The sequence below is a fragment of the Amycolatopsis sp. NPDC114504 genome, from assembly GCF_055633595.1.
This window is the reverse complement of record NZ_JBVKDU010000004.1, coordinates 1,198,145-1,253,363: the sequence shown is the minus strand read 5'-3', so window position 1 is coordinate 1,253,363 and position 55,219 is coordinate 1,198,145. Positions and strand designations below refer to the sequence as shown.

Sequence of the window (55,219 nt, the reverse complement as noted above, 5' to 3'; positions counted from 1 at the left end):
CCGGGGTTCGAGCCGGGCCGGATCAAGGGGACGAGAGGTGGTGCTGTGGAACGGAAATCAGAATCCGGTGCCGGAGCCTCGTGAACAAGCGACTAACGTACGGTCTTATCTACCGGACGCAATAACTCCCAAAAAGGACATTTCCCACTATTGGGATTCGATCGGGTGACCGTCCACTCAGGACGGGAAGCGGATCACCGCCGTTCGGGTGATCTTTCCCGCGTCCGAAACGACGAAGGCCCCTTCGCCGTGAATCGGCGAAGGGGCCTTAAGTGATACGAGTGTGTCAGGCGGTCTTCTCGCGCTTCGGGAGCTTCCAGTCCGGGCGCACGAAGTGGCACGTGTACCCGTTCGGAATGCGCTGCAGGTAGTCCTGGTGCTCCGGCTCGGCTTCCCAGAAGTCGCCCACCGGGCTGACTTCGGTGACGACCTTGCCCGGCCACAGCCCGGACGCCTCGACGTCGGCGATCGTGTCTTCGGCGACGCGCTTCTGCTCGTCGTTTTCGAAGTAGATCCCCGAGCGGTAGCTCAGGCCGATGTCGTTGCCCTGACGGTTCTTCGTCGTCGGGTCGTGCACCTGGAAGAAGAACTCGAGCAGGTCGCGGAACGTCGTCCGCGCGGGGTCGTAGACGACCTCGATCGCCTCGGCGTGCGTGCCGTGGTTGCGGTAGGTGGCGTTCGGGACGTCGCCGCCGCTGTAACCGACCCGGGTCGAGATCACCCCGGGCTGGCGGCGGAACAGCTCCTGCATGCCCCAGAAGCAGCCGCCGGCCAGGACGGCCCTTTCGGTTGACGTGCTCACGGCGTCACTCCTTCTCCTCGTCTGGTGCTGCCACCTGTACAACTTCGGCGGCACACCGATGATTCCACGAGAGGATTACGGAAGCCTGACGTCACCCGGCCTGCAGCTTCGCGAGGGTGAGCACGTCGCCGCCGATGCCCCAGCCGCCGTCGGCGACCTCCTCGACCAGCACCATCGTGGTCGCGCGGGCGCGGTCGCCGTAGATCTCGGCGTACAGGTCGGTGGTGCGGGTGACGAGCTGCTCCTTCTGCTCCGGGGTGAGGGTGCCGGCGGGGACCTTGAAGTTGGCGAACGGCATGGCGAGCATCCTTTGTTATCGTCGTTGTCCTGCGTGTGTAATCGACGCTAACACAGTGGTCGGACCGACGCTACCTTCTGCTTGATATCGATGATATCCGCTGGTAGCGTCGCTGTCGTGGACGTGAGAACGCGGATTCTGGAGGCGGCGGCCGGCCTGCTGGCGCACGCGGGCGAGTTCTCCACGCGGGCGGTCTGCGAGGCCGCCGGCGTGGGCGCGCCGGCGCTGTACCGGCAGTTCGGCGACAAGGACGGCCTGCTCGCCGCCGTCGTCGACAGCGGGTTCGAGAAGTACCTCGCCGGCAAGCGGGCCGCGAAGCCGTCCGGCGACCCGGTGCGCGACCTGCGCGACGGCTGGGACAACCACGTCGCGTTCGCGCTCGCCAACCCTCACCACTACCGCCTGATGTACTCGGGCCTGTCGACGCCGCCGGGAGCGGCCGCCGAGGCGCACGGCCTGCTGCTCGAGGTGCTGGAACGCTGCGCCGCCGCCGGCCGGCTGAAGGTGCCGCCGTCGCTCGCCGCGCAGATGGTCATGGCGGCCAACGCCGGCGTCGCGCTGTCGATGATCACCCGGCCGGAGCTCTACCCGGACCCCGGGTTTGCCGTCCGGGTGCGGGAAAGCGTGCTGGCCGGCGTCCTCGCGCAGGCGCCGCCGGCGTCCGACGACGTCGCCGTGACGGCGACCACCCTCGCCGCCCGGCTGCCGGCGGCGTCGGCGGGGTCGGTGGGAGACCTGACGGCGGCCGAGGTGACGTTGTTGCGGGAGTGGCTGGTGCGGTTGAGTGTCCACAGTGGACACTGAGCCGGACGGCCGCGCCGGTTGGGCCGTCTGCTCGGACCCGCGCTTTCGGTGCGGCCGCGGCCGGTCCGGAGTGGGACGATGGGCCAGGGTCGGCCCCGATCCGGCCCCGGGGAGGCGCGCGATGCGCGATCAGGAAACGGCGATCTCGGAGCGGACCAGCGGTGTGCTGGTCGTCGAGGCCCGCGGCGAGGTGGACATCGACACCGTGCTGCGGTGGACGACGCTGATCGAAGCGGCCATCTGCGCACTGCCGGAGCCGCACCTGCTGGTGCTCGACCTGACGGCGCTGGAGTTCCTGTCGGCGCACGGGACCCACGGGCTGCTCGAGGCGGTGCGGAGCTGCCGGGACCGCGGGATCGCGGGCTGCCTGATCGTCAAGCCGGGGAGCGTGGCCGACCGGATGGTGCGGCTGACGGGCCTCGCGGGCCAGGTCCGGGTGTTCCCGAACCGGCTGACGGCGATCGCCGCCAGCCAGCCGGTGGAGATGCGCTGGCTACGAGGCTGAAGGGCCTGCCCCCACCGGCCAACACGCGTCCCCAGAAGGCCGACTCGCGTACCCCACTGGACGACACGCGGACCCAGACGGCCAACACGCGTACCCCGCCGGCCGACACGCGTACGCAGGCGGCCGACACCCGTGCCCAGCCGGACGACACGGCCCGGCGCGAGGGCTCCGCCGTCTCGTCCGGCCAAGCACGCGTGTCGTCCGGCTAGGTACGTGTGTCGTCCAGTCGGGTACGTGTGTCGTCCGGTCAGGTACGCGTGTCGGCCGGCTGGGTGCGTGAGTTGGCCGGGCGGGTGCTGGCCGCGGGGCGGGTCAGGCTGGTTCGCGGACCAGGTCGACCGCGGCTTCGGCGAACGCGCGGACGCGGGCCGTCGCGGAGCCGTCGCGCCAGACGAGGCCCCACTCGAGCCGGGGTGCGCCGTCGAGGGGGACGTACGCGAGGTCCGGCCGCGGGTAGTAGCGCCGGATGTGGGCGCCGACCGGCAGCACGCCCTCGCCGGCGCCGGCCAGCGTGAGCAGCTCCTGCAGCCCGGCGCGCGGCCACGTCACCGCGCCGGGCACCTCCCCGTCCAGCCACGGGTCCGGCAGCGCGCAGCGCAGCACCGTGACCCGCGCCAGGTCCGCGACCCCCACGGCGTCCCGCCGCGCGAACGGGTGGCCCGCCGCCACGGCGAGGAACCGCGCCTCCCGCACCAGCACCGGGCCGGTCACCAGGCCGGGGCTGCCGAGCGGGAGCCCGGCGAGCACGACGTCCACCTCGCCCTCGCGCAGCCACGGCAGGATCTCGGCCGGCCGCACCTCACGGAACTCGACCTCGCAGCCCGGCGCCCGCCGCCGGAACAGCTCGGCCACCCCGGCCAGCAGCTGCCCGCCCGCGGCGTCGCCGAACGCGACGCGCAGCGTGCCGGTGACCCCGCGTCCGGCCTCGACCGCCCGGTCCAGGGCCGCGCCGACCGCCGACCACGCCGGCCCGAGCTCGGCGAGGAGCTGCCGCCCGACCGGCGTCAGCTCGACGCGGCGGCTGGTCCGGGTGAACAGGGGCGCGCCGATCCGCCGTTCCAGCTTCCGGATCGTCTGGCTGACCTGGGCCGTCGACACGCGCAGCCGCTCCGCGGTGCGGCCGAAGTGCAGCTCCTCGGCCAGCGTCAGGAACGACTCGATCTCGCGCGTCTCCGCCATCCCGCCCTCCATCGTTCACTCCTGCTTCACGATCGTGGCACAGAAGCGCGTTGATCGGCTTCGCGGGCGTGGCGAGGCTGGGGGTATGAACCACCACGACCACCTCGAGATCGTCGACGCGCTGTACCGCTTCGGCCTCGGCCAGGACCTCAAGGACCGGGCGCTGTTCGCGTCGGCGTTCGCCGCCGACGCGGAGCTGGACTTCCGGCCGGCGGCCGCGCGCTGGGGCGCCGAGCCGCCGCTGATGACGGGCCGGGACGCGATCGTCGACACGATCCTCGCGCTGTTCGAGGGCCGCGTCGACACGACGCACCAGGTGACCAACCCGCGCGTCACGGTCGACGGCGACACCGCGCGGCTCACGGCCCTGGTCGAGGCCCAGCACCTGCTGAGCGACGACCACGGCAAGCACGCGCTGCTGAAGAACCGCTACGACGTCACGCTCGTCCGCGACGGCGACCGCTGGGTCATGCGCCGGGTGCGGATCGAAAACGCTTGGTACACCGGCGATCCCGGCGCGATCTTCGGCTGAGGCGCTACTCGCCGCGCATCGACCGGCGGATCTCGGCGAGCCGGTCCTTGGCGGCCTGGTCGCGGTCGGCGATCTTCTTGTCGAGGGTCTCCGTCGTGTTCTCCGTGCCCAGCCCCGCCACGTCCTGGGCGCCCAGCGACGTCGTGTAGCGGTTCTCGATCTTGTCCCGGACGAAGTCGAAGCTGGGCACGCCGCCCTCGCTGTAGTCCGGGTCCGGCAGCGGCGGCGAGGGGATCGCGAGCGCGGCGGTCGGCGTGTCGTCGACGATCTCGCCGTCCACGACGTTCGGGTCCTCGGGTTTGTCCATGCCCCGACTTTAGCCTCGGAGTGGGCACTCCCACCGGTACCCCAGTGGGTAATTCGGCCGTGTGCCGGGATCGTCCGGTGCGGAATTCTCGACGCGCAGAGCCGGAATCCGGAGGGAGCAGACCATGAGTGCCGGGGCCTACCGCGCCGAAACCACCGAAATGGGGACGGTCGCCAAGGCGGTCGAGGAAGTCGGGTCGTCCTTCCTGTCGACCACTCGCGACCTGGAAGGCCTGGTGCTGGACGAGATGTCGTTCGCCGGCATCGGCAGCGGGGTCGCCGCCGCGAACTCGGCGTTGCACTCTTCGCTGGGCAGCGCGCTGCAGAAGTTCCTGAGCCTGATCACGAACGTCAACCAGAACGTCCAGACGGCCGCGAACGGGTACAACGCGGCCGACTCCGACGTCGCGCAGGCCTACGGCGGTGGCCAGAACGCCGCGCAGGGCGGCGGGGGAGCGGCGGCCGCGGCGGCACCGCCGCAGCTCGACGCGCGGGTCGTCGACTCGATCATGCGCTCCGAAGGCGCGACGGGCGAGCAGGGCGGCGTGCCGGAGGCGTACGGCTTCCGGCAGAACATGCACAACGGCTACGACCGGATCATCGCCGCGCGCGAGCAGTACGGCATCGGCAGCGCGGAGGAACGCGCCGTCGTCTCGGACCTGATGACGGCGAACGCGCGCTCCGCGGGCGCGCTCAACTTCACCGACGCCGGCGCCCAGGCCGCGGTCATGTCCGGCGCGCACATGCGCGGCGCCGGCGGCGTGCGCGCGATCATCAACCACATGGCGGGCGACGACATCGTCCGCAGCTCGGGCACGATCAGCGACGCGGCTGTCCAGCACGCCCAGGGCCTCACGCCCGAGCAGTTCCAGCAGGAGTTCCACGACGCGCGCATCGAGTACGACCGCCAGATCTACGGGGACACGACCACCCGCCAGGGCGGCCACACGGCGAACTGGTGGGACCGCTACGGCAACGGCCTGACCCAGCGCTACGACCGTGAGCAGAACGAGTTCCTCCGGCTGTCGCAGCCGAGGGAGTGATCTTCGGTTCGAAGATCGCAAAACTGGGCATGCTACCTCCTGTAGCCGAACGACAACGGGAGGCGCGTCATGAACCGGAGGATGATCGCACTACTGGGCGGGGTCGCCGCGATGGCGGGGACCGTGGTGTTCGCGGGAACGGCGGAAGCGGCGTCGTCGACGCCGTGCAGCGCCGCCGCGAAGGCCTGCGTCCAGCGCAGTTCGAACACCGCGTGGCTGACCGACGGCGCCGGGCACGTCACCTACGGGGGCGTCCCGATCACCGTCGGGCTCGCGAAGTACCCGACGCCCGTCGGGACGTTCCACGTGCAGTACAAGGACATCGACCACTACAGCAGGCAGTTCAACGGGCCGATGCCGTACTCGGTGTTCTTCACGAACACCGGCGTGGCGTTCCACCAGGGCAGCCTGAAGGTGAAGTCGCACGGGTGCGTGCACCTTTCGCACGCGGCAGCGGTGACGTTCTACAACTCGCTGCACCCCGGTGACGTCGTCCAGGTCGTGCGCTGACCCGTCCCTTGTGGACGGTCGAGGAGCGCGCCGGTGACGGCGCCGAAGACCAGGTGGTCCAGGACCTGCGGGGCGCGGGGAAGCGCCCGCACGGCCGGGTAGGCCCGGCCGGCTACGCCCAGGTCCAGCGCCGCGATCGCGAGTCCGGCCGCCGCGCCCCGGAGCAGTCCGAGGCGCCGGTGGCGGGCGGTCGCGGCGAGGACCCCGGTCCAGGCGGCCGAGACGACGACGTGCGCGATCAGCCCGGCGGCGACGCCGGGCCGGTCGCGCCGGCCGGGCAGCAGCGTGCCGGCGGCGTGGGTCGCGGCGAGCGGGTCACGGCCGGTGAGCAGGGCGTGGGCGGTCGACGGGATCCCGCTCACGACGGCGGCGACGACCCCGGCGCGGACGGCCCGCCGGCACGGGTCGCTCATGTCATCCGGCGGCCAGGTACGCGGCGACGCGGATGCGCAGGCCGCGGACCAGCGGCAGCGCGATCGTGAAGCTGCGCGCCGGCCGGTAGCCGGGCCACGGATCGCCGTGGGTGCACGGCCCGGCGAAGTACACGAAACCGTCTTCGTCGTCGTAACGGCCGGGTGACCAGCGTTTCGCGTCGCCCGCCCGGCGGTCCGGGCAGTCGGCGCGCGCCAGCCAGTACGCCTCGTGCTTCATCACGCGCTTGAGCTGCGCGGCGAAGGCCGGCAGCTGATCTTCGGGCAGGCCGAGCCCGCGGCTGCCCCACACCCGCGGTGCGCGTTCGTACGTGCGCCCGGGGCAGCCGAACGTGACCTCGCCACCGGCGTAGCGGCGGGTCCATTGGCCGGTTTCCCTTGTCAGGGCGGAAAAAGAGGATCCGCCGGTGATCTCCAGCGTCATGGGGGAACGATAGTCGATCACGCGCCTACGGGTACCGCCGCGCGGGTGTCGATCAGTGATCCCATGGTGTATACAGTATGCAGTAGGCTAGCGTGGGCAGAGGAGACCGCCATGTATTCCGTCACCAACCCCGCCACCGGTGAGCTCGTGGAGGAGATCCCGAACGCGACCGACGAGGAGGTCCGCGCCGCGATCGACCGCGTGCACGGCGGATTCGCGGCCTGGCGTGCCAGGCCGGTCGCCGAGCGGGCCGCGATCGTGCTGCGCGCGGCGGAGCTGTTCGCCGAACGCGCCGACGAGCTGGCCGCAATCATGACCCTCGAGATGGGCAAGCGGATCAACGAGGGCCGCGGCGAGGTCGGCGTCGTCGTCGACATCTTCCGGTACTACGGCGACCGCGGCCCGGACCTGCTCGCCGACGAGCCGGTCCCGATCCGCGGCGGCGAGGCCGTGCTGACGAAGGAGCCGATCGGGGCGCTGCTCGGCGTCATGCCGTGGAACTTCCCGGCCTACCAGGTCGCCCGGTTCGTCGCGCCGAACCTGGTGCTGGGCAACACGATCCTGCTCAAGCACGCGTCGATCTGCCCGCGCTCGGCGGCGGCCATCGAGAGCGTGCTGCGCGACGCCGGCGTGCCCGACGACGCGTACGTGAACGTGTTCGCGTCGAGCCGCCAGGTCCCGTGGATGCTCGCCGACCCGCGCCTGGTCGGCGTCTCGCTGACCGGCAGCGAGCAGGCCGGCATCTCGGTCGCGGCCGAAGCCGGGCGGAACCTCAAGAAGTGCGTCCTGGAGCTGGGCGGGTCCGACCCGCTGATCGTGCTGGACACCGACGACCTGGACGAAACGGTCAAGGTCACCGCGACCGCCCGGATGCGCAACTGCGGCCAGTCGTGCAACGCGCCCAAGCGGATGATCGTGCTGGGCGAGCTGTACGACGAGTTCGTGGACCGCCTGGCCAAGCGCGTCGCGGAGTACTACGTACCGGGCGACCCGGCCGACCCGGCGACGACGCTGCCACCCCTGGCCTCGAAGGCGGCGGCGGACGAGGTGGCAGCCCAGGTCGAGACGGCGATCCGCGAGGGAGCGACCCTGCGCGCGGGCGGCCGCCGGGTACCGGGCCCGGGCGCGTACCTGGAGGCGACGGTGCTCACGGACGTGACCCCGGAGATGGCGGCGTACCACGAGGAGATCTTCGGCCCGGTGGTGCTGGTGTTCCGCGCGGAGACGGAGGACGAGGCGGTGGCCCTGGCCAACGACACCCCGTTCGGCCTGGGCGCGAGCGTGTTCGGCACGGACCGCGAACGAGCGGTCCGGGTGGCCCGGCGTATTGAGGCGGGGATGGTGTATTTGAACAAGTCCGGTGGTTCGGAGGCGGACCTGCCGTTCGGCGGCATCAAGCGGTCGGGCATCGGGCGGGAGCTGGGTCCGTTGGGGATCGAGGAGTTTATGAACAAGAAACCTATTCGGCTTTGAACTGCTGTTTGTTGCGTTTGGCCCCGCCAGGCTGTCTCGGAATCCTGGGTCGTCTGCCGCGGTCGGCGGGGCTTGAACACCTGGTTGGTAGCTGCTTGGTTGAACACGTGCCGATCGACTGCCCCGCTCGTGCATTCGGTCGCCCGGCTTGTCCTACGAGGAACGGGCAGGCCTGGTCTTGAGGCGGCTACTCGCGGACCGCCCGATCCTCGCGGACGGTGACCTAGAATTCTCCGAGTTCTCGCCATGAAAGCATGGTGCTGAATGCCGCATTGGTGGAGTTCAAGCCGTTCCTCAAAGGTCTGAGAGCCTTGCGTAAGGGGACATTGAGGACTTCGACTGCGGTGGAGGCTTCGAGTGCCTCCCTGGCTTGCGCGCCCGCTTGTTCGATTATTTTCATGGTTTCGATTGTGCTGTTGATGTCGGCGGTGAATGCGGCCTTCATTTGCTCGTTGCCGTATCTGGCAAGGATGGCATGAACTTCGCGTAGGCTTTGGTCTGCCTGCATTGCCTTCTGCTCCAGCTCATTCCCAAGGGATTCAGCTTCAAGTGCGCGAGGTCCGAATTCATTGGCAAATTTCAAGAGAATCTTAGGGGCATTTTCGGCTCCCGCTTTCGGTATGTCTTGCTGGAGGTCATCTGTCCTCGACTTGAATTCGTCCAGGACTTCGGTAAGTGATGTCAGGAGCGGTCCGACCTTGGTGATATTGTCGATGGCTATTTCGTAGATCTCGTTGATTCCGGGCGCGTCGTCCGGCCTTCCTTCGATGGGCCCCGATGGCTCAGATTCAGATGCTGTGGTCGTCAATTCCGCTGCTTTCTTGACGAGGCTCTCCTCTGCGCGCTCGATCCCTTCGATCAATCGTGCGGCGATTCCGACCATGGCCTTCCTCCACGTCGAAGAGGTGGTCCCGTCTAAAACTGCCTCTTTCATGTCAATGTATTGGCGAGTCGCGATTTGTCGCGTAGCGAGATTGTCGCTATCTTCGGTTATGTGGCGATGTCCAAGTACTATAATGGGAAGAAATAGCTCTGTTACGCCGAAGTTTTGCGCCGACTCCACGAATAGCTGCATTTCCTCGCGGCACATGGGCTGCTCTAGGTACTTCATTGTAACAAGAGGAACAAAAGCCGATGCCCCTTTAACGCTTTCGTAAAGCTTTGCCCGCCACTCTTCTCCCCAGATTATCGACTGACTGTCGAGGAATACTTGAATATTCCTGCCATGGTCTGAGAATGCGTAATATTGCAAGTTCTTGGCGAATGTTTCGACAAAGTTGAGGACGGATTCGTCGTCGTGAGCGTAGCTGATGAAAACCTGGGTTCTAACTTGATCGTCTTTTTTGTTGGACACGGAGTCTACTCCTGGGTTGCCGGTTTGGTACAGCCTGGCCTTCGGTGACAGAATCTCGGCTATCCAAGATCAAGACGTCGCCTGCCGCGGAGCGCACGTCGTCGGACCGCTCGCGTACGCGCGCTCGTGAAGTCGTTGGTTCTGAGCCACATACGCCCAGAGACGCCAATGGGCAGATCGGTGTTACGTCGAAAGGAGCCACGTTCGGGTGAATCGCTCCCTCGTCAGCGATCTTTTATACCGGTCGATCGCCGTCAAGACCGGTTTCGGTGTCATCGCGCGATGGACAAGCGCCGGCCGCGACCGAACCCAGAAGACGCGAAAGAGCAGGTCAACATGAACAAGAAAACCGATCCGCCTCTGACCTGCTGTTTGTTGCGATTTGCCCCGTCAGGCCGTCTCGGAATCCTGGGCCGTCTGCGGTGGTCGGCGGGGCTTGAACACTCGGTTGGTCGCTGCCCGAGCCCGCTTGTGGCTCGACGGGACAAGGTGGGTGTAGATCCGGAGCGCGTAGCCGGGGTCGTGGTGGCCGAGGTACTCGGCGACCTCCTTGATCGATACGCCGTTGGCGAGCACGGGGGTGGGCTGTCACCGGGCCAGATGAGGCACAGGGTAGCGCGGAGTCAGGCCGTCAGAAGTCCAGACAGGCTCGGACGGGCCCGGACGCGACCGGACCCAACAGACACAAAAGAGCAGGTCAGAGGCGGTGCGCCCAAGAACGCCCCCAGGCCCACAGACCACCTGGATAGTTTATGAACAAGAAACCGATCCGCCTCTGAAAGCCGCGTTCGGCGAGCCGGTCACGGGATGATTCCCCGGGAGTTCAACGCGTCCGTCAGGCGTTCGCGCAACTCCTGGGCCGTTGCCTGGACGTCGATCTCCGCCGGTGGGGAGAGTACCTTCGAGATCACCGTCGACAGGTTCTGGTACGCCGGGGTCAGCGGGCGGACCGCCGCGTCCGTCAGGGCCGCCTGGATGTCACCCTTCATCGGGTACTGGTCGGCCATCGTCGGGTTTTCCTTCGGGTCCGCGGGTTTCGATGCGTCCAGGGGCGCGTTGTCGCGGTAGATCGATGCGATGCTCGGGGGGATGCCGTCCACCAATGCCTGGTACTTCTGGGAAGTCGCGTTCCGCAGGCACAGCGCCGCTTCGAACGCCTCCGGCTTGTGCTGCGAATACGTCGAGACCGCCAGGTTGAACCCGCCGATCGTCACGCGGCTCGACTGCCCGGCGACCACCGACGGGTACCGCGTCCACTTGAAGTGCGCCAGGTCCTGCGGCTTTTCCTTGGCGTAGGAGGCATACACGAACGGCCAGTTCAGCTCGGTCGCCGCCTGGCCGCGCTGGAACGCCTGGCGGATGTCGTCCTCCTTCTGGTTCGTCAGCGACGGGTCCGTGATCCCCGCCGTGGTGAGCGTCTTCAACAGCGAAAGCGCCTTCACCGCGCCGTCGTCCATCACCACGGACTTGCCGTCGTCGGACAGGATGTGCCCGCCCGCCGAGGCGACCAGCGTGTTGTAGAAGACGACCAGACCTTCGTACTGGGCGCCGGTGAACACGACCTGGTACGGCTTCCCGGCGGCCTTCAGCTGCTGCGCCTGCGTCATGAGCTCGTCGAACGTCTTCGGCGGCGACGGCGTGATCCGGTCGTCGTACCAGAGCAGCTGGACGTTCGTGTTCTTCGTTGCCCCGTACAGCTTCCCGTTCCACTTGGCGGTGGCCAGCGGCCCGGGCAGCACGTCCTGGGTGGCCGCCGCCGCGTTCGCGCCCGTCCACTCCTCGGCCCAGCCCGCTTCGGCGAACTCCGGCACCCAGGTGACGTCGAGGCCGAGCACGTCCAGCGAGGTGTCGCCCGCGGCGAGCCGGCGGACCATCTGCTCGCGCTGGCCGTCCGCGCCGCGCGGCAGCTTGTTGTAGACGATCTTGTACCGGCCCGCGGCCTCCTGCGTGCACCGGTCGACCACCGTCTGGAGGTGGTCTTCGGGCGAGATGTACAGGTTGATCGTCAGGCCGGCGGCCGACGAGCACGCGGTGAGCGCACTGGCGGCCAGCAGGACCGCGCCGGTGACGGGGAGGAGCTGGCGCATGTCGGCCTCCTTGCCGGGCGGGCGACGCCATTGCAAGCGCTTGCATCGATGATTAGCCTTGATCAAGGCCACTGTCAATGGCTCGGACTCGGATGGTTGCAAGCGCTTGCAACGAATGGGGCAGGGGATGCCGGAGAAGCTCGACGACGTGGCGCGGCTCGCCGGAGTCTCGGCGGCCACCGTGTCGCGAGCGCTGCGCGGGGTGCCCGGCGTCGCCGAACGCACGCGGACGCGGGTGGTCGCGGCCGCCGCGGAGCTCGGGTACGCCATCTCGCCCGCCGCGTCGAGCCTGGCCACTGGCCGGACCGGGACCGTCGGCGTGATCGTGCCCTACGTCGACCGCTGGTACTTCGCGCGTCTCATCTCCGGCGTCGAGCGGGTGCTGCGCGACGCCGGGATCAGCCTGCTGCTCTACAACCTCGGCGACGCCCCGGGCCGCGCGCGGTTCTTCGCCGGCCTCCCGCTGCGCCGCCGGGTCGACGCGGTGCTCGTACTTTCCCTGCCCCTGACGGAGACCGAACGCGAGCTGCTGCTGGGGCTCGGCGTCCCGTTCGTCACGATCGGCACCGAGGAACCCGGCGGGGACTCCGTCGGGATCGACGACCACGGCGCCGCGGTGACCGCGATGCGCCACCTCGTCCAGCTGGGTCACCGCGAGATCGCGTTCATCGGCGAGAGTGCCCCGATCCCGCTCGGGTTCACGACGCCGGTGCGCCGGCTGGCCGCCTACCGCGAGGTCTACCACGCGGTCTGCCGCGAGGACGGCCGCGAACCGGAAGCCGCGTTCGAAACCGGGGGCGGCTTCACGGTCGCGGGCGGGGAACGGGCGATGGGTGCCCTCCTCGGCCTGCCTCGCCGCCCCACCGCGGTGTTCGCCGCGTCGGACGAGATGGCGTTCGGGGCGCTGCGGGCGTTGCGCCGGGCCGGGCTGCGGGTGCCGGACGACGTCTCGGTGCTCGGGTTCGACAATCACGATCTCGCCGACCTGCTCGAGCTGAGCACCGTCGCCCAGCCCGTGGCCGAGCTGGGGGAGCGGGCCGGCCGGCTGCTCCTGGCGAGATTGTCCGGCGGAAAAATCGCGACATCGCCGTCGATTCTCGGGACACAACTAGTCCTTCGGGGCAGTACTGCCCCGACAGTGCGGCGCTGACCTGCTGTTCTTCCGGCGTTGCTCTGTTCGGTCGATTGCGGCCTACTCGATCATTAGGTGAAATAATCGCCGACAAGGATTAATCGCCGTGAGGAGCTGGCTGTGCACTGGGGGTCCGTGCTCGAAGAAGGCGGGGCGGGGATGGTCCGCCCGTACTTCCGCACTCATGGCCGAACGCGCCCGACCCGCGATCTCCCGATCGAGACGCTGGTGTCGATCACCCAGCGGGGGCGGGCGGTCGTGCGGGGGAGCACGACGGAGGAGACCGAGATCTGCGCGCTGCTGCGAACCTCCCAGTCGGTCGCCGAGGTCGCGGCGCGGCGGCGGATCCCGCTCGGGGTGGCGCGGGTCCTGCTGTCCGACCTGGCGGACCGGGGGATCGTCGCCGTGCACACGGCTCGCAAGGGGTCGGGCAACCGGCCGAGCCTCGAGCTGATGGAACGCATCCTCCACGGCCTCAGCCGGCTGTGAACTCTCCGACCAGCCGGGCGAACTCCGCCGGCTGGTCCAGCGGGATCAGCGTGTAGCTGTCGGCCACCTCGACCAGCTTTCCCTTGGGTAGCAAAGCCGCCAGCCGCTCACCGTGCTCCGGCGGCATCACGCGGTCTTCGCGGGCCCACACGACCAGCACCGGCCGGTCGAACGACGGCAGCCGTCCGGCGACGTCCACCAGGATCCCCGGCGACGCGGCCGCCGCGCGCAGGACGCGAACGGTGTCGCGCCGGACACCCGCCTGACTCAGCAACGGCCGGATCCACTTGGCGGACACCGCGTCGCCGCGTTTGGTCAGCCACCCGAACGCGATCGGCAGCCGGCGCACCGCGCGCAGCCGCATCTGCTGCATGAACAGCCCGAACAGGCCCGGCGACAGCTTCCCGGTCAGGAACAGCGTCTTGCCGGTGAGCCCGGGTGGGAAGTTGTCGAACGCGTCGCACGAGGCCAGCACCACACGGCTGACCCGCGGGGCGCCGTCCGCCATGAGCAGCTGGACCAGCGCGCCACCGGTGTCGACGCCGACGAGCGTGACGTCCCGCAGGTCGAGGCGCTCGAGGAACTCCGCCAGCAGGGCGGCGATGCCGGGCATCGACAGGTCCGCGCCATCCCGCATCGGGTGCCGGTGGGCGCCCAACGGCAACGTCGGGACGACGCGGCGGTGACCGCCGAGCGAGGCGACCGGGCCGTCCCACAGTGAGCCGTCCATCAGCAGCCCGTGGACGAAGACGAGGACCGGACCCGGCCCACCCGTGTCGGAGTACTCGACCGTTCCCGCGGACAGCTCGATCTGCATGCCCGAAGTGAACCACGTGGTTCGCAAACTGTCGAGAACCTCAGGGAGCGGCTTCCTCCCGCTCGACCGCGCGCAGCAGCGCCTCGAACCCGGCGGCCGCGCCGTCGCCGTCCGGGCTGGTCAGCAGGTCGACGAGGAAGCCGCGCAGGGTCGCGAGGATCATCGAGGCGACTTCGACCTTCCGCTGCTCCGGCCACCGCGCCGGGCAGAACGAGAGCAACGTCGGCAGGTACTGCTGGGACGCGCCGCGGCCGAGCGCGGCGTACCGGCCCGGGTCGTACATCGCCAGGCCCATCGCCTGGTCGAGCACGCGCCGCAGCTCCGACTCCTCGTCGCGGAGGCTCTCCCAGGCGGCCCGGACGCGGTCGGTCAGCGTCGACGAGCCCGCGGCGACCGCCGTCAGCGCGTTGCCGATCCGCCGTTCCCGCAACGCGAAAACCACCTGCCGGAGCAGGTCTTCCGCGCCTTCGAAGTGGTAGAGCAGCACCTTGTGCGTCGTCCCGGCCGACCGGGCCGCCCGCCGCAGCGAGAAGTCGACGAGACCGTTCTCCGCGACGTCGTCGGTGATCTTCGCCAGCAGCTCCCGGCGCCGGGCTTCGCCGCGGGCCGAGCCGGCCGACCGCCGGTAGCCGGTAGCGTTCTCCATGCGGGACAGCTTGACACGGGGAGGGGACGTCCATGCGGGTGCTGGTGACCGGCGGCAACGCCGGGATCGGCTATTTCACGGCCGAGCAGCTGGCTTCGGCGGGCGCGGAGGTGGTGATCGGCAGCCGCGACCCGGCGAAGGCCGAGACGGCGGCCGCCGCGATCCGCTCGCAGGTCGCCGGGGCGAAGGTCGAGTACGTCCGGCTCGACCTCGCCGACCTGGCCTCGATCGGGGCGGTCGACCCCGGCGAGCTCGACGCCGTCGTCTGCAACGCCGGGGTGATGCTCGACCACCCGCCGCGCCGGGAGACCCCCGCCGGGCACGAGCTGATGTTCGGTACCAACCACCTCGGGCACTTCGCGCTGGTCGCCCGGCTGATGCCGCTGCTGGCGCCGGACGCGCGCATCGTCACCACCGGCAGCTTCGCGGCGAAGTCGTCGAGCCTCGACTTCGCCGACCTCCAGAGCGAGCGCGACTACCAGCCGAAGCGCGCCTACGAACGGTCGAAGCTGGCTCAGATGCTCTTCGCCGTCGAACTCGACCGGCGGCTGCGCGAGGCCGGTTCGAAGCGGCTCAGCGTGGCGGCCCACCCGGGCGGCGCGCTCGACTCGCTGACGCCGTCACGCCCGCCGGTGCACGTCCGCACGGCCGGCCAGTGGCTGCGCGGCCTGCCCGCCCGCGCGCTGCTGCAGGGCAAGGACGCCGGCGCGCGGCCCGCCGTCCGCGCGGTGCTCGGCCCGGACGTCACCGGCGGGCAGCTGTGGGGCCCGCGCGTGTTCGGACTGCGTGGCCGCCCTCGTCTCGAAGAGCGCTGGAAGAACCTGACCGACGCCGCCGCCGGGCGGCTGTGGGCGGAAAGCGTCACGCTGACCGGAGTGGACCCGATGGGCTGAATGCACAGCGTCGACGGTGGGACTGTGCACATCGCACGGTGACGCCGCCGGGACCGCTGCTTACGGTGCGGGGAACCCATCCCCCGTCCCGGATTAGGAGGTCGGCGTGGCCTCAACAGTCGGTGTCGATGACTATGCCCTCACCAGAGTGCCGGACCACGCCCGGTACTCGTGGTGGTCGGTCGCCGTCCAGCGGTTCGGCCAGGTGTCCGCTCTGTCCCAGTTCCTGCTCGGAGCCACCGTCGGCTTCGGGATGAGCTTCTGGAACGCGGTCCTGGCCTTCACGCTCGGCTCGGTCATCCTGGAGCTCATCACGATCCTCGTCGGCGTCATCGGCGTCCGCGAAGGTCTGTCCACGTCCATGATCGCCCGCTGGACCGGCTTCGGCCGCGGCGGCTCGGCGCTCATCGGGCTCGCCATCGGGATCAGCCTCATCGGCTGGTTCGGTATCCAGTCCGCGGTCTCCGCCCAAGGTCTCGTCGCGCTCATCGGCGGCCTGCCGGAGTGGGGCTGGGCGCTGCTGTTCGGCCTGCTCGTCACCGCGATCGTCGTGCGCGGCTTCCACTCCATGGCCTGGACGGCGTACCTGACCGTCCCGGCGTTCCTCGTCCTCGTCGGCTGGTCGGTCATCTCCGAGCTGACCCGCCACGACCTCGGCACGCTCGTCTCCTCGGCCCCGCCCGGGCCGGCGCTGAGCCTGCTGCAGGGCACCACGCTGGTCGCCGGCGGCTTCATCGTCGGCGCCGTCATCACCCCGGACATGACCCGCTTCAACCGCACCACCGCCGACGTCGTCAAGCAGACGCTCGTCGGGATCACCCTCGGCGAGTACGTCATCGGCCTGTCCGGTGTCCTGCTCGCGCACGCCGTCGGCAGCGCCGGGATCACGACCATCGTGACGTCGTCGGTCGGGTGGATCGGGCTGCTGATCGTCATCGCCGGCACGATGAAGATCAACGACTGGAACCTGTACTCGTCCGGTCTGGGCGTCGTGAACTTCATCGGCACGGTCTCCGGGCGCAAGGCCCACCGCGGCCTGGTCACCGCCGTGCTCGGCGTCGCGGGCAGCCTGCTCGCCGCGGCCGGGATCCTGGCGAAGTTCACCGACTTCCTCACCGTGCTGGGCGTCGCTTTCCCGCCGATCGCCGGGATCATGGTCGCCGAGTACTTCGTCGTGAAGAAGTGGCGCGGTGACCTGGAAGCCGCCCGGGCGCGGGGAACCGTGCCCGACGACGCTCCGCTGTGGGTGCCCGCCACCATCGTCGTCTGGATCGCCGCGGCGCTCTTCGGCGAGTTCGTCGAATGGGGCCTGCCGAGCATCAACTCGCTCGTCGTGGCCTTCGTCCTGTACGTCGTCGCCGGGAAGCTCGGCCTGGTACGGGGGTTCGGCAGCAGCCGGACCGCCGAGACCGCTCCCGCCGTCCAGTCTGCTTAAGGAGAATCTTCGTGCGCATCGGCATCGACGTCGGCGGCACCAACACCGACGCTGTCCTGCTCGACGGCCGTCAGGTGCTCGCCTCGGTCAAGACCAGCACGACCGCGGACGTCACCTCGGGCATCGTCGCCGCGATCGACGGCCTGCAGCGGCAACGCGCGTTCGACCCGGCGGCGGTGCGGGCGGTGATGATCGGCACCACGCACTTCATCAACGCGCTCGTCGAGGCCCACCGGCTCGCGCCGACCGCGGCCGTGCGGCTGAGCCTGCCGGCCGGGGCGTCGCTGCCGCCGATGGTCGACTGGCCGCAGCGGCTCGTCGACGCGGTGTCGGGGCGCAGCTACCTGGTCCACGGTGGACACGAGTTCGACGGCCGGCACATCGCGGAGCTCGACGAGAGCGAGCTGCGCAAGGCCGCCGACGACATGGGGGCGGCCGGGGTGCGCAGCGTCGCGATCACCTCGGTCTTCTCCCCGGTCAACGCCGAGTTCGAGGCCCGCGCGGCCGAGATCATCGGCGCGCAGCTCCCGGACGTCGCGATCTCGCTGTCCCACGAGATCGGCCGGATCGGCCTGCTGGAAAGGGAAAACGCGACGGTGATCAACGCGGCGCTGCGCGAGCTGGCCGCGCACATCGTCGACGGGCTGTCCGCGTCGGTCACCGGCGCGGGCATCACCGCGCCGCTGTACCTGAGCCAGAACGACGGCACGCTGATGGACGTCGACTTCGCCCGCCGCTACCCGGTGGCGACGTTCGCTTCGGGGCCGACGAACTCGATGCGCGGCGCGGCCGTGCTGTCCGGTTTGGACACCTGCGCGGTGGTCGACGTCGGCGGCACGACGTCGGACGTCGGCGTGCTGCGGCAGGGGTTCCCGCGTGAGGCGACCACCGACGTCAGCGTCGCCGGCATCCGGACGAACTTCCGGATGCCGGACGTCCTGTCGATCGGCATCGGCGGCGGCAGCCGGGTGCGCGGGAACGTCACCGTGGGCCCGGACTCGGTCGGCTACGAACTGACGTCGAAGGCGCTCGTCTTCGGCGGCGACACGCTCACCGCGACCGACATCGCGGTGGCGGCGGGCCGGGCCGACATCGGGGACGCGTCGCTGGTGTCGCATTTGGACAAGGGCCTGGTCCGGGCCGCCCTGGACAAGATCGCCGCCGATGTGTCCGATGTGGTCGAACGGATGCGGACGTCGGCCGAGCCGTTGCCGGTGGTGGCGGTCGGCGGTGGTTCCGTGCTGCTGCCGGACGAGCTCGCCGGCTGCGGCGAGGTGCACCGGCCGGAGAACTACGCCGTGGCCAACGCCATCGGTGCGGCCATCGCGCAGATCGGCGGCGAGGTCGACCGCGTCTACGTGATCGAGCCCGGTCGTCGCGAAGCCGTCGTCGAGGAGGCGAAGCAGGAGGCGATCGACCGCGCGGTCGCCGCCGGTGCGTCGCCGGCGTCGGTCGGCATCGTCGACTTCGACGAGGTACCCATCCCGTACCTGCCCGGCAACGCCACGCGCATCCGCGCCAAGGCCGTCGGCGACCTGCAGCTGGGGGCGTGATGCGCGAAATCACTTCGGACGACCTCGGCGACATCGCCCGCGGCGCCGCGATCCTCGGCACCGGCGGCGGGGGAGACCCGTACATCGGCCGGCTGCTCGCGCTGTCCGCGGTCCGCTCGCACGGCTCGGTGCCGCTGGTTCCCCTGACGGAGGTGCCGGACGACGCCGTCGTGCTGCCCGTGGCGATGATGGGCGCGCCGACGGTGATGGTGGAGAAGCTGCCCTCGGCCGAGCAGGTCGGGCTCGCGGCCCGCACGCTCGCCGGGTACCTCGGCAAGGAGCTGACGCACATCGCGTGCGCCGAGGCCGGCGGGGTCAACTCGCTCATCCCGGTCGTCGCGGCCGCCCAGCTGGGACTCCCGCTGGTGGACGCCGACGGCATGGGCCGGGCGTTCCCCGAGCTGCAAATGGTTTTGCCGACTTTGTACGGCATCCGCGCGACCCCGATGTCCATTGCGGACGAAAAAGGCAACCGCGGAGTACTGGACACAGTGGACAACCGGTGGGCCGAGCGGCTGGCCCGCTCGGCGACCATCGACATGGGCTGCTCGGCGATGATCAGCAACTACGCGATGTCCGGGGCCCAGGCCCGGGAGTCGCTGGTGCCCGGCACGCTCAGCCTGTGCGCCGAGCTGGGGGCGCTGGTCCGGGAGGCTCGTGCTTCGCTGGAGGACCCGGTCGGGCGCGTCGTCGCCCGGTTGAAGGGACGACGGTTGTTCAGCGGCAAGGTCGTCGACGTCGCCCGCCGGACGGTCACCGGCTTCGCCCGCGGCGAGGCCCGGCTGTCCGGGATGGACGGTGACGAAGGAGCCGAGCTGGTGCTGCGGTTCCAGAACGAGCACCTGGTGGCCGAGCGCGACGGCGTCGTCGAGGCGTCGGTGCCGGATCTGATCTGCACGCTGGAACGCGAAACGGGGGAAGCCGTGACGACCGAGGGCCTGCGGTTCGGCCAGCGCGTCACGGTCATCGCCGCACCCGCCGACCCGCGCTGGCACACGCCGGAGGGGATCGCGCTCGCCGGACCGCGGTACTTCGGTTACGACATCGATCCGATCGGAGTCGCCGGGTGAGCTGGACCCTGACCGAGGACGACCTGCCCGACCTCGCCTGCGGCGCCGCGGTGCTCGGCACGGGCGGCGGCGGTGACCCGTACGTCGGCCGGCTGCTCGTGCGCGAAGCCATCCGGGAGCACGGGCCGATCACGATCCTCGATCCGTCCGAAGTGGACGACGACGCCCTGGTGATCCCGACGGCGCAGATGGGCGCGCCGACCGTGGTGCACGAGAAGCTGCCCAACGGCGCCGAGCCCGTGCTGGCCCTGCGGACGCTGGAGAAGCACCTCGGGAAGCGCGCCGACGCGACCATGCCGATCGAGTGCGGGGGCATCAACTCGATGATCCCGCTGATCGTCGGCGCCCGGCTCGGGCTGCCGGTGGTCGACGCCGACGGCATGGGCCGGGCGTTCCCGGAGCTGCAGATGGAGACGTTCGGCGTCTACGGCGTCCACGGCTCGCCGATGGCGATCGGCGGCGAGCGCGGCGAGACCACCGTGATCGACACCGGCTCGGACAACCGGCGGATGGAGTGGCTGGCCCGCGGCGTCACCATCCGGCTCGGCGGCGTCGCGCACATCGCCGAGTACGCGATGAGCGGCGCCGACGTCAAGCGGACCGCCGTGCCGCAAACGCTTTCGCTGGCGCTGACCGTGGGCCGGACGATCCGGTTGGCTCGCGAACGCAACGAAGATCCGGTCGCGCGGCTGGCCTCGGCGTTGCGCTCGACGCCGTACCAGCACCTGCGGGTGCTGTTCCGCGGCAAGGTGTCCGATGTGGAACGCCGGACCGAGGAGGGCTTCGCGCGCGGACGCGCCGCGGCGGTGTCGTTCGACGGCTCGAGCAAGCTGGAGATCCTGTTCCAGAACGAGAACCTGCTGGCCACTGTGGACGGCTCCGTGCGGTGCGTGGTGCCCGACCTGATCTGCGTGCTCGAGTCCGCGACGGCCGAGCCGATCACCACCGAGACGCTGCGCTACGGCCAGCGCGTCACCGTCGTCGGCATCTCGACCCCGCCGCTGATGCGGACGCCGGAGGCACTGGACACCTTCGGCCCGGGCGCGTTCGGGCTGCCCCACCCCTTCGTCCCCGTCGAGGAGATCGCGTGAGCTTGGCCGGGAAGCACGTCGTGGTCATCGGTGGCGGGTCGGGCATCGGGCTGGAAGTGGTCCGGCGTGCCGCCGCTTCGGGTGCGTCGGTCCACCTCGGCGGGCGGACGCCGGAGAAGCTGGCGGCGGCGGCCGAGCCGCTCGGGGCGACGTGGCAGGTCGTCGACAGCACCGACCAGGACTCCCTGGCCGCGTTCTTCGGTGCGCTCGACCGCGTCGACCACCTGTTCACGCCCGGCGCGTCCTACACGGTCGGGCCGCTGCGGGAGCTGAGCGACGAGGACGCGGCCAGCCCGTTCGTGACGAAGTTCTGGGGCCAGTACCACGCCGTCAAGCACGCGGTGCCGAAGCTGGCGCCGGACGCGTCGATCGTGCTGATGTCCGGCGCGGCGAGCGTCCGGCCGCCGGGTGCGGCACCCGCGTACGTGGCTTGCAACGCCGCGGTCGAAGGCCTCGGCCGCGGGCTCGCGGTCGAGCTGGCGCCGGTCCGGGTGAACGTCGTCGCGCCGGGCACGATCGACGGCAACCTGTGGGCGGGGCGGCCGGCCGACGTGCGGGAGGCGAGCTTCGGCCAGTACTCGCGGGACACGCTGCTGCACCGCGTCGGGAAGGAGTCCGAAGTGGCCGATGCCGTGCTGTACCTGTTCGGCAGCACCTACACGACCGGGTCGACGCTCTACCCCGACGGTGGCTACGCCCTGCGGTGAGCTCGTCTACTGTGGTCAGTCATGCGCATCACCGCTGGTGACGTGGCCGCCCTGGAGCGCGGGGTGGCCCTGCTCGGGTCCGGCGGCGGCGGGGACACCGTGACCGCCGCCGTGCTGCTGCGCCGGTTGCTCGCCGACGGCGGCGCGCTCTTCGTGCGTCCCGCCGGCCGGCTGCCACCGGACGCGCGGGTGGTCCCGATCGGCGTCGTCGGGGCGACGGCGGCGTTCACCGAGAAGCTGCCCGGCGGCGGGGAGTTCGCGGCCGCGGTGGCCGCCGTCGAACGCTGGACCGGTGAACGCGCGGACGCGCTGATGTCCATCGAAATCGGCGGTCTCAACGGGCTGCTGCCGCTGGTCGTGGCCGAGCAGCTCGGGCTGGGGTACGTCGACGCCGACCTTTCCGGCCGCGGACTGCCCCGGCTCGACCAGTTTTCGGTCGCCGCGACCGGCCGCGGGGTCGCACCGGCGGCGCTGGCGGAGCCCGGCGGCCAGGTCGTGGTGCTGGCGGCCGGCTCCGACGAGGTGATCGAGCGCGGCACCCGGGCGTTCCTGGCCGCCGCCGGCGGGTGGGCGGCGTTCGCGCTGGCCCCGATCCCGGCGGGCGAGCTGGCCGCGTGTTCGGTGGACGGGACGACGAGCGGCGCACTGGAGCTGGGCCGCCGGGTGCTGGCGGTGGGGGAGAGCCCGCCGCGAGAGGCGCTCGAAGCGGCGTTGGCGGGCTCGGTGCTGGCGCGCGGGAGGGTCCTGGAGGTGGCGCGGCACCTGGGTCCGGGGCAGCACGGCAGCCCGGGGTTCGGCCGAGGCAGCGTCACCCTGGCCGACCACCGCGACGGCGGGCTGCTGAGACTGGAGATGGAGAACGAGTACCTGCTGGCGTTGCGCGACGGGGAACCGGTGGCGTCGACCCCGGACGTGCTGTCGGTACTGGACCACCGGACGGGAGTGCCGGTGTCGTGCGACGCGATCCGCGCGGGGGTGGAGGTGGACGTGGTGCGCCTGGCGGCGGCCCCGTTCTGGACCGACCCCCGGTGGCTGCCGGTGGTCCGGCCGCGCGCGTACGGCATCGACTGCGACCCGGTGGGGATCGGATGAGCCCGCGGCGCTCGGGGAGGCGGCCAGGGCCGCTCCGGGGGCCGACGGTTGCTGTGGGGCGTGCCCGCGAGGTTGCCGTGAGCCGGCGGCGGGCGCCGGTGTGGTCGCGGCGGGCGCGGCGAAGGGTGGGGTTGCGGTGAGCGGCGGCGGGTGCCGGTGTGGGCGAGGCGGCGTGGGGCGGGGTTGTGGGCCGGTGGTGGCGGGTCATTGGGGTCTCCGGTGAGCGGCGGCGGGTGCTGGCGAGGCTTCGCCCGGCGTGCGGCGGGTTGTTGTGAGCCTGCGGCGGGTGTGGGCGAGGCGGCGTGGGGCGGGGTTGTGGGCCGGCGGCGGGTCGTTGGGGGGCTCTGGTGAGCGGCGGCGGGTGCCGGTGTGGGCGAGGTGGCGTGGGGCGGGGGGTGGGGTTGTGGGCCGGCGGCTCCGGGTCGATGGGGGCTTCGGTGAGCGGCGCCGGATGCCGGCGTCGGCGAGGCTTCGTGCGGCGTGCGGCGGGGCTGTGGTGAGCCGGCCGCCGGTGGATCCGGGGAGCCTCCCGTGAGCCTGCGGCGGGTGCTCGCCCTTCCCGGCTGGGCGGAGCACGTCCGGGTGCTCGCCGGCGAAGCCGGGCTCGATCGTCCACTCGCGACGGTTCAGGCCACTTTGGACGCTTCGCACCTCCCCGCTCCCGGGGAACTGACCGTCGTCGCGCGGGCGGTCGCCGGGAGCGACTGGCAGATCGATGCCCTGCTGCGGCGCTGTGCCGATGCCGGGGCCACCGGGGTGCTCCTGCCCGGGACCGACCCCATCACCGCGTCGCGCCTGCTCGCCGATCGGCTGGCCGTTCCGCTGCTGACCACCGGGGCGGGGCCGCTGGACCTGCTCGTCGAGGCCCGGCTGCTGCTCGCCGCGCCCGAGCTCGACCGGGCGGACCTGCTGCTCGCCACCCACCGTGCCCTCGGTGACCGGCTGCGGCCGCCCGAAGAGGTCGTCGCCGTGCTGCGGCGGCTGCTGCGGTCGCCCGTCGCGGTCCTCGACGACCGCGGTGCGCCGCTGGCCGGCGAAGTGACCGGGCACGTCCGGCTGGACGAGGCCGTGCCGCAGCGGACCGACGCCGACGGCAGCGTCTTCCTGGCCCATCCCGTGCTGCTGCAGCGTCCGGCCATGTGGCTGGCGGCCGAGCTGCGCGGGACGGAGGCCGCGCGGGCCGACGTCGTCCCGCCCGCGCTGGCCGTCGCCGCCGGGGCGCTGCAGCGGTGGCTGCTCGCCAACCGGCTGGAGCTCGAACGGGACGCGCGCTCGCGCACGGCGTTGCTCGGTGACCTGCTGCGCCTCGACACCGAACCGGGCGCCGACCTGCGCCGGCGCGTCGCCGACGCGGGCTGGCGGCTCGGGGGCTGGCACGTCGGGCTGCACATCGGCGTCCCGGCGGCGGTCGACACGGTCGCGCGCACGCAGGAGGTCATCCGGGCGCTGGACGTCGAGGCGGTCGTCGTCGAGCACGGCGACGGCTGGACCGGCTGGGTCACCTTCGACCACGAACCCACGGCGGAACGCGTGCGCTCTCTCGCGACCCGGCTCCAGACGGCGCACCGCGCGCTGCGCCTGGGCGCGCACATGGGGGTGGGGCGGCCGCACCCGCGTCCGGAAGGGCTCGCGGCGACCGTCGCGGAGGCCCTCGACGCGGCCCGGCTCGCCGCGACCCGCCCCGAGACGGGTCATTTCCTGCACGTCGACCAGCTCGGCATGGCCCAGCTGCTGCTGGAGTGGACGCGCACGGACACGTTCGAACCGGCGGCGCGGGCGCTGGTCGCGCCGTTGCGCCCGGTGCCGGGCGACCTGGTCCGGACCCTCGCGGCCTACCTGGACGCGGAGTCGTCGATCGCCGAGACCGCCACGGTGCTGGGCGTGCACCGCAACACCGTGGCGGCCCGGATCGCGCGGATCGAGCAGCTGCTCGGAGTGGACCTGTCCCGCCCGGACGAGAGACTGGCGCTGCACCTCGCGTCCCGGGCGGTCATCCTTTCCGACGAGTGACTAGTCGTCGTCCCCGCCGCCGGTGACGTTGCCGATGCTGGCGGGAACGCCCTTGATCATGTCGATGACGGTCTTGCCGGCCAGGCCCGACTTCCCGAACCACGGGTCGGTCATGATCTTGATGGCCGACTCGAACTTCTCGGCGCCTTCCTTGCCGAAGACCTTGCCGAGCTGCTCGACCGAGAAGTTGTTGATCTTGTCGAACTTCGCCATGATCTCGGGCGTGACACCGTCCACTTTGGACAGCTTGTCCTTGATGACCGCGGTCATCTGGTCGGTGAACGGCTTGTGCGGCTTGGGATCCGGAGTGGCCGACGTCGGCGTGGAGTCCGGCTTGGGCTCCGGCGTGGAGTCCGGCTTGGGCTCCGGGGTCGTCGAGGATGACGACGGCGCGGGCTCCGGCTTCGGCTCGGGCGTCGCCGAGGACGGCTTCGGCTCGGGCGTGGCGTCGGGCTTGGGCTCGGGCTTGGGCTCCGGGGTGGCCGAAGACGACGACGGCGCCGGTTCGGGCTTCGGCTCCGGTTTCGGGTCCGGCTTGGGCTCGGGCTTCGGTTCCGGCGTGGCCGAAGACGACGACGGCGCGGGTTCCGGCTTGGGCTCGGGCGTCGTGTCGGGCTTGGGCTCCGGTGTGGTGTCGGGCTTGGGCTCCGGCTTGGGTTCCGGGGTGGCCGACGACGGTGTGGTGTCGGGCTTCGGCTCCGGCGTGGTGTCCGGCTTGGGCTCGGGCTTCGGTTCCGGCGTCGCCGAGGAGGACGACGGCGCGGGTTCCGGCTTCGGCTCGGGCTTGGGGTCCGGCTTCGGTTCCGGCTTGGGCTCGGGCTTCGGCTCCGGCGTCGCCGAGGAGGGCTTCGGCTCGGGCGTCGCGTCCGGCTTCGGCAGGGGCGTCGCGTCCGGCTTGGGGGTCGGGGTCGGGGTCAGGCTGCTCGTCGGGGGCTTCGCCGCCGCCAGGTCGTCGCCCGCCTTGCCCATCTTCGCCAGCGCCTGGACCAGGTCGCCCAGCTTGCGGCCCAGCTGGACCAGCTTCGCGCCGATCTTGCCCAGCGCCGTGGCCACCGTGCCGATCGTCGTGCCGATGAAGATCGCGATCGACGCGCCGAACGTCACCGGGGCCAGCGCCGCCGCGATCAGGGCGCCCTTGATGATCGTCGCCAGCAGCATCGCGATCAGGTCGCGGAAGATGCCGCGGAACGCGCCGACGATGCCGCCGGCGATCTTCATGTTCTTGCCGGCCTGGTCGAGGTACCCGCCGAGCGAGTTCAGCTGCTCGGTGACCGCGTCCATGTCCTTCTTGAACTGGTCCGCGGCGTTGCCGGACCAGTCCTTCATGAGCGTTTCGATCGCCGTCTGGTGGTCCGTCGACCACTGTTCCAGCTTCTTCTTCTCGGCCGAGAGCGCCTCGGCGGCCGCGTTGATGCCGATGGGGTCGCCCATCAGGATGTCCAGCGGCCACCGCAGGATCGTGATGTGCTCGATGAGCCAGCCGATCCCGGCGGTCAGCAGGCTGCCGATGGGGTCCAGCACGAGACCGATGGTCTCCAGCGCCATGCCCGCCGAGCCGATGCCGATCGCGACCTTGTCGTTCTCCTTGCGGGCCTTGTCCAGGCCGACCGCGGCCTCGAAGAACCCGGCGCCGGCGGAGGCGTTGTCGCTGTTGAAGAGTTCGGAGCCGTGGAGGCTGACGTCCTTGCTCTTGTAGTCGTCGGCCACTATTCGAACCTCACGATCGAGTCGACGGCGTTCTCTTCGCCCGACCGGTACCGCTTCGCGGCCTCGGCGACCTTGTCGGAGAACTCGCCGATGGTCTTGGCGTAGTCGCCGAACTGGTGGTGCGCCTTGTCGGTCCACGTGCTCGCGCCCGCCGCCATCAGCTGGCACGCCGGGTTGATGCCGAACATGCCGGGGTCGCAGGTCATGCCGCCGACGAGGTCGGCCGTGCCCTGCAGGTTGCTCTGGAGCTCGTCGAGGTGCTTGCCGAAGTTGGCCAGGGGCTCCGAATCGACCCTGAAGCCGCCGCCGCTCACCAGGGGTTCGATTCGTCGTCGGAGTGGTCGTCGGCCGGGGGACGGCGCCGCGCCGCGGGCGGGGCGGACGGCGGGGCCGACGGTCGGCCCGGCGGAGCGGCCGGCGGCGGGGTCCGCTCGGGCTCGGCGGCCTCCGGCGCCGCGAAGTCGCCCGCGGGCGGCGGGTCCGGCGGCAGGAACGAGCGGACCATGTCGGTCGACTCGCTGTCGCCGTTGATCGTGGCGAACGAGTCCGCGACGGTGCGGGCGGTCTGGCGCTGGGCTTCGCGCACTGTGCCCATGATCGCCGCGGTCAGCCGCGCCGGGCCCAGGTCGCACGCCCGGAGCCCGAGCTCGAGGTTCGTGAGCGCGCCGTTCGGGGCGAGCGTGACGGTGACCGCCCCGTCGCGGGAGCGGACGGTGGCGCCGGCGGCGGAAAGCGCTTCACTCAGCGCCGCCGCCTTCGACTGCATGTCCCGCACCTGCCGTTCGAGCAGGAGCTCGAAGTCTTCACCTTGCCCCAGGTTCGGTTGCACGAATTCGACTCCTCGCCACGCCGGGGTACGGGGCTCCACTCCGGGCCCCACGATCGGGCCAGGCTAGCGCACCCCCGGAGTTCATTTCGGGCTAACCGGAAGGATGGTTCGTTTTCTCCCCGATGTTGCCCCGGAATGCCCTCGATCGGGTTTGACCCGGACCGCGCTCCGGGTTGCACGATCGGGGCATGACACGACTGGACGACTACCGGCCGCTGGGCCGCTCCGGGCTCCGGGTCTCGCCGCTGGCGCTGGGCGCGATGACCTTCGGCACCGGCTCCTTCTGCGCCGACGACGACACCTCGCGCAAGATCTTCCGCGCCTACGTCGAGGCCGGCGGCAACTTCGTCGACACCGCGGACAACTACAGCTCCGGCCGCAGCGAGGAGCTGGTGGGCGAGTTCCTGCGCGACGTCGCCCGCGACGACGTCGTCCTCGCCACCAAGTACTCCGGCCCGGACTTCGCCGGCGGCGAACCGCGGTCGGACCCCCGCCGGCGCAGCAACGGCCGCAAGAACATGATCGCCTCGCTGGAGGCGTCGCTGCGGCGGCTGGGCGTGGACCACGTCGACCTGTACTGGCTGCACATCTGGGACGGCTTCACCCCGGCCGAGGAGGTCGTGGCGGCGTTCGGCGACCTGGTGCGCGCGGGGAAGATCCGCGCGGTGGGGCTCAGCGACGTCCCGGCCTGGTACGCGACGAAGGCGGCGATGCTCGCCGGCCCGCCGGTGGCGGCGCTGCAGCTGGAGTATTCCCTGGTTGAGCGGGCGATCGAGGCCGAGTACGTACCGCTGGCGCGGGAGTTCGGCATCGCGGTCCAGCCGTGGGGAGCGATCGGCGGCGGGTTCCTGTCCGGCAAGTACACCCGCGACGGCTCCGGGGAAGGACGGCTCGCCGGCGGCGCGCCCTACCGGTCCCTGCCGGAGAGCCGCTGGGCGGTGCTGGACGCCGTCCGCGAGGTGGCGGCCGAGGTGGGCGCGACCCCGGCCCAGGTGGCGCTGCACTGGGTGACCCGCCGGCCGTCGATGCCGGCGCCGTTGGTCGGAGCCCGGTCACCGGAGCAGCTCGCCGAGACCCTGGGGGCGCTGGAGCTCGATTTGACGGACGCCCAGCTCGACCGGCTGACGGCTGTTAGTGCACCGGAGCTGCCGTTCCCGCACAGCATCCTGGGGCGGCTCAATGCGGGCTTGCCGAGCTAGCTGCGGTGGCGCCGCCCGGCCGGTTGCCTGGGTGGGGTGGCGCGGACAGGCCGGCTCGCGCGTGAGTTCCGGCGCGGCCGGTTGCCTGGGGCGGCCGCAGTGGCGCCGGCCGGCTGCCGGGGCGGCCGGTTGCCTGAGTGGCGTGGTCGCCGTGGCCGGGGTGGCGCGGACAGGCAGGCTCGCGCGTGAGTTCCGGCGCGGCCGGCCGCCTGGGGCGGCCGTGGTGGCGCCGGCGGGTTGGCTCGCGCTTCAGCCGCGGCGGTGGTGACGCCGGCCGGCTCGCGCGCTTCAGCCGCGGCTGGATACCTGGGGCGGGGTGCGTGCCGCGGGCGGGCGGCCGCGGCCGTGGTGGCGCGGGCGGGTGGCTCGCGCAATTCGGCCGCGTGCGGCGCTTCGGTGCGGCCGGATGCCTGGGTGGCCGGAGAGGGAGTGGCTCGCGCGGGGTTCCGGTGCGGTCGCCCGGGGGCGGCGAGCTACCCGCGGCCCCGGTGGCCGCCGCTGTCGTCGGCTGCCGTCTCCGCCTGGGGCTCACCATTGCGGCACGTCACCGTCGTCACGTTCTCGGTCCCGTCGTTCTTGAACTTCACCGACACCGTCGCCGCCGGGCCGCGGGAGACATCGTCACTGCGGTAGCCCGGCGCCGGGCTCCAGGACATCAGCTCCACCTGGTCACCCGTGCACTTCGCGACGAGGCTGCCGCCGGGCACGGTCAACCCGCGCGGTGCCGGGGCGCTCGGCGAGGCCGGAACCACCGGAGCCGTGCTCGGCGGCACCGTCTCCAGTGCGCGAGCCACGTCGTCCTGGGACAGTGGCTGGTTCTGGGGGCCGAGGATGCCCGCGCCGACGACGTCGAGGGCCACCGTCCCGGCGCCCGCTGTGGCCGCCGCGGCCAGCAGCCAACCCGCCGCCATCAGCAGTCCTCGCCTTCTCACCCGTCCACTGTCCCATCCGGGATGGTTAAAGCGCGGCTAAGCCGTCCTTAGCGTTCGCCACGCGCCCGGCGAAGCTGCTTCGCGTGTGTAGCCTCCCGAGAATGGCGACCGTGCTGCTCGTCGAGGACGACCCGACCATCCGCACGGCCGTGCTGCGCGCGCTGGGCGAGCGTGGGCACACCGTGACGTCCGCGCCGACCGCCATGGCCGGGCTGCAGGCCGCCGTCACCGAGCGGCCCGACGTCGTCCTGCTCGACCTGGGCCTGCCCGACCTCGACGGCCGCGAGGTGCTGCGGATGGTGCGGGCGGTCAGCGCGGTGCCGATCATCGTGGTCACCGCCCGGAGCGCGGAAGAAGAGATCGTCCGGCTGCTCGACGCCGGTGCCGACGACTACGTGGTCAAGCCCTTCGGCGGTGCCCAGCTCGACGCGCGGATCCGCGCCGTGCTGCGGCGGGCCGAACCCGAGGAGACGACCGCGCCCGTGGTCGTCGGCGGCCTGTCGGTCGACGCGCGGACGCGCCAGGCGTCCCTCGACGGCGCACCGCTCGACCTCACCCCGCGCGAGTTCGACCTCCTGCACTACCTCGCGAGCCGCGCCGGGACCGTGGTGAGCAAGCGCGAACTGCTCGCCGACGTCTGGAAGCTGCCCTACGCCGGCGCGGACAAGACCGTCGACGTCCACCTGTCGTGGCTGCGGCGCAAGCTCGGCGAGACCGCGCAGGAACCGCGGTACCTGCACACCGTGCGGCGCGTCGGCGTCCGGCTGGCCGAGCCGGGGGCCGGGACGTGAGGAAGCGGCTCGCGGTGCTGGTCACGGCCGCGATGAGCCTGGTGCTCGTCGCCTTCCTGGTGCCGCTCGGGATCCTGCTGCGGTCGGTCACCGCGGACCGCGCGGTCACCGCCGCGACGGCCAAGGCGCAGTCGCTGACGTCCCTGGTGGCGACGTCCGACGCGGCGGCGCTGCGGCCGGCCGTCGACCAGCTCAGCACCACCGCGGGCCACCCGGTGACGGTGTTCCTGCCGGACGGCACCGTGCTCGGCGCGCCCACCCCGCGCACCCCGGGGGTCACGCTGGCCGCGGCGCAGGGCAGCAGCCTGACCGTCGAGGACGCCGGCGGCCGCGAAATCCTCGTCGCGGTCCAGGGCCTGCCCCGGGGGACCGCCGTGGTGCGGGCGTTCGTCGACCGCGCCGAGCTGACCCGGGGGCTGGGCCCGGCCTGGCTGGTGCTGGCCGGGCTCGGCGTGGTGCTGCTGGCGCTCGGGGTGTTCGTCGCCGACCGGCTGGCCCGGTCGATCGTGCGGCCGGTCCACGAGCTCGCCGCGGTCTCGCGCCGGCTCGCCGAGGGGGACCTCGACGCCCGGGCGGTCCCGGGCGGGCCGGGGGAGGTGCGGTCGGTCGCCGCCGCGCTCAACCTCCTGGCCGCGCGGATCCGGGACCTGGTGCGGCAGGAACGCGAGGCGGTGGCCGACATCTCGCACCGCCTGCGGACGCCGTTGACCGTGCTGCGGCTGGACGCCGAGTCCTTGCGGGACCCGGCCGAGGCCGAGCGGATCATCGGCCACGCCGAGAGCCTGGAGCGGCAGGTCACCGCGTTGATCGACCAGGCGCGGGCACGGGACTCGGCGCCCGGCTCGTGCGACGCCGCGTCCGTCGTCCGGGAGCGGGCGGAGTTCTGGTCGGTGCTCGCGCAGGACCAGGACCGCGCGGCGACGGTCTCGCTCGACGACGGTCCGCTGCCCGTCGCGGTCGGCGAGCCGGAGCTGGCCGCCTGCCTGGACGCGTTGCTGGGCAACGTCTTCGCGCACACCCCGGAGGGGACGGGGTACGCGATCCGTCTCACGGCCACGCCGGACGGCGCCCGGCTGGAGGTCGCCGACGAGGGACCGGGCTTCGACGAGGCCGGGCGCGGCGCGAGCGGCGCCGGGTCGACCGGCCTCGGGCTGGACATCGCCCGCCAGACGGCCCGCGCGTCCGGCGGGACGTTCACCGTGACGCGGGGGCCGGGGGCGCGGATCGTGCTGGAGCTCGGAAAGGCTTTAGGGATGCCTTAATCGTCGCGCAGCGCGCCGCTATCGCCGGACGCGTGATGCTTCTTTCGTTGGCGGAGAACGAGAAGGAGCAGACATGCGCAAGATTCTGGTGATCGCGGCGGCCGGCGCGGCGCTCGCGGTGGGCGGGACGACGGCGGCCCTCGCACAGTCCGGATCCGACGACGGTACGCAGGCGCCGACGACCACGACGAGCACCACCGAAACCGCGCCCAGCAGCGAAACCACGGTGTCGCCGAGCGCGAGCTACCCGGCGCCGAGCACGTACCCGAGCCGAACCCACGACCTCGGCGACGACCACGGCGGCCACGGGAACGAGCTGGGCGACGACCACGGCCACCACGGCGGCGAGCCAGGCGACGACCACGGCGGCCGTCGCTGACCGGTCCACAGTGGACGACACGCGTGCCTGGATGGACGACACGCGTGCTTGGATGGACGACACGCGTGCCTGGACGGACGACACGCGTGTCTGGATGGACGACACGGCGGATGTCGGCGTGTCGACCGGCCGCGGGATCTACGGCTGGGCCGGGCCCGCGGTCACGGCGCTGACGGTCAGCCCGTGTGCCTCGGCCGACGCGTCGAGCGGACCCTGGTTCCACGGCAGCGTGATCGCCGGGTCGCTGACGTCGCCGCGCGGGGTGGTCGTCTGCGGTGCGGTCACCGTGACGCTCGCCGGCCGGACCTGGTTCTCCGGAGCCTCGATGCCGGTCCAGTGCAGCAGCATCGACGCGGGCGCGCCGTCGGCGACCGTGACCGACGGCGCGTCGGCGGCGGCCGGGTCCGGCGTCACCGTCACGCCGTCGGCGCCGGTCAGCGTCACCGGCAACGCTCCCTGCAGCGTGCACGTCTCGCCCGGCTTCGCGGTGAACTGCACGTAGGCGTACCGCTGGCCCGCGCCGGGCGAACCGGCGACCAGCGTCGTGTCGACCTGCGAGGCGGTGCACCGGAAGTCGGTCGGCATGGCGGACGCGGTCCCGGCCGTGGCGACGACGGCGGCCCCGGTCACGACGAGGGCGGTCATGGTGCGGCGGACGCTCGGACGAGTGGTCATGAGCGAGAACCCCTTCCGGTGTCGGTGACTTCGCGTACACAAGAAGAGATGTTCATGATCCGATCCGGTTAGCTCCGAAGTGCGATTGCCCGCACAAAAGCAACCTCGGGTGATCTTGAACGTCATCCCCAACGAGCGGCCGCCCGCTCGATCTCCGCGTGCCTGGCCGCCCAGAACTCCGCGTCCCTCGCCGGGGCGCTGGTCGACCCGTCGAGCTGTTCGCGCAGGATGTCGGCGTGCCCGGCGTGCCGGTTGGTCTCGGTCAGCACGTGCACCATGACGTTGAAGAGCAGGACATCCGGCCGCGGCCACCACGGCACGTGCCCGGGCGCGTCGACGGCGAGAGCGTCGATCGTCGCGTCGGAGTGCTTCGCGGCGCGGCGGTAGCGGTCCACGATCTCCGTGCGGCTCTCTTCCGGGGTCGCCCAGAAGTCCCGGCCGCGCGCCTCGAGGTCGTCCCAGCGGGGCAGCGGCTCGGGGAACGGCCGGCCGAACACCTCGCCCAGGTACCGGGTTTCCCCCAGCGCCAGGTGCTTCACCAGGCCGAGCAGGTTGGTGCCGGTCGGGGTCAACGGGCGCCGCACGGAGTATTCGTCCAGTCCGTCGAGCTTCGCGAGCACCGCCTCGCGGGCCTCGCGCAGATCGTCGTGCAGGTACCGTTTGGCGAAGTCGTCGATCACGCTGCCCAGCGTGCCAGAGTCAGCCCACCGGCACGCCGCGCACCGCGACCGGCCCCCGCGTCGGGTCCAGCTCGACCGCCTGGTCCACACCGGACGGCGTCAGCACATCCAGGGCCTTCGGGGCCGTCGCCGGGTCCGCCGCGCAGATCGGCGCCGTGCCGCCCGCCGCGCACAGGCCGAACGTGTACTGCCCCGCCGTCGGCGTGAACGGCCGCGCCTGGTCGGGGGAGTTGCCGTCCTGACCGGTCAGCACCACCGCGAACGTCCACCCGGCGCCCGGAGTCCCGAACGCCGACTTCGCCACGCTGACCGTGATGTACCGCGTCGCCTGCGAAGCCTGGACAGACGGCGTCGCCAGCGAAGCGCCCGAAGCGTCGACGAGCGCCGGGTCGGCGAAGCCCTGGACCTCGAGACGCCGGCTCCAGGCATCCTGCGCCGCGATCGAGTACGCCCGGCTCGGGAACGGCGCCGCGGTCGACGTCGCTGTCGCGGCCGGGTCGTGCGCGTAGATCGTCAGCAGCTGCGCGCCCAGCGGCGAACCGAACGTCGGGGACAGGTCGCGGACCTGCGCGCGGAACACGAGGTTGGGGCCCGAGTCGATGACCTGGAAGCGCTGCAGGTCGAACCCGCCCGCGTGGAAGTCGCCCGCCGTCGGGTAGGTGTACGTGCCCGGGCCGTTGTCGTCGCCGTCCGGGTCGGCCGCGTCGAGCAGGACCGTGCCGGTGACGAAGTCCGAGCTGATCGTCTTCTGCGCGTAGCCGGTCCCGGTGCCGGAAGTGGCGGTCGCGGTGACGACGTTCGCGCCCAGCGGCGTCGGCACCGTCGCGGTGAACGTCCCCGCCGCCGAAGCCCGGGTCGACAGCACCGAAGTCGTCCCCGCGTCGGTCGCGGACACGGCGAGGTCGACCCGGCTGCCGGCGGGTGCGGTCCCGGACACCGAAGCGGTCGCGGTGGACACCGACGCCGGCGCGTCGAGGGTGACCGCCAGCGCCGCCGGCGGCGCGTGCGTGACGTACCGGGCGCGGACGTCGGCGGGCTGTTCGGTCAGCCGGCCGTCGTCCAGGGCCCGGGCCAGGCGCACCGACTGCGACTGCGCCCAGCTCAGCGGCGCGACCGAACCGGCGGGCTGCCCCGGGGCGAAGCCGATCGACGCCGTGCGCGGGTCGGAGCCGTACGGCGACGCCGGCACCGCCGGATTTTCCCACGTCTGCTCGGGAATCAGCCCGGTGCCGCCGGTCTGGGCCCGCATGGCGCGCAGCAGCGCCGCCGCGCCGGCCCGGTCGCCGGTCTGGACCGCCTGCTCGCCGCGTTCGCCCGCGAGCACCGGCCAGAGGTGGCCCGACCCGGTGTTCGGCCCCGGCCACGGCGCCCCGGTCGGCGCGCAGTTCGTCGGGTCCGGTTCGTAGCAGTCGCCGTAGCCGTCTTCACTGCCCGTGGCGGAAGTCCCGTAGCGGTACCAGCCCGGACCGGCCGGCGTGTCCCGCTTGATCACCCGGTCCACGACGGCGAGCGACGCGGTGACGTCCGGGTCGTTCGCCGGCAGCACGCCGAGGCGCGTCAGCTCGAGGAACCCGGCGTCGACGACCGCGCGCTGGTCGGCGTCCACCGAGCCGTTGCCGAGGTTGTAGATCCACTCGGAGTTCGGGTCGCCGTTCTTCGTGAGCCGCAGGAAGTACCGGCCGCCGTACGGACCGGTGGACGTGACCGTCCACCCCTTGATGCTGCGCTGGAAGTGGTCGGCGGTGGCCCGGTAGACGCGGGCGCGCGCCGGGTCGCCGTTGCGGTCGGCGATCACGCCGGCGGCGACGAGCCCGGCGATCTCGGCGGCGATCGTCGAGGGGGAGTAGCCGCCCTGCTCTTCCCAGCGCTCGGAGCCGAACGACGGCCCGTGCGCGACGACGAAGTCCGCGGCCGCGCGGATGTGGTCGGTGTAGAGCGTGCGGTCGCGGTCGAGCCCGGCCTGCAGCGCCATCAGGATCGGGTACGCGCTCTCGTCGAGCTGGTCACCGCCGGAGTCGGGCGCCTTCTTGCCGTTGAGCATGGAGTTGCGCGGGAACCGGCCGTCGGGTTGCTGCTGCCGGCTGAACAACCACCGGACGCTCGCCCGCGCGGTTTCGCGGTCACCCGCGGCGAGCAGGCCGGAGAAGCTTTCGTAGAGGTCGCGGGCGAAGATCTCGCGGTAGGACCCGAAGTAGACGGGCTTGCCGCCGGGCGCGTCCCCCGCGGAGACGGCCTGGCCCCACGGGCTGCCGAGCGAGGCGACGACCGCACCGGGGAACGTCTTGTCCTCGCTGGCCTTCAGCACGTTGGCCGACTGGTAGTAGGCGTCGGAATCCTTGCCGCGCAACGGAACCAGCCCGTTGTCGTAGTCACGCCAGCCGCGCGCGTAGTCGCGGTAGCTCTCGTCGAACGGCGTGCGCAGGCTCGCGCCCGCGGTCTGGACCGCCGCCCGCGCGTCCGCGCCGAAGCCCAGCGCCAGCGTGGCCGGGCGGCGCGGCTGCAGGTCCAGCTGCGCGGTCTGCACGACGTTGCCGTTCGCCGCCGACGGCGTCCGGTCGGTGAGCCGGTGGTCGCGGTCGAGCTGGGCCAGCCCGTCGCCGTCGGTGCCGACGAAGCCGCTGGACGTGCCGAGGAAGCGGCGGTCGGCACGCAGTGCGGCGGCCAACGGGGTCGCGTAGTCGCGGGCCGGCGCGCTCGACACCGTGTTCGGGTCGGCGCTGACCAGCGCGGACGTCGCCGCGTCCACCGAAGCCGTGTCGCCGCCGCCGTTCGCCGGGCCACCACCGCCGTTGCCGTTGATGCTCGCGTCGAACCGCACGTAGACCTTGAGGTCGTTCCCCGAGCCCCGCAGCGGGTCCAGGCGCGTCCGGATCAGCACGCCGGTCCGGGCCGGGTCGGCCAGGTACTCGGTGACCAGCCGGTACTGGCCGCTGCGCGGGGTCGACGTCACCTCGCAGGCCATCCCGCCCGCGCTGGTGCGGACCGTGTAGGTCATGTCCCGCGCCTGCAGGTCGGTGAACGTCCGGCCGTCGGTGACGGCGAACTGCAGCGTCTCGACGTTCGTGTTGTCGATCACCGGCGCGTAGACGTCGGACAGCACGCCGCCCGCCACGGTGAACCACGCCTTGCTGGTCGTGTTCCGCGCGGTACCCAGGCAGTCCTTGCGGGCCAGCCCGAAGTGCGAGAGCGCACCCGGCCCGGGCGCCGGGACGTTGACACCCCAAGCTGCCGGTGCGGGAAGAAGGGCGGCGGCCAGCACCGCGCAGAGCACCACGGACGACGGCGACCGAGTCATCCGCACATCCGATCACGCCGATCCGCGGCGCACCAGAGCCGAACGCAGCAGGGAAAGCCGTTACCCGTGATTGAGAAATCCGACCGGTGGGTAGCAAACGAACAGTCCCCCGAGGAGGTGAACGTGGAAGAGCACGGAACGGACGGCTGGCGGTACCGAGGCACGATTTCGCCACGGACGCTGCCGAGTCTGCGGCGGCACCTCGTGTCGTGGCTGCGCAGACGTGCCGGTGACGAGGTCGGGAGGCAGGCCGACGACGTCGTCCTGGCCTGCTGGGAAGCGATGGCGAACGTGCTGGACCACGCCTACCGCGGCCGGCCGGGGCTGATCGACGTCCGGGCCAGGATCGACGAGGACGTCCTGATCGTCACCGTCGCCGACCAGGGGCGCTGGACCACGATCGCGGACCGGTCCGACGGCGGCCGCGGCCTGCGGCTGATCCAGGCCCTGGTCGACGGTCTGGACCTCCGCTCGACCGACGACGGCACGGTGATCACGCTGACCTGGCCGTTCCCGGTCCGCCGGACGGCCTGAGCGTCAGCCCGCGGTCAGGCTCTCGACGAACCGGGTCGCGACGTCGCGCAGCTTCACGTTGGAGTTCTGCGACTCCGTGATCAGGCGCTTCATGGCCTCGTCGGCGGTGATCCCGTGCACGGCCATGAGGATGCCCTTGGCCTGCTCGATCACCGCTCGCGAGCTCATCGCCATCTCGAGCTCGGCGGCTCTCTGTCTGGCCCGGTGGTAGCGGCGCGTGGTGCGCAGCCCGAACGAGACGATCGTGGTGTACAGCTGCAGCAGCCGGGAGTCGGTCTCGGCGAAGCCGTGGTCGCCGTAGCCGAAGAGGTTGAGCGCACCGGAGAGGGTGCCGTCCACGCGCAGCGGCGCGGCCAGGTAGCTGCCGACGCCGAGACTCCGGGCGTGCTGGGTGAACTCGGGCCACAGCGCCCCGGCCGTGGCGAGCGGCAGCCGGACGATCTCGCCGGTCTCGGCCGCCCGCAGGCACGGGCCCTCGCCCGCCGCGTACTGGACGCGATCGATCTCGACGGCGCGTTCGTCGGTGGACGCGGCGGTTTCGGCCTCGCCGTCGCGGATCGCGGTGATGCTGGCCAGGTCGGCCCCGGGGATGGCCCGGACGGCTTCGGCGCACACGGCGTCGAGGATCTGCTCCTCGGAGGGCTCGGTCTCGAGCGCGCTCGTGAGGTCCGCCATCGCGGCGGTCAGCTCGTCGAGGTGCTCGGACGGGATCGGGTCACCGGTCACTGCGCTCGCCTCCCTCCCGGTTTCCTGCGCGCACAGTACCCGCGGACGGCGCGGCCCCGGTGACCCAGGAGGGCGGTGGCTCCGACCCGGCGCTCGCTGCTGAACGTCGTGGGTTGGCCGCCGGGGCCACCTGGCGACGACCGGCAGCACAACCCACCCGACAACCGTCGCTGCGCTGTGCTTACCCGGTGACGCGCGGGTCAACCCTTCAGCGAATCGTCACTTTTGTCACCTGCGCGAGGCCCGAGACGCGCAGGACGCGGTCGAGCAGGCGGGGCGCGGTCAGGCTCAGGTCGTGGGACACGGCCCGGTCGAACACCGCCGCGATGCCCGCGCTGTCGATGTAGGTCACCCCGGTCAGGTCGACGACCAGTGCGGGCCCGGCCGCGAGCTCACGGTCCAGGGCCGCGCCGAACTCGGCCACGTTGCTCAGGTCGACCTCGCCGGTCACGGTCAAGATCCGGTCTCCGTCGTCGCCCGCGGAGGCGACCAGCGTGAGTGCCGTCGTCACGAACCGATTCTCCATTCCAGCGTGACGGTGGTGCCGTCCGTGTCGTGCCGGACCGTGACCGCGTCGGCCAGCGCTTCCATCATCGGCATCCCGCGGCCGCGCAGCACGTGGTTGTCCGGGGGCGGCTGCTTCCAGCGGCCGCGGTCGGTCACCGTGACGACCAGGCGCGGTCCGGCGAAGCGGGCCGACAGGTGCGCCTTCCCCGCGTCCTCGCGGTAGGCGTGCTCGACGGCGTTCGCGCAGGCCTCGCCGGTGGCGACGAGAATGTCCTGCGAGCGTTCTTCGCCGAGCGAAGCGGTGCCCAGCCACGCGCGCAGCCAGTGGCGCGTCGAGGCGAGGCTGTCCGGGTGCGCCGGGAAGTCCAGCTCCAGCGGCGGCGCCGACCGGCGGTAGAGCAGCAGCGCGACGTCGTCCTCGTACCCGCTCGCCGGCCGGAGCCCGCTCATCAGCGACGTCGCCAGGTCGGCCAGGTCGGCGTCCCGCGTGTCGTGGGCGGCCGAGGTGGCCCGGTCGATGCCGTCGTCCAGCGACTCGCGGCGGCGCTCGACGAGACCGTCGGTGTAGAGCATCAGCAGCGAACCGACCGGGACGACCGCCGTGGCCTCCGGGCGCGCGGCGGGGACGCGGACCGCGAGCGGCACGCTGCCGCCCGCGTCGAGGAACTCCGACGAGCCGTCGCGGTGCACCAGCGTGGCCGGCAGGTGGCCGGCGCTGCTGTAGGTCAGGGTCCCGGTGGCGGGGTCGAGCACGCCGCAGAAGACGGTGGTGCACAAGGCACCCGGCAGCCGGTCGGCGAAGCGGTCGAGCGTGCTCAAGGTGTGCGCCGGGCCGTTGGCCTCCAGCAGCAGCGCGCGGCAGGCACTGCGCAGCTGGCCCATCACCGCGGCCGCGGCGAGTCCCCGGCCGACGCAGTCGCCGACGACGATCCCGAACCGGTCGCCGGACAGCGGGACGACGTCGTACCAGTCGCCGCCGACCTCCAGGGGCGGGTTCGCCGGCTCGTAGCGCACCGCGAACCCCTCGGGCAGCAGGACCGGTCCGAGGATCGAGCGCTGCAGCGCGATGGCGACCTCGCGCTGCCGGTCGTCCCGGTGGGCGCGGCGCAGCGCGTGGGCCAGCGTCCCGGCGAGCAGCGCCAGCAGCGTCCGGTCCTCGGTGCCGAGCGGGCGGCGCGGGTCCGGCTCCACCCAGAGCGTCAGCTGCCCGCCGGGGTGGTCCAGGTTCGCGCCGGCCCCGCCACCCGCCGGGGTCGCGTGCAACGCCGGGAGCGAACGCACCTCGGCGAGCTTCGCGCGCAAGGGCGCGGCGAGGCCCGTCCACAGCCGGTCGCCGGGGTCGGTGGAGGTGAGCTCCGGCTCGCCGTCCTGCGGCCAGGTCACCGCGAGCACCCGCTCGGCCTGCCAGAGCTCGCGCAGCAGGTCGAGCGCGGTGCGCAGCGCGTCCGGCACCCCGCTGACCCCGGCGAGGCGCTGGTTCATCGCGGCGAGCGCGTTCTCCCGCTGGACGGCGTAGCGCTCCGCGGTGACGTCGCGGATCGTGCCGACGAGCCGGCGGCTGCCCTCGTCGTCGTGCAGCTCGTTGTAGGCGACCGCGGCCCACACCCGGTGCCCGGCGCGGTGGCGCAGCGGCAGCACGAAGCTGCCCGACGGCTCGGTCCGCGACCGTTTCATCGCGTCGGCGACCTGGCGGAAGGCGATCGGGTCGTCGTCCCGGTCCGGTACCCAGGGGAACGGCGGTGCGTAGGGGAGCTCCTCGGGGCCGAAGCCGAGCAGCTCGGTGCACGCGGCGTTCATCTCCACGACCCGGCCGTCGGCGTCGCAGACGAAGAAGCCCTCCTGCAGGGAGTCGATCATCGCCGCGCGCCAGCGGGAGTGCTGCGTCCGCAGCCGCGCCAGCCGGATGATCGTGCGCACGCGGGCGAGCAGTTCCAGCGCGGAGAACGGTTTCACGAGGTATTCGTCGGCTCCGGCGGCCAGGCCGTCGACGGCGGCCTCCTGCCCGGCGCGGGCGGACAGCAGCAGCACGGGGACGGCGGCGGTGCGCGGGTCGCGCCGCATCTCGGCGAGCAGGCCGAGACCGTCCAGCCGGGGCATCATCACGTCGCTGATGATCAGGTCCGGCGGCTCGCCGGACGCGGCCTCGAGCGCTTCGACGCCGTCGCGCACCGCGGTCACCGCGTAGTCCTCGCGCAGCAGGCGGGCCAGGTACTCGCGCATGTCGGCGTTGTCGTCGGCGATCAGCACGCGCGCCCCGGTGACCGGGCCGGGGGCGCTGTCCGGCGCCGGTGCGTCGTCCGGCAGCCAGCGCAGGGCCTCCTGCAGGTACGGCTCGGCGGTCTCCGCGGCGATCCCGCCCGCCGACGCCTCCGCGACGACGTGTTCGGCCGGCAGGTGGCCGGTCCCCAGCGGCAGCCGGATCCGGAACGTCGTGCCGGCGCCGGGCGTGCTCTCGGCGGCGACCGTGCCCCCGTGCATGCCGACCAGCTCGCGGACCAGCGCCAGGCCGATCCCGCTGCCCTCGTTCGACCGCGCCCGCGCCGACGGGATCCGGTGGAACCGCTCGAACAGCCGCGGCAGCTCGCCGGCGTCGATCCCGATCCCGGTGTCGGCCACGGTGATCACGGCGTCGGCACCGTCCACAGTGGTGTGCACCCGGATCTCGCCGTCGAAGGTGTACTTGACCGCGTTGGACAGCAGGTTGAGGACGACCTTCTCCCACATCCCGCGGTCGACGTGCACCAGCCGGCCCAGGGGCGGGCACTCGACCTCGAACCGCAGCCCGGCCCGTTCGACGGCGGCGCGGAACACACTCGCCAGCTCCGCGGTGAACGCGGCGAGGTCCACGGGTTCGAAGCGGGCCTGCATCCGGCCCGCCTCGATCCGGGAGAAGTCGAGCAGGTTGTTGACCAGCCGGCCCAGCCGCAGCGCGTTGCGGTGGATGACGGCGATCTCCTCGCGGACGCGCTCGTCCGCCCGGCCGAGCGTCTGCTCCAGCTCGGCGACCGGCCCCAGGATCAGCGTGAGCGGGGTCCGGAACTCGTGGCTGATGTTGGCGAAGAAGGTGGTCTTGGCCGCGTCCAGCGCGGTCAGCTCCTCGGCGCGCCGCTGCTGGGCCCGGTAGGCGAGCGCGCCGTTGACCAGCGCCGCGGTCTGCTGGGTGACGAGCCCGAGGAACGTCCGGTAGGACTCGTCGAGCGGGCGCCCGGCGCTCGCCGCGAGCACGATCACCCCGGCGGCCTCGGCGGGGCCGGGCAGCGGCAGCACCATCGCCTCGGCGGGCGGGGTGGACCAGGTGCCGGGCGGCAGTGCGCCGAAGGGCGACAGGTCGGACACGGTGCGCGGGACGCCGCCGGCGAGCACCTCTTCGAGCGGCCAGGCGGCGGTGTGCCCGGCACCGTCCGGGGTGACGGCCGCGAGGGCGAGCGCGCCGGCGTCGTCGCGGACGTGGATCGCCGCGTAGGGGACATCGGCACCGGCGCGGCCGAGCACGCCGGCGACCAGCTCGCAGGCCTCTTCCACGGTGCGGGCGCTGCCGGCCTGGGCGCCGAGCTCGCGCAGGACCGCCATCCGGCGTTCGCCGACCACGCGCTCGGTCGTTTCGGTGACCGCGGTGAACACGGCCCGCACGGCGCCTTCGTCGTCGTAGACCGGGCTGTAGGAGTAGGTCCAGTAGGTCTCTTCCCAGTAGCCGTGCCGGTTCATCGGCAGCAGCAGGTCCTCCGACCAGGTCGCCTCGCCGGTGGTCAGCACGCTGTCGAGCATCGGGCCGATGATGTGCCAGATCTCGGTCCAGACGTCCGCGCCCGGCTTGTCGAGCGCCGGGTGCTTGGTGCCGAGCAGCGGCAGGTACGCGTCGTTGTAGAGGAACCGCAGATCCGGTCCCCACCAGACGATCATCGGGAAGCGCGAGGTGAGGCAGATCCGCACGGCCGTCGTCAGGCTCGCCGGCCAGTCCGCGGGCTCGCCCAGCGGCGACGACGCCCAGTCGAACTCCCGCATCCGGGCCGCCATCTGGCTGGCTCCGGGGAAGACGGCGCGCTGGCCGGAATCCTCGCCGACGCTCATCACACTCCTGGTTGAAGCGACCCCGGACGAGCCTACCCGGGTGGGCTCGGCGCTGCCGTGCACGCGAGCGCGCTCAGCCGCGGGAGAGCCAGGTCATCGTGACCGTCGTGCCGTCTTCGCGGTGCACCTGCGCGCTCTGGTCGGCGAGGCTGTCGATCAGCAGCAGGCCGCGGCCGCGCAGCCCGTTCGTCGCGACCGGCGCGCGCCAGGAGCCGTAGTCGGTGACCGTCACCGTCAGGCGCCCGTGCAGATCTTCGGCGTGGACGTCGACCTGGCCCGCTTCGCCGTCGCGGTAGGCGTGCTCGGCGGAGTTGGCCATCGCTTCGTAGCCCGCGAGGACGACGTCCTCCTGGCGTTCTTCGCTCAGGCCGAGCGTGCCCAGCCAGTCCGCCAGTGCCCCGCGCAGCTCCGGCAGCCGGTCCGCGTCGGCGGCCGTGCGCCGGTGGAACGTCGCCGGGGCCGCGGGGGTGCCCGGGGGGAGGGGGTCGGTCATGTCGCGTCCTCTCCGCGGTGACGCACGTGGATCAGCGCGATGTCGTCGTCGTGCCGGCCGTGGGTGAGCTCGCCGACGAGCTTGTCCCACGCCGGACCGTGGTCGGCCGAGGCCAGCACCCCGGGGATGCCCGCCAGGAGCCATTCCACACCCTGGGTGAGGTCGCGGGTGCGGCTTTCGACCAAGCCGTCCGTGTAGAGCACCAGATCCGCCCCGGGCGGGAACCCGGTGTGGCGCTGGGGGAAGTCCGAGCCGACGCCCAGCGGCTGCGCCAAGGCCTCGCCGATCTCTTCGAGCCCGGTGTCCGGGCGGACCAGGATCCCCGGGAGGTGGCCGGCGTTGGCGTAGGTCAGCGTACCGTCGCCGGGCGAGTGGACCGCGTAGAAGCAGGTGACGAAGCTTTCGCCGAACAGCCCGCCGGTCAGCGCGGAGACGTGGCGCAGCACCTCCGACGGCGGCAGTTCGAGCAGCGCGTAGCAGCGGATGGCGGTGCGAACCTGGCCCATCACGGTCGCGGCGGTGACCCCGTGGCCGACGACGTCGCCGATGACAAACGCGGTCGCGCCGGACGGGAGCCGGATGACGTCGAACCAGTCGCCGCCCACCTTGCTCCCGGTCGCCGCGGGCAGGTAGCGGGTGAGCACGTCGAGGCCGGGTGCCGAGGGCGCGACCGGCAGCATGCTGCGCGACAGCTCCGAAGCGAGGTTGCGCTCGCGCTCGTACAGGCGGGCGTTGTCGAGCGCGATGGCCGAGTACGCGGCGATGCCTTCGGCGAGGTACTCGTGCCGCGCGGTGAACCGGTCCGGCCGCGAGTGCCCGAAGAAGAAGCCGCCCAGCACGTCTGCCGTGTTCGGGCTGATCACCGGCACGGCCAGGTAGCTGCACACCGGCAGGTGCCCGGCCGGCATCCCGTGGTGGGGCGCGTTCTTCCCGAACCGCGGGTCCCGGGTGATGTCGGGGCTGCGGACGGTGCCGGTGCCGTCGAAGGTCGGCGCGAACACCTCGGTGTTGCGCGGCATGGGAAACCGGGCGAACGCCTCCCGCGGCACCCCCGAGATCGTGTACAGCGTGTACGACTCGCCGAGCTCGTCGATCAGGTTGTAGAAGAACGCGCCGAACTCGGCTCCGGTCGCCTGGGTGGCCGCGTCGGTCGCGTCCTGCACCATCCGGTCGATGTCGAGCTGCGCGGTCAGCTCGCGGCCGGTGGAGTGCAGCGCGTCGAGCACGACGGCTTCGCCTCGCAGCCGCCGCACGGTGGCCGCCAGGTGCGCGGTCGCGGCCTCGACGGCGGCGGCGACCACCGACGGCGTCCCGCCGACCTCGCCGGTGGTGTAGACCAGCACGTCGCCGGTGACGGCGATCGCGCCGGTGACCGCACGGCCGGGCACCAGGTCCGCCAGCACCGCCCGGTCGGTCACGGCGACCGCGACGTGGTCGCCGAGCACCCGGCGCGCCTCGGCCGGGTCGAGGGGCCGGACCTCGGTGGCCGCGGGGGTTCCGGAGCCGTCGACGAACGCCCGGCGCACGGCGTCGAGCAGCTCGTCGGACCCCGGGGCGGTCATCCGGTGACCAGCGCCTCGGCCAGCGAGGGGTAGATGGCGAGCTCGTCGGTCAGCCGCGTCAGTTCGAGTGGCCGCAAGGTGATCCGGCCGGTGGCCACCACCCGCAGCGGCGAGGACACCGTCCGCCCGCGGTGCGCCCGCACGAGCTCGGCCATGCCGGCCGAGGCCAGGAACGTGACGCCGGTCAGGTCGATGACGAGGACCGCGGGCTCCAGGCGGCCGGCGCGTTCGGCCAGCTGCCGCAGCTTCGGGGCCAGCGCGAGGTCGAGGGCTCCCTCGACCCGGAGCACGGCGGTGCCGTCCCGGTCTTCCAGTGCGACGGTGCCCGCTGAGCTCGCGGCGGCACCGAGGGGGTTCCCGGTCTCGTCCGTGTCGGCCATGGCGAACATCCTGCCTGCTCGCGGGCCGGGCGCAAACCGAAAGCGGTGCTGACACGGCGGTGTCCGGGAAGGACGGGCATGATTGATCTCGGTTGAGCAGACAGCCTTCGTGATGACGCGTGCCCGCCGGACATCCTGGCGGCACTGCGAAGGCGAGGAGAAGATGACGATGACCGAACACACCCACAGTGAGGGCTCGGCCACCGCTGTGCCATTCGGCGAATTCAGGATCGCCCGAACGGAGCAGTCCGGCGCCCTCGTCATCGAGGTCGTCGGAGACGTGGACACGACCACCGCGCCGGCCCTCGTACAAGCAGCTGAAGAGGCGCTGGCCGCGGCCCCGCCGCTGCTCGTGGTCGACCTGACCCGGGTGGAGTTCCTTGCCTCGCCCGGGTTGACGGCGCTGCTGACGATCCACCGCAACGCCGGCCCCGGCACCGTGGTGCGGATCGTGGCGTCCGGCCGGGCGACCCTGCGCCCGATCCAGCTGACCGGGCTCGAGGACAGCCTTTCGCTGTTCCCGACCCGGGAGGCGGCGCTGACCGCGTCCTGACCCCGGGTCGTCCCGGCCGGCTCAGTCGCCGGCCGGGACCTGGCGCCGGATGGTGAGCAGCGCGACGTCGTCCTGGGCCGGGCGGTTGCCGATCATCGCGGCCATCGCCTGCGCGCAGACCCGTTCGGGATCCCCGGCACGCATGACCTCCGCGAGTTGCGCCATCCCGGCGTCCACCGGCCGGTCGCGCCGTTCGACCAGGCCGTCGGTGTAGAACGCGAGCACGCTGCCCGGTGTCAGCTCGACCAGCGTCGTGCGCCGCCGGGGCTGCCCGATGGTCAAGCCGATCGGGGGGTCCGGGGGTACGTCCAGCAGCCGGCCCGGTCCGTCGGGTCCGGCCTGCACGGGCGGCAGGTGCCCGGCGAGCGACAGGGCCATGGTCGCGCGGTCCGGCCCGATGATCCCGTAGGCGACCGTGGCCATCGCGCCGTGCTCGAAGTGGTTGGCCTTGCGGTCGAGCTTGGCGAGCACGTCGGCCGGGTTTTCGCAGTCGAGGGCGTAGGCGCGCAGGGCGCTGCGCAGCCGTCCCATGATCACGGCCGCTTCGAGGCCGTGGCCGGAGACGTCGCCCATCACGACGCCGAGCCGGTCGCCCGGCAGTGCGAACAGGTCGTACCAGTCGCCGCCGAGGCCGGTTTCCGCGCCGGGCACGTACCGCGCGCCGAACGTGAGGCCGGGCACCTCCGGCAGGCTGGCGGGCAGCAGGCTGCGCTGCAGCGCCATGGTGGCCGTGCGGTTCTCCTCGAGCGCCTCGACCTGGATCGCCATGGCCAGGCGGTCGGCGAGCAGCTGCATCGTGCCGACTTCGGCCTCGGTGAACTGCCGCGGTGTGACGGAGCCGACGTGCAGCACCCCGACGAGATCGATCCCGGCGACCATCGGCACGCCGAGCATGGAGCGCAGGCCCCGTTCCCAGAGCAGGGAGTTGACGACGGTGGTCTCGTCGACGTGGTCGAGGACGACGGGAGCGCGTTCGAGCGCCACCCGGCCGGCGAAGCCGCTGCCGACCGGCACCCGGACGCCCTGGTGGACCTCTTCTTCGATACCGGCCGCCGCGAAGGCCACCAGCTGACGGCCGCTGGGCTGGTACCGCAGCACGGTCGCGGTGTCGACGTCCATGACTTCCCGCAGGCGCTGCAGGGTCTCGGCGAGCAGATCGGCCAGTCCGAGGTGCTCGGCGGGCGCGCCGATGATCGTCTCCAGCTGCTTCAGCCGGTCCTCGGTGCCGAGACTTCGCGACATGGAAAGACCCTAACCGGATGTCGTTGGCGCGCGCAGCCATCCCGGGTTTCGTCGGCGGGTCCCCGAGGGTAGTAAGCCGGGCGTGAGCGTCGACCTGGAGTGGGTGGCCGTGCTGCGGCACGGTGAGAGCACGGGGAACGTGGCCAGGGAAGAGGCGGAGTCGGCGGGGGTGGATGTGATCGACGTCGCCGAACGCGACGCCGACGTCCCGCTGACCGACCTGGGGCGGAAGCAGGCGAAGGCCGCGGGGGAGTTCTTCGGCGACCGCCCACCGGATCTCGTGGTCACGTCGACTTACCGCCGGGCGTGGGACACCGCGCGCCTGGCCGCGCCCGCCGGCGTGCCGATCATCCCGGACGAGCGGCTGCGCGACCGCGAGCTGGGCGTGCTGGACCTGCTGACCTCGCGCGGCGTCCGCGAGCGCTGGCCCGACGAGCTGCGCCGCAAGCACCGGCTGGGCAAGTTCTACTACCGGCCCCCGGGCGGCGAGTCCTGGGCGGACGTCGTGCTGCGGCTGCGATCCCTGCTGCGCGAGCTGAGCGCGGAGCACCCCGGCACGCGCGTCCTGCTGGCCGCGCACGAGGTGACGGTCTACGCGCTGCGCTACCTCCTCGAAGGGGTCCCGGAACCCGACCTGCTGCGCGTCGCCCGCACCACGGAAGTCCCCAACGCCTCGCTGACGACCTGGGAACGCGACCGCGACGGCGGGTTCACCATGGTGCTGGCCCAGGAAACCCGCCGCCCGCGGTCCTGACCCGCCGCGTGTCGACCCGCTGATCACGCGTGTCGACCCCTCAGTCACGCGTGCCGACCCTCTGATCACGCGTGCCGCCGTGCCGGAACGGACGACACGCGTGACTGGATGGACGACACGCGTGACTGGGCAGACGACACGCGTGACTGGATGGACGACACGGCGTCAGCGTTGCGCGGTCGGCCGGACGATCAGCTCGTTGACGTCGACCCCTTCCGGCTGCCCGATCGCGTAGGAGATCGCCCCGGCGATCGTGTCCGGCGGGAGCGTCACCGCGCGGTAGGTGCGCATCGCTTCCCGCGCGCCGGGATCGGTGATCGTGTCGGCCAGCTCGGACTCGACGACGCCCGGCGACACCGTCGTCACGCGGATGCCGGGATCGGCCTCCAGCCGCAGGCCTTCGGTGATCGCGCGGGCGGCGTACTTCGTGGCGCAGTAGACCGCGGCCGTCGGCACGACCTCGTGCGCGCCGGTGGACGCGATCGTCACGAAGTGGCCCCCGCCCGCACGCCGGAAGTGCGGCAGCACGGCCGCGATCCCGTGGAGCAGGCCGCGGACGTTGACGTCGAGCATCCGGTCCCACTCGTCGACGAGCAGGGAGTCCAGGCGCGACAACGGCATCACGCCGGCGTTGGCGACGAACACGTCGACCCGCCCGTGCGCTTCGACGGCGGTGTCGACGAAGGCGGCGACGTCCGCGCGGTCGGTGACGTCGAGGGGGTGCACGTCGGCGGTGCCCCCGGCGTCGTGGATCTCCTTCGCCAGCGCGGTCAGCCGGTCCTCCCGCCGGGCGCCGAGCACGACGTGGTGGCCTTCGCCGGCCAGCCGCAGCGCCGTGGCGCGCCCGATACCGCTACTGGCACCGGTGATGAGAACGATCTTCATGAATGGCCTTTCAGAGAGCGGGGAAGTCGGCGCCGAGAGTGGTCTCGCGCCAGGTGTCGAAGCCGGCCCGCAGGGTGTCGAGCCGGGCGGTGGCGATGTCGTAGGCGGCCTTGCCGAGCAGCAGCCGCAAGGGCGGTTCGCCGGCGTCGACGGCGGTGAGGATCGCCTTGGCCGCGCGCACCGGGTCGCCCGGCTGGTGGCCGTAGGTCGCGGTGGTCGCGGCCCGGCGCGCACCGGCCGTCTCGGCGTAGTCGTCGATGCGGGTCGCCGACTGGCGCATCGACGGTCCGGACCAGTTGGTGCGGAACGCCGCGGGCTCGACGATCGTCACCTTGATGCCCAGCGGTGCCACTTCGGCGGCCAGCGACTCGGAAAGCCCTTCCACCGCGAACTTCGTCGCGTGGTAGTAGCCGGTGGCTCCGAAGGCGGCGAGTCCGCCGAGGGACGACACGTTCACGACGTGCCCGCTCCGCCGGGCCCGCATGCCCGGCAGCACCGCCTTCGTGACGTCGGCGAGGCCGAACACGTTGGCGTCGAACAGTTTCCGGACCTCGTCGTCCTCGCCTTCCTCGACCGCGGCGAGGTAGCCGTAGCCGGCGTTGTTGACCAGGACGTCGATCCGGCCGAACGCGGCTTCGGCGCGCTTCACCGCGTCGACGACCTGAGCGTGGTCGGTGACGTCGAGCGGCAGGGCCAGCGCGCGGTCGCCGTGCTCCGCGACCAGGTCGGCGACCTGCGCGGGGTCTCGAGCAGTGACGACGGCCCGCAGGCCGCGGTCGAGCACGGCTTCGGCCAGTGCGCGGCCCAGGCCGGTGGAACAGCCGGTGATGAACCAGTTTTCGGGCATGACGAAGTACTCCGTCCATGGTGGAAGGTGACAGAAAGGGGTTTCTCAGCCGGCGGCGAGGCTGCCGAGCAGCGCGAGTCCGGCTTCCGACGGGCTGCCGGGCTCGGCCTGGTAGACGACCAGCTGCTGACCCGGCGCGCTGTTCACGGTCAGCGCCTCGTAGCTCAGGACCAGCTCGCCGACCAGCCGGTGGTGGAACCGCTTGGTCTCGTGCGTCTTCTGCCGGATGTCGTGCCGGGCCCACAGCCGGCGGAAGTCGGCGCTCTTGACCGACAGCTCGCCGACCGTCTCGATCAGCCGGGGATCGTCCGGGTCGATCCCCGCGGCCACGCGCAGGCCGCCGACGGTGTTGACCGCGACGCGCTCCCACTCCGGGTAGAACTCGCGCGCGTCCGGGTCGAGGAACACCAGCCGGACCAGGTCACCGCTGTGGGTGTGGCCGCCGAACAGCGCCTCGCCCAGCGCGTTGTGCGCGAGCACCTCGAGGCAGCGGCCGAGCACGAGCGCGGGCGTGTCCGGCCAGCCGTCCATCAGCCGCAGGAGGTTCGGGCTGACCTGCTCCCGCCGCCGCGCGCGACGGCGTTTCGGAGCGGGCTGGGCCAGCCGGTGCAGGTGGGCGGTGGCGTCCTCGTCGAGGGCCAGCCCGTGCGCCAGCGCGTCGAGGACCTGCGCCGACGGGTTGCGCTCCCGGCCCTGTTCGAGCCGGACGTAGTAGTCGGTGCTGACGCCGGCCAGCACCGCGACCTCCTCGCGGCGCAGCCCCGCGACCCGGCGCGCCCCGCCCGCGGGCAGGCCGAGGTCGTCCGGTCCCACCTGTTCGCGGCGGGCCCGGAGGAACTCTCCGAGCGCGTTTTCCCTGGCCATGATCCGAGGCTAACGCCGATCAGCCCGGGAAGGGTGGCCGCGCCGCACCCACCCTCGCGCTCAGGTGAGCTTGATCGGCTGCCCGTCCCGCTCCGGCCGCAGCAGCGTCGCCGTGGCCGTGCGCCCGTCGACGTCGAAGGTCATCACGGCGTTCCCGAAGTGCGGCCCCGAGACGCAGCTCCAGGTCAGCGGCGCGGGCGGGACCCCGACGCGGCGCGCCAGCCCTTCGCAGAGCCGGGTCAGCCCCCGCGCCCAGCCGGCGCGGAACAGGCGGTTCATGTACCAGGGCACGGTGTTGTGCACCGGCGAGCAGGTGAGCTGGTGGACCGGCGCGCCCGGGAGGTCGGCCCGCGCGACGTACGCGTGGTGGACGTCGCCCGAGAGCACGCTCACCGACGCCGGGCCGTCGTCGGCGACCCGCCCGATCAGCCGCGTCAGCCGGTCGAACGACGCGCGGAAGGCCGGCCAGTGCTCGAGGTCGGCGAACTGCCGGAACCGCTCCGACACCCGCCCGACGCGGCCCGGCCGCGTGCAGAGCTGCTCGTTGACCGACTGCGCGGCCGAGAGCGCGGTGGGCATCAGCCACGGCAGCGACGTCCCGATCAGCAGGTGCTCGAACTCGCCCGCGGCCTGCTCTTCGATCCAGCGGAACTCGGCCTCGCCGATCATCGACCGCTGCCCGCCGCCGAGGATCCGCCCGGCCCGCGAGTCGATGACCAGCAGCCGGATGGGGCCGAAGTCGCGCCGGTAGGACCACCGGGTGCCCTTGGCGCCGTCGGCTTCGCGGTCGGCCCGGTCGGCGAACTCGCGCAGCAGCTCCGCGTTGTCCACCCCCGACGTGCTCACCCGCTGGTAGACGTCGTCTTCGGCCAGTTCGCGCGGCCCGAGGTTGCCCAGGTGCTGGTAGACCCAGTACGACACGAGCGCGCCGCGGATCCGCTCCGGCCACCACGAGGTGCGGGTCATCTGTTCACGCCAGGTCTGCGAGGTGTTCCAGTCGTCGCGGACGTCGTGGTCGTCGAAGATCATCGACGTCGGCACGGTGGACATCAGCCAGCGCACCGCCGGTTCGCACCAGGCCTCGAAGTACAGGTGGCAGTACTCCTCGAAGTCGGCGACCTCGGTCCCGGGCGGCTGTTTCGTGTCCCGCCGGCCGGCGAGCCACTCCTGCGTCGCGTCGGTGGTTTCGTCGGCGTAGACCTGGTCGCCCAGCAGGAGCAGCGACTCGGGCCACTCGGCTTCGTCGAGCGCGGCCATCCGGTGGGCGTAGGCGGCGAGCGCGTCCGGGCCGAGCGCGTCCTCCTCCCGCGGCTTGCGGCACGACCCGAACACCAGCCGGAACCGCGTGTCGGCGGGGTCCAGCGTGCGGATCCGGCTGGGCGGCAGATCGCTGTCCGGCTCGGGCCAGACGAGCTCGCCGTCGAGCCGGACTTCGTAGGGCGTGCTGCGCCCGGGTTCGAGGCCGGTGAGCACGACCAGCGCGTAGTGGTGCCCGGAGACCTCGAACGTCCGCGCTTTCGCGTCCCCGACGAGGACTTCGCACGGACCGCCGGTCTCGACCCAGATCGTCGCCGAAGTGTCGTCGACGTGCCGGAGCAGCGGTCCCAGGAGGAGCTCGGTCATCCCCGGATCCTTTCAGCAGTAAGGCAGGTCGGCAGTTCGAAAGGTCCCGAAACTTTCCGAAAATCGTTGACCGGTCCCGGGCCGCGAACCAACGATCGTCGCAGCTGCGCCCTGCTCCCGGAAAGGACGACCTCGAGTGCGAAGACTCTTCAGCGCCCTCCTCGCCGCCGTGTTGTCGATCGCCGCCGCCATCGTGCTGGTGATCACGGCGCAGCCCGCGTCGGCCGCCACGCTGACCCGCGTGACCGGCTTCGGCACCAACCCCAGCAACCTGAACATGTACGCCTACGTCCCGGACCACGTCGCCGCCAAGCCGGCGCTGCTGGTCGCCCTCCACTACTGCACCGGCTCGGCCTCGGCCGTCTTCAACGGCTACGCCCGCGACTACGTCACCGCGGCCGACCAGTACGGGTACGTCATCGTGTTCCCGGAAGCCACGCGCAGCGGGCAGTGCTTCGACGTCTCGTCGCCGCAGGCCCTCACCCGCGGCGGCGGCAGCGACCCGGTCGGCATCCTCTCGATGGTCGACTACGCCAAGCAGCACTACAACGTCGACGCGTCACGGGTGTTCGTCACCGGCTTCTCCTCCGGCGCGATGATGACGAACGTCCTGGCCGCGGAGTACCCGGACGTCTTCGCCGCCGGTTCCGCGTTCATGGGCGTGCCCGCCGGCTGCTTCGCCACCACCGACGGGTCGAGCTGGAACAGCCAGTGTTCGGGCGGCCAGCTCACCAAGACCGCGCAGCAGTGGGGCGACCAGGCCCGCCAGATGAGCGGCGGGCGGTCCGGCCCGTACCCGCGGATGCAGCTGTGGCACGGCACCGCCGACGACACCCTGCGCTACCCGAACTTCGGGGAGGAGATCAAGCAGTGGACGAACCTGCGCGGGGTGAGCCAGACGCCGTCGTCGAGTGACGCGCCGCAGTCCGGCTGGACGCGCACCCGCTACGGCAGCACCGGCACGCAGGCGCCGGTCGAAGGGATCAGCGTCCAGGGCGCCGGGCACGTGCTGCCGCAGAACGGGATGGTGGCGTACGCGATCGCGTTCCTCGGCCTGGACAGCGGCGGTTCGACCACCACGTCTCCGACGCCGTCCGCCGGTACCACGCTGGGTAGCGCGGCGAGCGGGACCGGCCGCTACTTCGGCACCGCCGTTTCGGCGAGCAAGCTCTCGGACAGCGTCTACACCGGCATCCTGAGCCGCGAGTTCTCCATGATCACGCCGGAGAACGAGATGAAGATCGACGCCACCGAGCCCTCGCAGAACCAGTTCTCCTACGGCAACGCCGACCGGATCGTCAGCCAGGCGAACGCACAGGGCGCCCGGATGCGCGGGCACACGCTGGCCTGGCACGGGCAGCAGCCCGGCTGGATGCAGGGCATGGAGGGATCCGCGCTGCGGTCGGCGATCCTGAACCACATCACCCAGGTCGCGACCCACTACCGCGGCCAGATCTACGCCTGGGACGTCGTCAACGAGGCCTTCGCGGACGGCAGCTCGGGTGCCCGGCGCGACTCGAACCTGCAGCGCACCGGCAACGACTGGATCGAGGCGGCGTTCCGCGCCGCACGAGCGGCCGATCCGAACGCGAAGCTCTGCTACAACGACTACAACACCGACGACTGGAACCAGGCGAAGACCCAGGGCGTGTACCGCATGGTCCAGGATTTCAAGTCCCGCGGCGTGCCGATCGACTGCGTCGGCTTCCAGTCGCACTTCAACAGCAACAGCCCGGTGCCGTCGAGCTACCAGACCACGCTGCAGAGCTTCGCGAACCTCGGCGTGGACGTGCAGATCACCGAGCTGGACATCGAGGGGTCGGGCACCACGCAGGCGAACAACTTCCGCACGGTCACGAACGCCTGTCTCGCGGTGGCCCGGTGCACCGGCATGACGGTGTGGGGTATCCGCGACACGGACTCGTGGCGGGCGTCCGGTACGCCCCTGCTGTTCGACGGCAACGGCCAGAAGAAGGCCGCCTACACCGCGGTGCTCGACGCGCTGAACGGCGGTACGACCCCGACGCCGACCACCACGCCGACCACCACGCCGACGACCCCCACCACGCCGACGACGCCCACGACCACCACGCCGACGCCGGGTGGCTGCACCGGGACGTACCTCAAGACGGCGGAGTGGAACGTCGGCTTCAACGGCCAGGTGACGGTCACCGGGTCGAACAGCTGGGTGCTCACGATCACCTTCCACGAGCCCCAGAAGGTCATCGGCAGCTGGAACTACACCGGGACGTACGACAGCACCGGTTACGTGCTGACCGCGCGGCCCAACGGGAGCGGCAACGTCATCGGGTTCACCGTGCAGCACGGCGGGAACTTGACCGACCCGACCGTGACCTGCTCAGCGGGCTAGAACAGCCGGCCGACCTCGTCCGCGGGCGGTTCCTCCAGGCTGAGGAGGAACCGCTTGCGGGTGAGACCGCCGGCGTACCCGGTCAGGCCGCCGCTGGTGCCGACCACGCGGTGGCAGGGCACGATGACGCTGATCGGGTTCCAGCCGTTGGCGTTCCCGACCGCCTGCGCGGCGCCGGGGTCGCCGAGTTCGGCGGCCAGCTGCCCGTAGGTGCGGGTTTCGCCGTACGGGATCTTGGTCAGCATCGCCCAGACCTGCTTCTCGAACGCCGAGCCGCGCGGCGCGAGCTCGAGGTCGAACTCGCGCCGCGTGCCCGCGAAGTACTCGCCGAGCTGCTGCTGCGCCGTCTCGAAGCCGTCGTCGTCCCGGGGGCCGAGGTCGGTGAGGCGGGGTGTCCGGAGGTGGCCGTCGAAGTAGAGCCCGGCCAGCGCCTCGCCGTCGCCGACCAGGGTCAGCGGTCCGATCGGTGACGCGATGACGGCGTGTTTCATGGCGTCCAGCCTACGGGTCAGCCCTGGCTGGTCTTCACCGAGAGCGAGTCGACGCTCATCTCCGCGCCGGGCGTGATGTCCGCACTGGGGGAGGTGCACCCGCAGACCTTGTTCGGGTAGGAGCCGCCGATCGCGACGTCGAAGATGACGAAGAAACCGTGGTCGACGGCGGCCTTCCAGGTCGCGTCGGACACCTGGTTCTGCTTCACCGCGAACGTCTGGTTGCCGTCCAGGTAGAAGCGCAGCTCTTCGGCCGCGGCGTCGCGGCGGTCCACGATCACCGAGTAGCTGTGGTAGCCCTCCTGGCAGCCCGCGCAGTCCTGCAGGTCGCTGGTGATGCCGTCCGGGTCGTGGCACTCGCCTTGCCACTGTCCACAGTGGAAGGTGGTGGAGTGCTTGCTCAGGGCGTTGACGTCTTCCATGATGTCGAGCTCGCCGATGCTCGGCCAGTTCGTCGCGCCGACCGGGCGGCCGTCGGCGCCCATCGCCCAGAACGCCGGCCAGTAGCCGAGGCCGCTCGCGGGGGAGGGCTGCTTGAGCGTCGCGCTGATCTCGAGCTGGCCGCCTTCGGGGGCGGCGAAGTCGGTCCGCTGCGTTTCGATCCGGCCGGACGTCCAGTTGCCGGCGGCGTCGCGCAACGGCTTGATCGCGAGGTGGCCGGCGCCGTCGTGGTAGACGTTGTCCGTCGAGTTCGTCACTGTCTCGAGCTCGCCGGTGCCCCAGTTCGCCGCGCCGCCGGGATAGCCGGTTCCCGTGTCGTAGAGCCAGTCCTGGGCGTTCAGGCCGGTGCCGGCCGCGCCGTCGAAGTCGTCCTGGAACACGGTGGTCCACTCGGCGTCGGCGTGCGCCGGGGCGGCGGTCAGGACGAAGGCGAAAGAGGCCAGCAC

54 protein-coding genes (1 of these 54 only partly in view) are annotated in these 55,219 nt (G+C 72.0%); 24 read left to right on the top strand and 30 right to left on the bottom strand.

The window, feature by feature from the left end:
* Positions 1–286: 286 nt before the first annotated feature.
* Both msrA and ACZ7PG_RS35540 read right to left on the bottom strand, forming a co-directional pair.
* On the bottom strand, positions 287–802 hold the full coding sequence (gene msrA, locus ACZ7PG_RS35545; RefSeq protein WP_470243536.1) for a peptide-methionine (S)-S-oxide reductase MsrA: 516 nt from the start codon (positions 800–802) through the stop codon (positions 287–289).
* A 91-nt stretch (positions 803–893) separates the two neighbouring features.
* A complete protein-coding gene (locus ACZ7PG_RS35540) occupies positions 894–1,100 on the bottom strand; it encodes a 4-oxalocrotonate tautomerase family protein (protein WP_285479786.1) in 207 nt (68 codons plus the stop codon).
* 117 nt (positions 1,101–1,217) lie between these two features.
* On the opposite strand from ACZ7PG_RS35540, the gene ACZ7PG_RS35535 reads away from it, so the two are divergent.
* Together ACZ7PG_RS35535 and ACZ7PG_RS35530 are read left to right on the top strand one after the other, a co-directional pair.
* Positions 1,218–1,904, top strand: a complete 687-nt coding sequence (locus ACZ7PG_RS35535) for a TetR/AcrR family transcriptional regulator (RefSeq protein ID WP_470243535.1) — start codon at positions 1,218–1,220, stop codon at positions 1,902–1,904.
* Positions 1,905–2,025: 121 nt separating this feature from the next.
* Positions 2,026–2,409 carry an STAS domain-containing protein gene (locus ACZ7PG_RS35530; protein WP_470243534.1) on the top strand — a complete coding sequence of 128 codons (384 nt, stop codon included), beginning with the start codon at positions 2,026–2,028 and terminating at the stop codon, positions 2,407–2,409.
* 312 nt (positions 2,410–2,721) lie between these two features.
* On the opposite strand, the gene ACZ7PG_RS35525 is transcribed toward ACZ7PG_RS35530, so the two are convergent.
* Positions 2,722–3,588, bottom strand: a complete 867-nt coding sequence (locus tag ACZ7PG_RS35525; protein WP_470243533.1) for a LysR family transcriptional regulator — start codon at positions 3,586–3,588, stop codon at positions 2,722–2,724.
* Positions 3,589–3,673: 85 nt separating this feature from the next.
* On the opposite strand from ACZ7PG_RS35525, the gene ACZ7PG_RS35520 reads away from it, so the two are divergent.
* On the top strand, positions 3,674–4,120 hold the full coding sequence (locus tag ACZ7PG_RS35520) for a nuclear transport factor 2 family protein (RefSeq protein ID WP_470243532.1): 447 nt from the start codon (positions 3,674–3,676) through the stop codon (positions 4,118–4,120).
* A 4-nt stretch (positions 4,121–4,124) separates the two neighbouring features.
* Here the strand turns inward: ACZ7PG_RS35520 and ACZ7PG_RS35515 are convergent, their stop codons facing one another.
* A complete protein-coding gene (locus ACZ7PG_RS35515; RefSeq protein ID WP_470243531.1) occupies positions 4,125–4,427 on the bottom strand; it encodes a hypothetical protein in 303 nt (100 codons plus the stop codon).
* Between the two features lie 124 nt (positions 4,428–4,551).
* Between ACZ7PG_RS35515 and ACZ7PG_RS35510 the strand changes: the two genes are divergently transcribed.
* Positions 4,552–5,469, top strand: coding sequence for a hypothetical protein (locus ACZ7PG_RS35510; protein WP_470243530.1), 918 nt, complete (start codon positions 4,552–4,554; stop codon positions 5,467–5,469).
* Positions 5,470–5,538: 69 nt separating this feature from the next.
* Positions 5,539–5,979, top strand: coding sequence for a L,D-transpeptidase (locus tag ACZ7PG_RS35505; RefSeq protein WP_470243529.1), 441 nt, complete (start codon positions 5,539–5,541; stop codon positions 5,977–5,979).
* Here the strand turns inward: ACZ7PG_RS35505 and ACZ7PG_RS35500 are convergent.
* Positions 5,934–6,392, bottom strand: a complete 459-nt coding sequence (locus ACZ7PG_RS35500) for a hypothetical protein (RefSeq protein WP_470243528.1) — start codon at positions 6,390–6,392, stop codon at positions 5,934–5,936. The genes ACZ7PG_RS35505 and ACZ7PG_RS35500 overlap by 46 nt on opposite strands.
* A 1-nt stretch (position 6,393) precedes the next feature.
* On the bottom strand, positions 6,394–6,834 hold the full coding sequence (locus ACZ7PG_RS35495) for a hypothetical protein (RefSeq protein ID WP_470243527.1): 441 nt from the start codon (positions 6,832–6,834) through the stop codon (positions 6,394–6,396).
* 111 nt (positions 6,835–6,945) lie between these two features.
* On the opposite strand from ACZ7PG_RS35495, the gene ACZ7PG_RS35490 reads away from it, so the two are divergent.
* Positions 6,946–8,307 carry an NAD-dependent succinate-semialdehyde dehydrogenase gene (locus ACZ7PG_RS35490; RefSeq protein WP_470243526.1) on the top strand — a complete coding sequence of 454 codons (1,362 nt, stop codon included), beginning with the start codon at positions 6,946–6,948 and terminating at the stop codon, positions 8,305–8,307.
* Between the two features lie 223 nt (positions 8,308–8,530).
* Here ACZ7PG_RS35490 and ACZ7PG_RS35485 read toward each other — a convergent pair whose 3' ends face one another.
* Together ACZ7PG_RS35485 and ACZ7PG_RS35480 are read right to left on the bottom strand one after the other, a co-directional pair.
* Positions 8,531–9,661, bottom strand: a complete 1,131-nt coding sequence (locus ACZ7PG_RS35485; protein WP_470243525.1) for a toll/interleukin-1 receptor domain-containing protein — start codon at positions 9,659–9,661, stop codon at positions 8,531–8,533.
* 800 nt (positions 9,662–10,461) lie between these two features.
* Complete coding sequence (locus ACZ7PG_RS35480) at positions 10,462–11,748, bottom strand: ABC transporter substrate-binding protein (RefSeq protein WP_470243524.1); 1,287 nt, start codon at positions 11,746–11,748, stop codon at positions 10,462–10,464.
* Positions 11,749–11,875: 127 nt separating this feature from the next.
* On the opposite strand from ACZ7PG_RS35480, the gene ACZ7PG_RS35475 reads away from it, so the two are divergent.
* Positions 11,876–12,898: a LacI family DNA-binding transcriptional regulator gene (locus tag ACZ7PG_RS35475; protein ID WP_470243523.1), complete on the top strand. Its 1,023-nt coding sequence runs from the start codon at positions 11,876–11,878 to the stop codon at positions 12,896–12,898.
* Between the two features lie 102 nt (positions 12,899–13,000).
* A complete protein-coding gene (locus ACZ7PG_RS35470; RefSeq protein WP_465313577.1) occupies positions 13,001–13,369 on the top strand; it encodes a DUF742 domain-containing protein in 369 nt (122 codons plus the stop codon).
* Here the strand turns inward: ACZ7PG_RS35470 and ACZ7PG_RS35465 are convergent.
* Entirely contained in the window at positions 13,356–14,186 is an 831-nt protein-coding gene (locus tag ACZ7PG_RS35465; RefSeq protein ID WP_470243522.1) for an alpha/beta fold hydrolase, read from the bottom strand. The two genes, ACZ7PG_RS35470 and ACZ7PG_RS35465, sit on opposite strands and share 14 nt — an antisense overlap.
* Positions 14,187–14,226: 40 nt before the next feature.
* Positions 14,227–14,832 (bottom strand): TetR/AcrR family transcriptional regulator, encoded by a 606-nt coding sequence (locus ACZ7PG_RS35460; RefSeq protein ID WP_470243521.1) that lies wholly within the window; start codon positions 14,830–14,832, stop codon positions 14,227–14,229.
* 32 nt (positions 14,833–14,864) lie between these two features.
* Between ACZ7PG_RS35460 and ACZ7PG_RS35455 the strand changes: the two genes are divergently transcribed.
* The 8 genes from ACZ7PG_RS35455 (at position 14,865) to ACZ7PG_RS35420 (ending at position 24,683) form a co-directional block, all read left to right on the top strand.
* On the top strand, positions 14,865–15,725 hold the full coding sequence (locus ACZ7PG_RS35455) for an SDR family NAD(P)-dependent oxidoreductase (RefSeq protein WP_470243520.1): 861 nt from the start codon (positions 14,865–14,867) through the stop codon (positions 15,723–15,725).
* Between the two features lie 106 nt (positions 15,726–15,831).
* On the top strand, positions 15,832–17,160 hold the full coding sequence (locus ACZ7PG_RS35450) for a purine-cytosine permease family protein (RefSeq protein WP_470243519.1): 1,329 nt from the start codon (positions 15,832–15,834) through the stop codon (positions 17,158–17,160).
* 11 nt (positions 17,161–17,171) lie between these two features.
* On the top strand, positions 17,172–18,713 hold the full coding sequence (locus tag ACZ7PG_RS35445) for a hydantoinase/oxoprolinase N-terminal domain-containing protein (protein WP_470243518.1): 1,542 nt from the start codon (positions 17,172–17,174) through the stop codon (positions 18,711–18,713).
* Positions 18,713–19,783 (top strand): DUF917 domain-containing protein, encoded by a 1,071-nt coding sequence (locus ACZ7PG_RS35440; RefSeq protein WP_470243517.1) that lies wholly within the window; start codon positions 18,713–18,715, stop codon positions 19,781–19,783. The genes ACZ7PG_RS35445 and ACZ7PG_RS35440 overlap by 1 nt, the downstream gene beginning before the upstream one ends.
* The gene (locus tag ACZ7PG_RS35435; RefSeq protein WP_470243516.1) at positions 19,780–20,874 is read left to right on the top strand and encodes a DUF917 domain-containing protein; all 1,095 of its coding nucleotides are present in this window, start codon (positions 19,780–19,782) and stop codon (positions 20,872–20,874) included. The genes ACZ7PG_RS35440 and ACZ7PG_RS35435 overlap by 4 nt, the downstream gene beginning before the upstream one ends.
* Positions 20,871–21,581, top strand: coding sequence for an SDR family oxidoreductase (locus ACZ7PG_RS35430; protein ID WP_470243515.1), 711 nt, complete (start codon positions 20,871–20,873; stop codon positions 21,579–21,581). The genes ACZ7PG_RS35435 and ACZ7PG_RS35430 overlap by 4 nt, the downstream gene beginning before the upstream one ends.
* Before the next feature lie 21 nt (positions 21,582–21,602).
* On the top strand, positions 21,603–22,673 hold the full coding sequence (locus ACZ7PG_RS35425) for a DUF917 domain-containing protein (protein WP_470243514.1): 1,071 nt from the start codon (positions 21,603–21,605) through the stop codon (positions 22,671–22,673).
* Positions 22,674–23,204: 531 nt separating this feature from the next.
* The gene (locus ACZ7PG_RS35420) at positions 23,205–24,683 is read left to right on the top strand and encodes a helix-turn-helix domain-containing protein (protein ID WP_470243513.1); all 1,479 of its coding nucleotides are present in this window, start codon (positions 23,205–23,207) and stop codon (positions 24,681–24,683) included.
* Here ACZ7PG_RS35420 and ACZ7PG_RS35415 read toward each other — a convergent pair whose 3' ends face one another.
* The 3 genes from ACZ7PG_RS35415 to ACZ7PG_RS35405 are packed head-to-tail and all read right to left on the bottom strand — an operon-like array spanning position 24,684 to position 27,219.
* The gene (locus tag ACZ7PG_RS35415; RefSeq protein ID WP_470243512.1) at positions 24,684–26,390 is read right to left on the bottom strand and encodes a hypothetical protein; all 1,707 of its coding nucleotides are present in this window, start codon (positions 26,388–26,390) and stop codon (positions 24,684–24,686) included.
* On the bottom strand, positions 26,390–26,704 hold the full coding sequence (locus ACZ7PG_RS35410; protein WP_470243511.1) for a hypothetical protein: 315 nt from the start codon (positions 26,702–26,704) through the stop codon (positions 26,390–26,392). The genes ACZ7PG_RS35415 and ACZ7PG_RS35410 overlap by 1 nt, the downstream gene beginning before the upstream one ends.
* Positions 26,701–27,219, bottom strand: coding sequence for a YbaB/EbfC family nucleoid-associated protein (locus ACZ7PG_RS35405; RefSeq protein ID WP_470243510.1), 519 nt, complete (start codon positions 27,217–27,219; stop codon positions 26,701–26,703). The genes ACZ7PG_RS35410 and ACZ7PG_RS35405 overlap by 4 nt, the downstream gene beginning before the upstream one ends.
* A gap of 188 nt (positions 27,220–27,407) precedes the next feature.
* Between ACZ7PG_RS35405 and ACZ7PG_RS35400 the strand changes: the two genes are divergently transcribed.
* On the top strand, positions 27,408–28,418 hold the full coding sequence (locus tag ACZ7PG_RS35400) for an aldo/keto reductase (protein WP_470243509.1): 1,011 nt from the start codon (positions 27,408–27,410) through the stop codon (positions 28,416–28,418).
* Between the two features lie 473 nt (positions 28,419–28,891).
* Here ACZ7PG_RS35400 and ACZ7PG_RS35395 read toward each other — a convergent pair whose 3' ends face one another.
* Entirely contained in the window at positions 28,892–29,350 is a 459-nt protein-coding gene (locus ACZ7PG_RS35395; RefSeq protein WP_470243508.1) for a hypothetical protein, read from the bottom strand.
* 101 nt (positions 29,351–29,451) lie between these two features.
* On the opposite strand from ACZ7PG_RS35395, the gene ACZ7PG_RS35390 reads away from it, so the two are divergent.
* From ACZ7PG_RS35390 to ACZ7PG_RS35380, 3 genes are all read left to right on the top strand, one after another.
* Positions 29,452–30,141, top strand: a complete 690-nt coding sequence (locus tag ACZ7PG_RS35390) for a response regulator transcription factor (RefSeq protein WP_470243507.1) — start codon at positions 29,452–29,454, stop codon at positions 30,139–30,141.
* Complete coding sequence (locus ACZ7PG_RS35385) at positions 30,138–31,403, top strand: sensor histidine kinase (RefSeq protein WP_470243506.1); 1,266 nt, start codon at positions 30,138–30,140, stop codon at positions 31,401–31,403. Before ACZ7PG_RS35390 ends, ACZ7PG_RS35385 begins: the two co-directional genes overlap by 4 nt.
* Before the next feature lie 73 nt (positions 31,404–31,476).
* On the top strand, positions 31,477–31,782 hold the full coding sequence (locus ACZ7PG_RS35380) for a hypothetical protein (RefSeq protein ID WP_470243505.1): 306 nt from the start codon (positions 31,477–31,479) through the stop codon (positions 31,780–31,782).
* A gap of 138 nt (positions 31,783–31,920) precedes the next feature.
* On the opposite strand, the gene ACZ7PG_RS35375 is transcribed toward ACZ7PG_RS35380, so the two are convergent.
* The 3 genes from ACZ7PG_RS35375 to ACZ7PG_RS35365 form a co-directional block, all read right to left on the bottom strand.
* Positions 31,921–32,457, bottom strand: coding sequence for a DUF4232 domain-containing protein (locus tag ACZ7PG_RS35375; protein WP_470243504.1), 537 nt, complete (start codon positions 32,455–32,457; stop codon positions 31,921–31,923).
* Between the two features lie 122 nt (positions 32,458–32,579).
* The gene (locus tag ACZ7PG_RS35370) at positions 32,580–33,137 is read right to left on the bottom strand and encodes a DinB family protein (RefSeq protein ID WP_470243503.1); all 558 of its coding nucleotides are present in this window, start codon (positions 33,135–33,137) and stop codon (positions 32,580–32,582) included.
* A 19-nt stretch (positions 33,138–33,156) separates the two neighbouring features.
* Positions 33,157–36,432 (bottom strand): glucodextranase DOMON-like domain-containing protein, encoded by a 3,276-nt coding sequence (locus tag ACZ7PG_RS35365; protein ID WP_470243502.1) that lies wholly within the window; start codon positions 36,430–36,432, stop codon positions 33,157–33,159.
* Positions 36,433–36,555: 123 nt separating this feature from the next.
* Between ACZ7PG_RS35365 and ACZ7PG_RS35360 the strand changes: the two genes are divergently transcribed.
* Positions 36,556–36,966: an ATP-binding protein gene (locus ACZ7PG_RS35360; protein ID WP_470243501.1), complete on the top strand. Its 411-nt coding sequence runs from the start codon at positions 36,556–36,558 to the stop codon at positions 36,964–36,966.
* Between the two features lie 3 nt (positions 36,967–36,969).
* Here ACZ7PG_RS35360 and ACZ7PG_RS35355 read toward each other — a convergent pair whose 3' ends face one another.
* The 6 genes from ACZ7PG_RS35355 to ACZ7PG_RS35330 form a co-directional block, all read right to left on the bottom strand.
* Positions 36,970–37,692 carry an ANTAR domain-containing protein gene (locus ACZ7PG_RS35355; protein WP_470243500.1) on the bottom strand — a complete coding sequence of 241 codons (723 nt, stop codon included), beginning with the start codon at positions 37,690–37,692 and terminating at the stop codon, positions 36,970–36,972.
* 208 nt (positions 37,693–37,900) lie between these two features.
* Entirely contained in the window at positions 37,901–38,203 is a 303-nt protein-coding gene (locus tag ACZ7PG_RS35350; protein WP_470243499.1) for an STAS domain-containing protein, read from the bottom strand.
* Positions 38,200–42,267 (bottom strand): SpoIIE family protein phosphatase, encoded by a 4,068-nt coding sequence (locus ACZ7PG_RS35345; protein WP_470243498.1) that lies wholly within the window; start codon positions 42,265–42,267, stop codon positions 38,200–38,202. The genes ACZ7PG_RS35350 and ACZ7PG_RS35345 overlap by 4 nt, the downstream gene beginning before the upstream one ends.
* 73 nt (positions 42,268–42,340) lie before the next feature.
* The gene (locus ACZ7PG_RS35340; RefSeq protein ID WP_470243497.1) at positions 42,341–42,760 is read right to left on the bottom strand and encodes an ATP-binding protein; all 420 of its coding nucleotides are present in this window, start codon (positions 42,758–42,760) and stop codon (positions 42,341–42,343) included.
* The gene (locus tag ACZ7PG_RS35335; RefSeq protein WP_470243496.1) at positions 42,757–44,322 is read right to left on the bottom strand and encodes a PP2C family protein-serine/threonine phosphatase; all 1,566 of its coding nucleotides are present in this window, start codon (positions 44,320–44,322) and stop codon (positions 42,757–42,759) included. Before ACZ7PG_RS35335 ends, ACZ7PG_RS35340 begins: the two co-directional genes overlap by 4 nt.
* Positions 44,319–44,702: an STAS domain-containing protein gene (locus tag ACZ7PG_RS35330; protein ID WP_470243495.1), complete on the bottom strand. Its 384-nt coding sequence runs from the start codon at positions 44,700–44,702 to the stop codon at positions 44,319–44,321. The genes ACZ7PG_RS35335 and ACZ7PG_RS35330 overlap by 4 nt, the downstream gene beginning before the upstream one ends.
* A gap of 169 nt (positions 44,703–44,871) precedes the next feature.
* On the opposite strand from ACZ7PG_RS35330, the gene ACZ7PG_RS35325 reads away from it, so the two are divergent.
* Complete coding sequence (locus ACZ7PG_RS35325; protein ID WP_470243494.1) at positions 44,872–45,255, top strand: STAS domain-containing protein; 384 nt, start codon at positions 44,872–44,874, stop codon at positions 45,253–45,255.
* A 21-nt stretch (positions 45,256–45,276) separates the two neighbouring features.
* Here ACZ7PG_RS35325 and ACZ7PG_RS35320 read toward each other — a convergent pair whose 3' ends face one another.
* Complete coding sequence (locus ACZ7PG_RS35320; RefSeq protein ID WP_470243493.1) at positions 45,277–46,497, bottom strand: PP2C family protein-serine/threonine phosphatase; 1,221 nt, start codon at positions 46,495–46,497, stop codon at positions 45,277–45,279.
* A gap of 82 nt (positions 46,498–46,579) precedes the next feature.
* Here ACZ7PG_RS35320 and ACZ7PG_RS35315 point away from each other — a divergent pair, with 82 nt between their 5' ends.
* The gene (locus ACZ7PG_RS35315) at positions 46,580–47,251 is read left to right on the top strand and encodes a histidine phosphatase family protein (RefSeq protein ID WP_470243492.1); all 672 of its coding nucleotides are present in this window, start codon (positions 46,580–46,582) and stop codon (positions 47,249–47,251) included.
* Between the two features lie 165 nt (positions 47,252–47,416).
* Here the strand turns inward: ACZ7PG_RS35315 and ACZ7PG_RS35310 are convergent, their stop codons facing one another.
* The 4 genes from ACZ7PG_RS35310 to ACZ7PG_RS35295 are packed head-to-tail and all read right to left on the bottom strand — an operon-like array spanning position 47,417 to position 51,470.
* Positions 47,417–48,136 (bottom strand): SDR family oxidoreductase, encoded by a 720-nt coding sequence (locus tag ACZ7PG_RS35310; protein ID WP_470243491.1) that lies wholly within the window; start codon positions 48,134–48,136, stop codon positions 47,417–47,419.
* 10 nt (positions 48,137–48,146) lie between these two features.
* The gene (locus ACZ7PG_RS35305) at positions 48,147–48,983 is read right to left on the bottom strand and encodes an oxidoreductase (protein ID WP_470243490.1); all 837 of its coding nucleotides are present in this window, start codon (positions 48,981–48,983) and stop codon (positions 48,147–48,149) included.
* A 45-nt stretch (positions 48,984–49,028) separates the two neighbouring features.
* Positions 49,029–49,847, bottom strand: coding sequence for a helix-turn-helix transcriptional regulator (locus ACZ7PG_RS35300; protein WP_470243489.1), 819 nt, complete (start codon positions 49,845–49,847; stop codon positions 49,029–49,031).
* 60 nt (positions 49,848–49,907) lie between these two features.
* Positions 49,908–51,470, bottom strand: coding sequence for an alkaline phosphatase D family protein (locus ACZ7PG_RS35295; protein ID WP_470243488.1), 1,563 nt, complete (start codon positions 51,468–51,470; stop codon positions 49,908–49,910).
* A 136-nt stretch (positions 51,471–51,606) separates the two neighbouring features.
* Here ACZ7PG_RS35295 and ACZ7PG_RS35290 point away from each other — a divergent pair, with 136 nt between their 5' ends.
* Positions 51,607–53,841 carry an extracellular catalytic domain type 1 short-chain-length polyhydroxyalkanoate depolymerase gene (locus ACZ7PG_RS35290; protein ID WP_470243487.1) on the top strand — a complete coding sequence of 745 codons (2,235 nt, stop codon included), beginning with the start codon at positions 51,607–51,609 and terminating at the stop codon, positions 53,839–53,841.
* On the opposite strand, the gene ACZ7PG_RS35285 is transcribed toward ACZ7PG_RS35290, so the two are convergent.
* Both ACZ7PG_RS35285 and ACZ7PG_RS35280 read right to left on the bottom strand, forming a co-directional pair.
* Complete coding sequence (locus tag ACZ7PG_RS35285; protein ID WP_470243486.1) at positions 53,838–54,332, bottom strand: methylated-DNA--[protein]-cysteine S-methyltransferase; 495 nt, start codon at positions 54,330–54,332, stop codon at positions 53,838–53,840. The genes ACZ7PG_RS35290 and ACZ7PG_RS35285 overlap by 4 nt on opposite strands.
* Before the next feature lie 17 nt (positions 54,333–54,349).
* Positions 54,350–55,219, bottom strand: partial view of a glycoside hydrolase family 16 protein gene (locus ACZ7PG_RS35280; RefSeq protein WP_470243485.1) — the 3' portion only. The gene runs 27 nt beyond the window's last position; 870 of the gene's 897 nt are visible here — the last part of the coding sequence; its start codon lies off the right edge, out of view; it ends in the stop codon at positions 54,350–54,352.

Coding starts and splice junctions, on each gene's coding strand:
- ACZ7PG_RS35340 (WP_470243497.1), bottom strand. CDS start 42,760: ATGACCGACCCCCTCCCCCCGGGCACCCCCGCGGCCCCGGCGACGTTC.
- ACZ7PG_RS35345 (WP_470243498.1), bottom strand. CDS start 42,267: ATGAGCGTCGGCGAGGATTCCGGCCAGCGCGCCGTCTTCCCCGGAGCC.
- ACZ7PG_RS35425 (WP_470243514.1), top strand. CDS start 21,603: ATGCGCATCACCGCTGGTGACGTGGCCGCCCTGGAGCGCGGGGTGGCC.
- ACZ7PG_RS35310 (WP_470243491.1), bottom strand. CDS start 48,136: ATGAAGATCGTTCTCATCACCGGTGCCAGTAGCGGTATCGGGCGCGCC.
- ACZ7PG_RS35330 (WP_470243495.1), bottom strand. CDS start 44,702: ATGGCCGACACGGACGAGACCGGGAACCCCCTCGGTGCCGCCGCGAGC.
- ACZ7PG_RS35540 (WP_285479786.1), bottom strand. CDS start 1,100: ATGCCGTTCGCCAACTTCAAGGTCCCCGCCGGCACCCTCACCCCGGAG.
- ACZ7PG_RS35510 (WP_470243530.1), top strand. CDS start 4,552: ATGAGTGCCGGGGCCTACCGCGCCGAAACCACCGAAATGGGGACGGTC.
- ACZ7PG_RS35500 (WP_470243528.1), bottom strand. CDS start 6,392: ATGAGCGACCCGTGCCGGCGGGCCGTCCGCGCCGGGGTCGTCGCCGCC.
- ACZ7PG_RS35455 (WP_470243520.1), top strand. CDS start 14,865: ATGCGGGTGCTGGTGACCGGCGGCAACGCCGGGATCGGCTATTTCACG.
- ACZ7PG_RS35335 (WP_470243496.1), bottom strand. CDS start 44,322: ATGACCGCCCCGGGGTCCGACGAGCTGCTCGACGCCGTGCGCCGGGCG.
- ACZ7PG_RS35285 (WP_470243486.1), bottom strand. CDS start 54,332: ATGAAACACGCCGTCATCGCGTCACCGATCGGACCGCTGACCCTGGTC.
- ACZ7PG_RS35440 (WP_470243517.1), top strand. CDS start 18,713: ATGCGCGAAATCACTTCGGACGACCTCGGCGACATCGCCCGCGGCGCC.
- ACZ7PG_RS35305 (WP_470243490.1), bottom strand. CDS start 48,983: ATGCCCGAAAACTGGTTCATCACCGGCTGTTCCACCGGCCTGGGCCGC.
- ACZ7PG_RS35380 (WP_470243505.1), top strand. CDS start 31,477: ATGCGCAAGATTCTGGTGATCGCGGCGGCCGGCGCGGCGCTCGCGGTG.
- ACZ7PG_RS35325 (WP_470243494.1), top strand. CDS start 44,872: ATGACCGAACACACCCACAGTGAGGGCTCGGCCACCGCTGTGCCATTC.
- ACZ7PG_RS35320 (WP_470243493.1), bottom strand. CDS start 46,497: ATGTCGCGAAGTCTCGGCACCGAGGACCGGCTGAAGCAGCTGGAGACG.
- ACZ7PG_RS35490 (WP_470243526.1), top strand. CDS start 6,946: ATGTATTCCGTCACCAACCCCGCCACCGGTGAGCTCGTGGAGGAGATC.
- ACZ7PG_RS35480 (WP_470243524.1), bottom strand. CDS start 11,748: ATGCGCCAGCTCCTCCCCGTCACCGGCGCGGTCCTGCTGGCCGCCAGT.
- ACZ7PG_RS35475 (WP_470243523.1), top strand. CDS start 11,876: ATGCCGGAGAAGCTCGACGACGTGGCGCGGCTCGCCGGAGTCTCGGCG.
- ACZ7PG_RS35390 (WP_470243507.1), top strand. CDS start 29,452: ATGGCGACCGTGCTGCTCGTCGAGGACGACCCGACCATCCGCACGGCC.
- ACZ7PG_RS35525 (WP_470243533.1), bottom strand. CDS start 3,588: ATGGCGGAGACGCGCGAGATCGAGTCGTTCCTGACGCTGGCCGAGGAG.
- ACZ7PG_RS35515 (WP_470243531.1), bottom strand. CDS start 4,427: ATGGACAAACCCGAGGACCCGAACGTCGTGGACGGCGAGATCGTCGAC.
- ACZ7PG_RS35300 (WP_470243489.1), bottom strand. CDS start 49,847: ATGGCCAGGGAAAACGCGCTCGGAGAGTTCCTCCGGGCCCGCCGCGAA.
- ACZ7PG_RS35400 (WP_470243509.1), top strand. CDS start 27,408: ATGACACGACTGGACGACTACCGGCCGCTGGGCCGCTCCGGGCTCCGG.
- ACZ7PG_RS35460 (WP_470243521.1), bottom strand. CDS start 14,832: ATGGAGAACGCTACCGGCTACCGGCGGTCGGCCGGCTCGGCCCGCGGC.
- ACZ7PG_RS35465 (WP_470243522.1), bottom strand. CDS start 14,186: ATGCAGATCGAGCTGTCCGCGGGAACGGTCGAGTACTCCGACACGGGT.
- ACZ7PG_RS35375 (WP_470243504.1), bottom strand. CDS start 32,457: ATGACCACTCGTCCGAGCGTCCGCCGCACCATGACCGCCCTCGTCGTG.
- ACZ7PG_RS35530 (WP_470243534.1), top strand. CDS start 2,026: ATGCGCGATCAGGAAACGGCGATCTCGGAGCGGACCAGCGGTGTGCTG.
- ACZ7PG_RS35365 (WP_470243502.1), bottom strand. CDS start 36,432: ATGACTCGGTCGCCGTCGTCCGTGGTGCTCTGCGCGGTGCTGGCCGCC.
- ACZ7PG_RS35520 (WP_470243532.1), top strand. CDS start 3,674: ATGAACCACCACGACCACCTCGAGATCGTCGACGCGCTGTACCGCTTC.
- ACZ7PG_RS35505 (WP_470243529.1), top strand. CDS start 5,539: ATGAACCGGAGGATGATCGCACTACTGGGCGGGGTCGCCGCGATGGCG.
- ACZ7PG_RS35295 (WP_470243488.1), bottom strand. CDS start 51,470: ATGACCGAGCTCCTCCTGGGACCGCTGCTCCGGCACGTCGACGACACT.
- ACZ7PG_RS35495 (WP_470243527.1), bottom strand. CDS start 6,834: ATGACGCTGGAGATCACCGGCGGATCCTCTTTTTCCGCCCTGACAAGG.